This is a genomic window from Superficieibacter sp. (assembly GCF_032071645.1).
Lineage (GTDB): Bacteria > Pseudomonadota > Gammaproteobacteria > Enterobacterales > Enterobacteriaceae > Superficieibacter.
Window position 1 is genome coordinate 1 of sequence record NZ_DAMAPU010000018.1, and the last position, 57,671, is coordinate 57,671.

47 protein-coding genes and 1 pseudogene (1 of these 48 running past the window's edge) are annotated in these 57,671 nt (G+C 55.9%); 16 read left to right on the top strand and 32 right to left on the bottom strand.

Translation table 11 applies throughout. The features are described 5' to 3' along the window. Positions 1-363 precede the first annotated feature (363 nt). From RT197_RS19875 to pmbA, 4 genes are all read right to left on the bottom strand, one after another. Positions 364-1,707, bottom strand: a complete 1,344-nt coding sequence (locus tag RT197_RS19875) for an adenylosuccinate lyase family protein (RefSeq protein WP_312952900.1) — start codon at positions 1,705-1,707, stop codon at positions 364-366. 17 nt (positions 1,708-1,724) lie between these two features. After that, positions 1,725-3,284: a PTS transporter subunit EIIC gene (locus RT197_RS19880; RefSeq protein WP_312952901.1), complete on the bottom strand. Its 1,560-nt coding sequence runs from the start codon at positions 3,282-3,284 to the stop codon at positions 1,725-1,727. A gap of 256 nt (positions 3,285-3,540) precedes the next feature. Further along, entirely contained in the window at positions 3,541-3,927 is a 387-nt protein-coding gene (gene cybC / locus RT197_RS19885; RefSeq protein WP_312952902.1) for a cytochrome b562, read from the bottom strand. 35 nt (positions 3,928-3,962) lie between these two features. Next, positions 3,963-5,315 carry a metalloprotease PmbA gene (pmbA, locus tag RT197_RS19890; RefSeq protein WP_312952904.1) on the bottom strand — a complete coding sequence of 451 codons (1,353 nt, stop codon included), beginning with the start codon at positions 5,313-5,315 and terminating at the stop codon, positions 3,963-3,965. Positions 5,316-5,409: 94 nt separating this feature from the next. On the opposite strand from pmbA, the gene yjgA reads away from it, so the two are divergent. From yjgA to RT197_RS19905, 3 genes are all read left to right on the top strand, one after another. Then, positions 5,410-5,961 carry a ribosome biogenesis factor YjgA gene (gene yjgA, locus RT197_RS19895; protein ID WP_312952905.1) on the top strand — a complete coding sequence of 184 codons (552 nt, stop codon included), beginning with the start codon at positions 5,410-5,412 and terminating at the stop codon, positions 5,959-5,961. A gap of 290 nt (positions 5,962-6,251) precedes the next feature. Beyond that, complete coding sequence (locus RT197_RS19900) at positions 6,252-7,460, top strand: aldose 1-epimerase family protein (RefSeq protein WP_312952906.1); 1,209 nt, start codon at positions 6,252-6,254, stop codon at positions 7,458-7,460. 177 nt (positions 7,461-7,637) lie between these two features. Next, on the top strand, positions 7,638-8,081 hold the full coding sequence (locus RT197_RS19905; RefSeq protein WP_312952907.1) for a DUF2628 domain-containing protein: 444 nt from the start codon (positions 7,638-7,640) through the stop codon (positions 8,079-8,081). A gap of 5 nt (positions 8,082-8,086) precedes the next feature. On the opposite strand, the gene RT197_RS19910 is transcribed toward RT197_RS19905, so the two are convergent. Beyond that, complete coding sequence (locus tag RT197_RS19910; RefSeq protein WP_312952908.1) at positions 8,087-8,446, bottom strand: hypothetical protein; 360 nt, start codon at positions 8,444-8,446, stop codon at positions 8,087-8,089. 338 nt (positions 8,447-8,784) lie between these two features. On the opposite strand from RT197_RS19910, the gene RT197_RS19915 reads away from it, so the two are divergent. Next, complete coding sequence (locus RT197_RS19915) at positions 8,785-9,228, top strand: DUF2628 domain-containing protein (RefSeq protein ID WP_312952909.1); 444 nt, start codon at positions 8,785-8,787, stop codon at positions 9,226-9,228. A gap of 25 nt (positions 9,229-9,253) precedes the next feature. On the opposite strand, the gene RT197_RS19920 is transcribed toward RT197_RS19915, so the two are convergent. Then, positions 9,254-9,592, bottom strand: a complete 339-nt coding sequence (locus RT197_RS19920; protein WP_312952910.1) for a hypothetical protein — start codon at positions 9,590-9,592, stop codon at positions 9,254-9,256. Positions 9,593-9,670: 78 nt separating this feature from the next. Beyond that, positions 9,671-11,044 carry a UDP-N-acetylmuramate:L-alanyl-gamma-D-glutamyl-meso-diaminopimelate ligase gene (gene mpl / locus RT197_RS19925; RefSeq protein WP_312952911.1) on the bottom strand — a complete coding sequence of 458 codons (1,374 nt, stop codon included), beginning with the start codon at positions 11,042-11,044 and terminating at the stop codon, positions 9,671-9,673. Positions 11,045-11,217: 173 nt separating this feature from the next. On the opposite strand from mpl, the gene fbp reads away from it, so the two are divergent. Then, positions 11,218-12,216 (top strand): class 1 fructose-bisphosphatase, encoded by a 999-nt coding sequence (gene fbp / locus RT197_RS19930; RefSeq protein ID WP_312952912.1) that lies wholly within the window; start codon positions 11,218-11,220, stop codon positions 12,214-12,216. A 580-nt stretch (positions 12,217-12,796) separates the two neighbouring features. Here fbp and RT197_RS19935 read toward each other — a convergent pair. From RT197_RS19935 to ytfQ, 5 genes are all read right to left on the bottom strand, one after another. After that, on the bottom strand, positions 12,797-13,912 hold the full coding sequence (locus RT197_RS19935) for a methyl-accepting chemotaxis protein (protein WP_312952913.1): 1,116 nt from the start codon (positions 13,910-13,912) through the stop codon (positions 12,797-12,799). Between the two features lie 273 nt (positions 13,913-14,185). Then, positions 14,186-15,172, bottom strand: a complete 987-nt coding sequence (gene yjfF / locus RT197_RS19940) for a galactofuranose ABC transporter, permease protein YjfF (RefSeq protein WP_312952914.1) — start codon at positions 15,170-15,172, stop codon at positions 14,186-14,188. Further along, entirely contained in the window at positions 15,159-16,184 is a 1,026-nt protein-coding gene (gene ytfT, locus RT197_RS19945) for a galactofuranose ABC transporter, ATP-binding protein YtfT (RefSeq protein WP_312952915.1), read from the bottom strand. Before ytfT ends, yjfF begins: the two co-directional genes overlap by 14 nt. Before the next feature lie 10 nt (positions 16,185-16,194). Further along, entirely contained in the window at positions 16,195-17,691 is a 1,497-nt protein-coding gene (gene ytfR / locus RT197_RS19950) for a galactofuranose ABC transporter, ATP-binding protein YtfR (RefSeq protein WP_312952916.1), read from the bottom strand. Between the two features lie 834 nt (positions 17,692-18,525). Continuing rightward, positions 18,526-19,482 carry a galactofuranose ABC transporter substrate-binding protein YtfQ gene (gene ytfQ, locus RT197_RS19955; protein ID WP_312952917.1) on the bottom strand — a complete coding sequence of 319 codons (957 nt, stop codon included), beginning with the start codon at positions 19,480-19,482 and terminating at the stop codon, positions 18,526-18,528. 401 nt (positions 19,483-19,883) lie between these two features. Here ytfQ and ppa point away from each other — a divergent pair, with 401 nt between their 5' ends. Beyond that, a complete protein-coding gene (gene ppa, locus RT197_RS19960; protein WP_103675641.1) occupies positions 19,884-20,411 on the top strand; it encodes an inorganic diphosphatase in 528 nt (175 codons plus the stop codon). Between the two features lie 41 nt (positions 20,412-20,452). On the opposite strand, the gene RT197_RS19965 is transcribed toward ppa, so the two are convergent. Then, positions 20,453-21,376: a TIGR01212 family radical SAM protein gene (locus RT197_RS19965; RefSeq protein ID WP_312952918.1), complete on the bottom strand. Its 924-nt coding sequence runs from the start codon at positions 21,374-21,376 to the stop codon at positions 20,453-20,455. Between the two features lie 656 nt (positions 21,377-22,032). Between RT197_RS19965 and gltB the strand changes: the two genes are divergently transcribed. Next, positions 22,033-26,493, top strand: coding sequence for a glutamate synthase large subunit (gltB, locus tag RT197_RS19970; RefSeq protein ID WP_312952920.1), 4,461 nt, complete (start codon positions 22,033-22,035; stop codon positions 26,491-26,493). A gap of 11 nt (positions 26,494-26,504) precedes the next feature. After that, on the top strand, positions 26,505-27,923 hold the full coding sequence (gene gltD / locus RT197_RS19975) for a glutamate synthase subunit GltD (protein WP_312952921.1): 1,419 nt from the start codon (positions 26,505-26,507) through the stop codon (positions 27,921-27,923). Between the two features lie 259 nt (positions 27,924-28,182). Here gltD and sspB read toward each other — a convergent pair whose 3' ends face one another. From sspB to zapE, 5 genes are all read right to left on the bottom strand, one after another. Further along, positions 28,183-28,680: a ClpXP protease specificity-enhancing factor gene (gene sspB / locus RT197_RS19980; RefSeq protein ID WP_312952922.1), complete on the bottom strand. Its 498-nt coding sequence runs from the start codon at positions 28,678-28,680 to the stop codon at positions 28,183-28,185. A gap of 5 nt (positions 28,681-28,685) precedes the next feature. Beyond that, on the bottom strand, positions 28,686-29,324 hold the full coding sequence (gene sspA / locus RT197_RS19985) for a stringent starvation protein SspA (RefSeq protein WP_312952923.1): 639 nt from the start codon (positions 29,322-29,324) through the stop codon (positions 28,686-28,688). A 315-nt stretch (positions 29,325-29,639) separates the two neighbouring features. Next, the gene (gene rpsI, locus RT197_RS19990) at positions 29,640-30,032 is read right to left on the bottom strand and encodes a 30S ribosomal protein S9 (protein WP_000829815.1); all 393 of its coding nucleotides are present in this window, start codon (positions 30,030-30,032) and stop codon (positions 29,640-29,642) included. A 15-nt stretch (positions 30,033-30,047) separates the two neighbouring features. Beyond that, positions 30,048-30,476, bottom strand: coding sequence for a 50S ribosomal protein L13 (gene rplM / locus RT197_RS19995; RefSeq protein WP_312952926.1), 429 nt, complete (start codon positions 30,474-30,476; stop codon positions 30,048-30,050). Positions 30,477-30,697: 221 nt separating this feature from the next. Next, a complete protein-coding gene (gene zapE / locus RT197_RS20000) occupies positions 30,698-31,822 on the bottom strand; it encodes a cell division protein ZapE (protein ID WP_312952927.1) in 1,125 nt (374 codons plus the stop codon). 191 nt (positions 31,823-32,013) lie between these two features. Between zapE and zapG the strand changes: the two genes are divergently transcribed. The 3 genes from zapG to degS all read left to right on the top strand — a co-directional run bounded on the left by zapG (position 32,014) and on the right by degS (position 35,107). Further along, a complete protein-coding gene (gene zapG, locus RT197_RS20005) occupies positions 32,014-32,412 on the top strand; it encodes a Z-ring associated protein ZapG (RefSeq protein ID WP_312952928.1) in 399 nt (132 codons plus the stop codon). A 164-nt stretch (positions 32,413-32,576) separates the two neighbouring features. Further along, entirely contained in the window at positions 32,577-33,947 is a 1,371-nt protein-coding gene (gene degQ / locus RT197_RS20010) for a serine endoprotease DegQ (protein ID WP_312952929.1), read from the top strand. 89 nt (positions 33,948-34,036) lie between these two features. Beyond that, complete coding sequence (gene degS, locus RT197_RS20015) at positions 34,037-35,107, top strand: outer membrane-stress sensor serine endopeptidase DegS (protein WP_312952930.1); 1,071 nt, start codon at positions 34,037-34,039, stop codon at positions 35,105-35,107. A 57-nt stretch (positions 35,108-35,164) separates the two neighbouring features. Here degS and mdh read toward each other — a convergent pair whose 3' ends face one another. Continuing rightward, entirely contained in the window at positions 35,165-36,103 is a 939-nt protein-coding gene (gene mdh, locus RT197_RS20020; RefSeq protein ID WP_312952931.1) for a malate dehydrogenase, read from the bottom strand. A gap of 417 nt (positions 36,104-36,520) precedes the next feature. Between mdh and argR the strand changes: the two genes are divergently transcribed. Continuing rightward, complete coding sequence (argR, locus tag RT197_RS20025; RefSeq protein ID WP_312952932.1) at positions 36,521-36,991, top strand: transcriptional regulator ArgR; 471 nt, start codon at positions 36,521-36,523, stop codon at positions 36,989-36,991. Between the two features lie 376 nt (positions 36,992-37,367). Further along, positions 37,368-37,631, top strand: coding sequence for a peroxide/acid stress response protein YhcN (yhcN, locus tag RT197_RS20030; protein WP_312952933.1), 264 nt, complete (start codon positions 37,368-37,370; stop codon positions 37,629-37,631). Positions 37,632-37,688: 57 nt separating this feature from the next. On the opposite strand, the gene RT197_RS20035 is transcribed toward yhcN, so the two are convergent. From RT197_RS20035 to aaeX, 5 genes and pseudogenes are all read right to left on the bottom strand, one after another. Beyond that, positions 37,689-37,961, bottom strand: coding sequence for a barstar family protein (locus RT197_RS20035; RefSeq protein ID WP_312952934.1), 273 nt, complete (start codon positions 37,959-37,961; stop codon positions 37,689-37,691). A gap of 43 nt (positions 37,962-38,004) precedes the next feature. Next, positions 38,005-39,459, bottom strand: coding sequence for an NAD-dependent succinate-semialdehyde dehydrogenase (locus RT197_RS20040; protein WP_312952935.1), 1,455 nt, complete (start codon positions 39,457-39,459; stop codon positions 38,005-38,007). A gap of 79 nt (positions 39,460-39,538) precedes the next feature. Beyond that, positions 39,539-41,506 (bottom strand): annotated as a pseudogene (aaeB, locus tag RT197_RS20045) (p-hydroxybenzoic acid efflux pump subunit AaeB). 5 nt (positions 41,507-41,511) lie between these two features. Beyond that, positions 41,512-42,444: a p-hydroxybenzoic acid efflux pump subunit AaeA gene (aaeA, locus tag RT197_RS20050; protein WP_312952936.1), complete on the bottom strand. Its 933-nt coding sequence runs from the start codon at positions 42,442-42,444 to the stop codon at positions 41,512-41,514. A 7-nt stretch (positions 42,445-42,451) separates the two neighbouring features. Next, complete coding sequence (gene aaeX, locus RT197_RS20055; RefSeq protein ID WP_312952937.1) at positions 42,452-42,655, bottom strand: p-hydroxybenzoic acid efflux pump operon protein AaeX; 204 nt, start codon at positions 42,653-42,655, stop codon at positions 42,452-42,454. Between the two features lie 130 nt (positions 42,656-42,785). Here aaeX and aaeR point away from each other — a divergent pair, with 130 nt between their 5' ends. Continuing rightward, on the top strand, positions 42,786-43,718 hold the full coding sequence (gene aaeR / locus RT197_RS20060) for an HTH-type transcriptional activator AaeR (RefSeq protein ID WP_312952938.1): 933 nt from the start codon (positions 42,786-42,788) through the stop codon (positions 43,716-43,718). 29 nt (positions 43,719-43,747) lie between these two features. Here aaeR and tldD read toward each other — a convergent pair whose 3' ends face one another. The 8 genes from tldD to csrD form a co-directional block, all read right to left on the bottom strand. Continuing rightward, on the bottom strand, positions 43,748-45,193 hold the full coding sequence (tldD, locus tag RT197_RS20065; protein WP_312952939.1) for a metalloprotease TldD: 1,446 nt from the start codon (positions 45,191-45,193) through the stop codon (positions 43,748-43,750). Between the two features lie 88 nt (positions 45,194-45,281). After that, on the bottom strand, positions 45,282-49,082 hold the full coding sequence (gene yhdP / locus RT197_RS20070) for an AsmA2 domain-containing protein YhdP (protein WP_312952941.1): 3,801 nt from the start codon (positions 49,080-49,082) through the stop codon (positions 45,282-45,284). A 29-nt stretch (positions 49,083-49,111) separates the two neighbouring features. Next, positions 49,112-50,581, bottom strand: coding sequence for a ribonuclease G (rng, locus tag RT197_RS20075; RefSeq protein ID WP_312952942.1), 1,470 nt, complete (start codon positions 50,579-50,581; stop codon positions 49,112-49,114). After that, on the bottom strand, positions 50,571-51,164 hold the full coding sequence (locus RT197_RS20080) for a Maf family protein (protein ID WP_312952943.1): 594 nt from the start codon (positions 51,162-51,164) through the stop codon (positions 50,571-50,573). Before RT197_RS20080 ends, rng begins: the two co-directional genes overlap by 11 nt. Positions 51,165-51,171: 7 nt before the next feature. Next, the gene (gene mreD / locus RT197_RS20085; RefSeq protein ID WP_312952945.1) at positions 51,172-51,660 is read right to left on the bottom strand and encodes a rod shape-determining protein MreD; all 489 of its coding nucleotides are present in this window, start codon (positions 51,658-51,660) and stop codon (positions 51,172-51,174) included. Next, entirely contained in the window at positions 51,660-52,661 is a 1,002-nt protein-coding gene (mreC, locus tag RT197_RS20090; RefSeq protein ID WP_312952946.1) for a rod shape-determining protein MreC, read from the bottom strand. The genes mreD and mreC overlap by 1 nt, the downstream gene beginning before the upstream one ends. 68 nt (positions 52,662-52,729) lie before the next feature. Then, complete coding sequence (gene mreB / locus RT197_RS20095) at positions 52,730-53,773, bottom strand: rod shape-determining protein MreB (protein WP_000913396.1); 1,044 nt, start codon at positions 53,771-53,773, stop codon at positions 52,730-52,732. Positions 53,774-54,067: 294 nt separating this feature from the next. Next, positions 54,068-56,008, bottom strand: a complete 1,941-nt coding sequence (csrD, locus tag RT197_RS20100) for an RNase E specificity factor CsrD (protein WP_312952950.1) — start codon at positions 56,006-56,008, stop codon at positions 54,068-54,070. Between the two features lie 206 nt (positions 56,009-56,214). Here csrD and RT197_RS20105 point away from each other — a divergent pair, with 206 nt between their 5' ends. Both RT197_RS20105 and msrP read left to right on the top strand, forming a co-directional pair. Continuing rightward, positions 56,215-57,189: an MDR family oxidoreductase gene (locus RT197_RS20105; RefSeq protein WP_312952951.1), complete on the top strand. Its 975-nt coding sequence runs from the start codon at positions 56,215-56,217 to the stop codon at positions 57,187-57,189. A gap of 115 nt (positions 57,190-57,304) precedes the next feature. Next, positions 57,305-57,671, top strand: the 5' portion of a protein-coding gene (gene msrP / locus RT197_RS20110; RefSeq protein ID WP_312952952.1) for a protein-methionine-sulfoxide reductase catalytic subunit MsrP. The gene runs 638 nt beyond the window's last position; the window shows 367 of its 1,005 coding nt (coding positions 1-367); it begins with the start codon at positions 57,305-57,307; its stop codon lies beyond the right edge, outside the window.

Sequence of the window (57,671 nt, forward strand, 5' to 3'; positions counted from 1 at the left end):
GATAAACGCTCCCCCTCTCCCCGGCCCTCTCCCTCAGGGGAGAGGGAGAAAACCGTCACCGGACGTCACGACAGCCCCGGACGAGAAGAGGCGGAAATTGTTGTCGGACGTCACCACGAACCCGGACTGTTCCCTCTCCTGGGGGAGAGGGTCAGGGTGAGGGCGTTCACACGGAGGAAGGAGGATAAACGCTCCCCCTCTCCCCGGCCCTCTCCCTCAGAGGAGAGGGAGAAAACCGTCACCGAACGTGACGACAGCCCCGGACGAGAAGAGGCGGAAATTGTTGTCGGACGTCACCACGAGCGCGGACTGTTCCCTCTCCTGGGGGAGAGGGTTAGGGAGAGGGCCAAAACCCGCACAAGTCTAATGACTATTGACGCGTGCCGCCATCTCCAGCGCGATGAGCGAACACAGCCCGGTGTAATGGGCCGGATCGAGCAGCGCGTCAATTTCCGCATCGCTGAAGTTAGCGCGCACGGTGGGATCGTCACGCAGTACCTGTGCGTAGTCCAGCCCCTCATGCGCGGTGCGCATCGCCAGTTGATATACCCGTTCGTGGGCGGGATCTTTGCCGAGTTTTTCCACCAGATGCATCATTATCTTTTCGCTATTGATCAGCCCCTGGGTCAGCATCACGTTGGCACGCATCCGATCGTTGTTAATCAACAGGGTGCGGGTTAATTCTTCCGCGCGCATTACGATTTCCGCCATCAGTTCCATGCTCTCCTGAATATTGGCGTCCATCAGGAAATAAGCGGCGCTGTCCGCCTCAAACGGGCGCGGGCTGGCGTACAGCGAGGAAGTCAGCACCGAGTAGAGCTTCTGCGCGTTGCCAATAATCCCCTTCGCCAGTTTCGGGTTGACCTTCTGCGGCATCGTGCTGCTGCCGACGGTGCCTTTGGTAAAGGCTTCCGACACTTCAGCAAACTCTTCGCCGGAAGTCTGGTAAACCTCTTCGGCGATTTTATGCAGCGAGGTCGCCAGCAGGCAGAGGTTGGCGATCAGTTCGGTGCGGTAAATGCGCGAATGGCGGGACGGTATGCGCATGGACTCCATCCTAAGCCTTGCCGCTACGCGATTTTGTACTTCGCGCCCCTGCTCGCCGGTGGCGTGGAACGCGCCGACCGCCCCGCCCATCATCACCGTGAAGATGCGCTTCTCCGCCTCCTGCATACGTTCCTTCGCGCTCAGCAGTTCGTCAATCCACACCGCCGCTTTATAGCCCCAGGTGATGGGCAGAGCGTGTTTACCGTGAGTGCGGCCCGCCATCAGCGTGGCGTGATGCTCGTGCGCCATCATCGCCAGGTTATGCAGAATATCGTCAAGAAAGCCGTGCAGAATATGGTGAAAGCGCTTTGCCAGCAGTAGCTGTGCGGTTTGCTGAATGTTCTGGGTGGTCACACCGTAATGAACATATTTGCCGCTCTCTGCGTCGCAGGCTTTCACCAGCACCTTGATCAGCGGCACAAAGCCGTGGCCGATTTCCCGCAGCAGGCGCTCGATCTCGGCCATGTCGATGCGATCGAGCCGACAGTTTTCAGCAATGTTCTGCGCGGCGGCGGCGGGGATCATGCCCACCTCCGCCTGCGACAGCGCCAGCGCCGCCTCCACTTCCAGCCAGCTTTGCACCCTGGCCTCCTGGGTGAACAGGGTTTTCATGCCGCGATCGTCAAGAGTCTTACTTTTTGAATCATAAAGCGCACGCATTGTCGCCTCCCTGGAAGTTATTTCACGCCGGATATCAGGTCATCGACGGCATTACGGACAAATTCAACGTGGGGACCAAACACCACATGGATATGGTTGCCGGAGGGAATAAAGGTTCCCAGCGAACCCGCGTCTTTCAGCAGATCCATATCGATCTCCTTCTGATCGCGTAAATCAATACGCAGGCGCGAAACACAGTTTTCCACCCGCTTAATGTTGCCTTTGCCGCCCAACCCCTGCACCACCAGCGCGGCGACTTTATCGTATTCTTTATTGATCAACAGCGTGCTGTCCGAGCTGTCGCTTTCGCGACCCGGCGTTTTAATATTGAATTTCACAATCGCGAAGCGGAACACAAAGTAGAACACCACAAAGTTAACCGCACCCAGCAGCAGCAGGTTTACCCACCGCGTGTGCTCATACATCAGGCCAAAAATACCGAAGTCAAACACCGTACCGCGAATGTAGCCGACGGAGATATCCAGCATTTGTAGAGGAATTGACAGCAGTCCGCTTAATACCGAATAAACCCCATACAGCACCGGCGCAATAAACAGGAAGGAGAACTCCAGCGGTTCGGTGATATTGCCGAACATGGCGGTTAATACCACCGTCAAAATCATCCCTTTGGCAATTTTCTTATTTTTAATGTGCGCGGTGTGATACATCGCCAGCCCAATAGCCGGAACGCGAAATAGCGTCGTCAGCATTTGCGTGGAGGCTAAATAGCTGGTTAGCGTCGGCATATATTGATTCCATGCCGGGTGCGACGGGCCAAGATCAAACAGGATCTTATTCATTGCAGGCAGAATCCCGACGTAGGTTTGCCCGTCGATCAAATACGTGCCGCCCGCTGCGGTAAATCGCACCGTGGAACTCAGGACGTGCTGGAGGCCAAACGGGATCAGCAGGCGGTTAAGCGCCATATAGATGCCCGCACCGATGTTGGGTGCCATCATTATCGTAGAAACCGCCTGCATTCCGGCAGTGAACTGATCCCAGATAAACGGAATTAACAGTCCAATCGGAATGGCAAATGCGGTCGTTAAAATCGCTACCGACTTTTTACCGCTAAAGAAAGCAAACGCCAGCGGGAGCTGAAGCCGGTAGTAGCGATCGGTGACTTTCGCCGCCAGCAGACCCGCGATAATACCGCCCAGCGCCTCGATTTTTAACGTCTGTATGCCTAATACGATCCCCTGGCCTGCCAGCGACAAATCGCCTTTCGCCAGATGCCCGGCTAATTTCAGGTGGACGTTCATGGAAATCAGCAGCGTCAGGTAAGCGATGACCGATGCGAAAACGGCGATGCCCTTCTCTTTTTTCGACATGCCGTAGGCCACACCCATCGCAAACAGTAAAGGAATATTGAGGAAAATAATGTTACTGATTGCCCCCAGCGACGACAGAATGGCTTTAAAGGTTTCATTGCCCAAAAAAGGCACTTTGTCGATCATGTAATTTTGCCCTAATGCCGAGCTAATTCCCATGATCATGCCCACCGGGGCTAATACCGCGATCGGTAGCAGTAAAGAGCGCCCGAATGTCTGAATTTCATTCTTGATGTTCGCGTTCATAACCGAATCCTTTGGTGATATTTCACACTAAAGATACGGCCGGTGTAAAAACGCTCAAGGGCAAATGGTGGCGGGTCGCAGGCGCAGGATCTGCCCGTGAATCCTCCGTAATCCTGTTTATCGGACAGGTCAGGATTACCTTTTCATTAACGCTGAACAGAGGAAAAAGCTTTAAAGCAGGGTATTGGCGGAAAATATGTTTTCGCGGGAAAGAACTTCCGCCCGCTGAATAAAGGCGGAAGTTCTCAGCTACTCTCTAGCGATATTTCTTATGGTACGTACCGCGCGTGGTTTTAATTTCCTCGGCGGCCGCTTTTGCTTCTTTTACTTTGCCTTCATTTACCAGCTTGATGGCTCCGTCGATCTGGCTGACGAGGATGTCAAAACCGTGGCGAAAATCCTTTATTTCCGGGCTGTCAGCGGGTTTATCTTCCAGCTTCGGCGGGGTGGCTTTTTGCGCGTCCAGCGCGGCGGTGCGCATATTGGTCAGCGCAGATTTGATTTCGGCGGCATCATCGCTTTTTTGCACCGTCGTGTAATTTTCGGCCAGCGTGTCCATATCCTCTTCGAGATCGGCAGCAAAAGCCGCAGAGCCAGCCAGCAACGAGGAGATGGCGAATAAAGCCAACAGATTTTTACGCATTGCTCACTTCCTTTTTTATTATGGGAACAACGGTACTACTGCCCGGCGATTTTCATCTCCGGCAGCAGCACGGAACCACACTGGATATTGCTGCGCGTTTCGATATCGTCACCAACAGTCACAATATTGCGCCACATGTCCTTAAGATTTCCGGCAATCGTTATCTCACTCACCGGATACTGGATCTCGCCATTTTCGACCCAGAAGCCCGCCGCACCGCGCGAATAGTCGCCGGTGATGCCGCTGACGCCCTGGCCCATCAGCTCAGTCACTACCAGGCCGGTGCCCATCTCTTTAAGCAGTTGGTCGAAGCCCAGTCCGCGCCCGGCAATGCGCCAGTTGTGAATACCGCCCGCGTGCCCGGTACTTTTCAGGCCCAGTTTGCGGGCAGAGTAGTTGGTCAGCAGCCATTGGGTCAGCACGCCGTCTTTGATGATGTCACGACGTTCAGTGCGCACGCCTTCGCCGTCGAACGGCGAGGACGCCAGCCCTTTCAGCAGGTGCGGATGTTCCTCAATGGTCAGCCATTCCGGGAGGATTTGCGTGCCCAGCGCGTCAAGCAGGAACGTGGATTTGCGGTACACCGCGCCACCGGCAATCGCCCCGACCAGATGGCCAAACAGCCCGGTCGCCACTTCATTAGCGAAAATGACCGGCGCTTTCATGGTGGAGAGCTTACGCGGCGACAGGCGGGACAGCGTGCGGCGCGCGCACTCGGCACCCACCCATTCCGGGCTTTGCAGGTCGCCAAGCGCACGTCCAATGGTATAAGCGTAGTCGCGCTCCATATCGCCGTTCTCTTCAGCGATCACGCAACTGGAGAGCGAGTGGCGGGTTGAGCAGTAGCTCTGCAACATGCCGTGGCTATTACCGAAAACTTTGATGCCGTAGTGGCTGTTAAAGCTACCACCTTCGGTATTGGTGATGCGTTTGTCAGCCTGAAGCGACGCCTGCTCCGCGCGCGCCGCCAGTTCGATGGCTTCATCCGGTGAAACCTCTGCCGGGTGGAACAGGTCCAGATCCGGTGCGTCAAACGCCAGCAGTTCTTTCTCCGCCACGCCCGCATACGGGTCCGGCGAGGTGTAGCGCGCAATATCCAGCGCCGCCTGTACGGTACGGGCGATGGCCTGCGGGCTCAGGTCGGTGGACGAGGCGCTGCCCTTGCGGTTCTGGTGATACACGGTGATCCCCAGCGCGCCATCGCTGTTAAATTCTACGTTCTCCACCTCTCCGTAGCGGGTGCTGACGCCAATGCCGGTGGTCTTGCTGACCGCCACTTCTGCGCCGTCAGATTTACCGGAAGCCAGCGCCAGTGCGGTGGAGACGGCCTCTTCCAGAACTTTACGCTGCTCTGCAACTTGTGCGATTACTTTCATCAACAGTGCCATAATGTAAGGTGAAGTTTATTGAAGTCTAACAGAGAACCCATTCTCAGTGTGCGCTCAGGGTGTTAGTATTAGCCTCTTTTTTGAGGAGCCAAATATGACCAAGCAGCCCGAAGACTGGCTCGACGATGTTCCCGGTGATGACATCGAAGACGAAGACGATGAAATTATCTGGGTCAGTAAAAGTGAAATTAAGCGTGATGCTGAAGAGTTAAAGCAGCTCGGCGCAGAGATGGTGGCGCTGGGTAAAAACGCGCTGGATAAGATCCCGCTGGATGTGGATCTGCGCGCCGCCATTGAACTGGCGCAGCGCATCAAAATGGAAGGACGTCGCCGCCAGCTTCAGCTTATTGGCAAAATGCTGCGCCAGCGCGATGTTGAGCCGATCCGTCAGGCGCTCGACAAGCTGAAAAACCGCCACAACCAGCAGATTGCGCTGTTCCACAAACTGGAGCATATCCGCGACCGTCTGATTGAAGAAGGTGACGATGCCGTACCGGAAGTGCTGAAGCTGTGGCCGGATGCTGACCGTCAGCAACTGCGTTCGCTGATCCGCAACGCGAAGAAAGAAAAAGACGCCAACAAGCCGCCAAAGTCTGCACGTCAGATTTTTCAGTACCTGCGCGAACTGGCAGAAAACGATCGTTAATCCCCCACGCTAACGTGAGCCTCTCGCGTTAGCGCTCTCTCTTTTCCCCTTCCAGGTTATCGCTTTTTCACTCTTTTATTTAGCTGAATCGTTACAGCTAAAGCCGATCGATATCACTCTTTTCAATGCAATAAGACAGGTTTATTCATAGAAAATTTGCATTAACGCATATTTTAACGCCTGAAAACGCCTCTTTTTCCGCCAGGTGAGACAGGTCACATTTTCATTTTCCTGATACCACTAACTTTTAGCCACCGAAACATAATCGATTCAGCAAAAAGGACCTTATCATGAAAAAAATTGTGACGCTTACCACTCTGGCACTGCTTATCTCCGCCCCTGCTATGGCGAAAACCTGGGTGCTGACGGGTGCTGAAAACGGCACCGAGCTGGGAAACTGGCGGATCGGCAGCGATAAGCTGAATATTAAAGACAGTCATTTCAGCATCGAACAAAAAGTGCTGCACGGCGGTAAGCAGGAAGGCAGTAAAGTGCTGGTGATCAGCAGCAAAGATGGCCTGACGATTGCGCTTAGCCCGACGCGCGGGATGAACCTGCTGCATGTGGAAGGGTTTGGCGTGCGTATGGGCTGGGATTCACCGGTGAAAGAAGTGGTGAACCCGGCGTTTATCAATCTGGAAAGCCGTAACGGTCTGGGCTGGCTGGAAGGTTTCAATGAGATGATGGTGCGCTGCGGCTATGAATGGACCGGTCACCCGGTCACGGCGGACGGGCAGATTTATACCCTGCACGGTAAAGCCGGTAATACTCCGGCCTCGCAGGTGGAAGTCGAAGTGAGCGATACCGCGCCGTATGAAATTCGCGTTCGCGGCCTGGTGAAAGAAAGCACCTTTAAGAAAGCCGATTTGCAAACCCTGACCGAGCTACGTTACGTGCCGGGCAGCAACAGTTTCAGCCTGCATGATGTTCTGACCAACCACGCGGATTACCCGCACGATTACCAGATCATCTATCACAGCAACTTCGGCAAGCCGATCCTGGAAGAAGGCGCGCGCTTCCTCGCTCCGATGGAAAGTATCAGCCCGTTTAACGACTACGCTAAGGACGGCCTGAAAGACTGGCAGACCTACCTGGGACCGACCAAAGGCTTTGATGAGATGGTGTTTAATATTAAGCCGCTGGCGGATGCCAGCCATCACACGGTCGCGGCGGTCGTCAACAAAGCAGGGGACAAAGGCGCATCGATTCAGTTTGATACCCGCCAGTTGCCGGTGCTGACGCTGTGGAAAAACACCGATACCGAGAAACAGGGCTACGTAACCGGGATTGAGCCGGGCACCAGCTACGCCTATCCGGTAACAATTGAACGCGAGCAAAAACGCGTTAAACAGCTTCAGCCAGGCGAAAGCACCCAGTTCGATCTTACTTATACCCTGCTGCATAACAGCAATCAGGTGAGCGAACTCGAAAAAACCATTAAGGATATTCAGGGCAGCACGACGCTGAAAACAGATGAAACACCGATAGCGAAAGAGTAATTACCTTGTAACCTGCCCGGTTATACCGGGCAGAATTATCTGTATCTCGAAAGACTGACTAAATATTCCCTCTTTTCCCCCACCAGATTTAGTGGGCCATAGCTGATCTGTTAAATAAGATGGTTTACTCTTTCTCCCGCCAGAAACATAACTGGCATTCTCTGGGGAAAGGAAAAAATGGCACAAAAAACATTTAGCGATAAGTGGAAAGATCGCTTCGACTTTTATGAGCGCAATGGTCTGCCGGGTTCTCCTGGCTATCGCGATGCCCTTAAGAAAGTCAAATTTCTGCGACGGGCGCGCTATACCTTCAATTTTTACGCATTCTTCTTTGGTTTTATCTATTTCTGCATCCTTGGACTGTGGAAAAAAGGCCTGACGCTTTTTATTGCTATTGCCGTTATTAACATTCTGCTGGGTATCATTGAACTGGCCCTGAATGTGAATCTGGAAGGGGTGGTGAAGGGGGTTAACATTGCCTATGCCGCGTTCTGCGCGACGTCGGTGAACAGCGCCTATTATCTGCACACGATTAAAGGCGTCGATAGCTGGAACCCGATGCAGGGCATGACACGTAAAGACGCACAGGCGCTTGAGAAACTGCCGTCACGTCAATATTGATTGCCTCAGGGAGTGAAATTATCCACTCCCTGGATCATTTCGTTCAGCGTAACGGCCAGGAGAAACAGCGCGAGAGTCATGCAGGAAATCAAAAACGCGAAAAACGCTTTTAGCCGCCGCGTAGAGGAAATCATCCCGGCAATGCTCATCGGCAAACTTATCGTAAACAGCAGAAAGATAAGGCACCAAACGCCCATCATAACGATATCAATAACGTTAACCCATTCCTCGCTGTAATCCATAAAATATGCAACCAGCGTCATGAGCACCAACAGAGCTAGTCCTGCAATACTGGTACCCAGCGCAACGCTGACCATTTTCACATTATTTTCAGCGGGGGTTGTGACTTCTGATGAAATCTTCATGAGAATGTCCTGATATGAATTTATGATCGGATAATATGCAGGACGCAGCCAGCCTTGTAAACCTGCCTGAAAGGGGGGGAGAACGGATAACGCTGATGGTGGTCTGGCGGGACATTGCTCAACATTCATACTGTGGTGGCATAATAAAAATATATGTTTTATAAATTGGGAATTATTCTGTTTATATTATAGATATAAAACATCTTTTATAGTCATGCATTCACAATGGCAATATATTAAAGTCTGTTCCCTTTTACATTGACCCACCTGTTCCCTGACGCTATTCTTTTCTCGCTATTTTCAATGCTTTCGTCATTTTATGGATAAGGGAACAACATATGGAACCACAACCCCTGAGTGAAATATGGAAAGAGCGCTTTGACTTTTATGAGCAAAACGGTTTACCGTCGCAACTGTCTTTTCGCCAGGCTCTCAAAACGCTTAAATTTGGTCAAAGATCGCGGATAAATTTTAACTTTTACGCGTTCTTTTTTGGCTTTGTCTATTTTTGCATTTTAGGACTCTGGAAGAGAGGCCTGCTACTGTTCTTTATTGGTTGCGCGATAAATATCGCGGTCGCCATTGTCGAGATGATGACAAATCAAGACCTGGAATCTGTGTATCGCGGGATGAACATGGGTTACGCGTTCTACTGCGCCATAACCGCTAACGTGGCCTATTACCTGCACAGGGTGAAAGGCGTCGATACCTGCAATCCTGCTGCCGGGATCATAAAGAAAAATACAGATTATTATATCAGTCTGCCATCAAATAAATATTAAGATACAGGGGCACACCGCCCCTGTTTTACTGGCATAAAATCATAAAAACAATATCAATACTCATCATTGTTAGCGCAATTAAAAACGTAGCAAACGCTTTTAATCGGCACGAAGACGACATCATCCCCGCAAAGCTCATCGCCATTCCGGCCATCCATAATACAATATGCACTAACCACAACAGCGTAAATACGATATCAGGCGCATCGGGAGCCGACTCGGCATTTCCGCTTAATTCAACGATCGCCAGGATGAGTATAGTAAATAATAATAAAAGAGCGCTGGCAATAGTTAACCAAAGCGCAACGCTGACCATTTTCACGTTATGCTCGCCAGCCTTCCCTGCCCCAGAAACCATCTTCATTTGAAATAATCCCTTATTTATTCTGCCAGCGGGTTTAAACCGGAATACCGCTCCGATTTAAACCCGTCGTGGCAAATCTTATATTGCGGCTTCCGCCTTTTTCGCCAGCCGGTCGAGCAATTTCTGATGGATGCCACCGAAACCGCCGTTGCTCATCACCAGGATATGATCTCCCGGCTGGGCAGTTTTGACGATCATGTCTGCGAGGGTATCGACATCCGCATGCCAGTACGCGGACTGAACGCAGGCGTCCGCCACTTCCGCCACCTGCCACGGAATGTGCTGCGGCTGGAGCAGGAAGACTTCATCCGCGCGGCCCAGAGAGGGGGCGAGATCGTCTTTGCAGATGCCCATCTTCATGGTGTTGGAGCGCGGCTCCAGCACGGCGATAATGCGCGCAGTGCCGCCCACTTTACCGCGCAGCGCGGCAAGCGTGGCGAGGATCGCGGTCGGGTGATGAGCGAAATCATCATAGACGGTCACGCCGTTAGCGTTACCACGCAGCTCCAGGCGACGGCGGGCATTGATGAAGGCGTCGAGCGCGCTGGCAGCATCGGCAGGCGTGACACCGACGTGACGCGCAGCGGCTATCGCCATCAGGCCATTATGCATATTGTGTTCGCCCACCAGCTCCCACTTCACTTCGCCCACTTTCTCACCGTCAAGCCACACTTCCCAGTGGGATGCATCGGTGGTCAGCTTTTTCGCCTGCCAGTGTCCCTGTTCGCCGACCAGCTCCTGCTCGCTCCAGCAGCCCATCGCCATCACCTGCTTCAGGTTCACATCGTTCTCCGGCAGGATGATTTTGCCCTGCCCCGGCACGATGCGCACCAGGTGGTGGAACTGTTTCTGGATGGCTTTCAGGTCGTCGAAAATATCCGCGTGATCGAACTCCAGGTTATTGAGGATCAAAGTGCGCGGGCAGTAATGCACGAATTTGGAGCGTTTATCGAAGAAAGCGCAGTCATATTCGTCGGCTTCAATCACGAAGAACGGGCTGTCACCGAGGCGTGCGGACACCTCGAAGTTCCCCGGCACGCCGCCAATCACAAAGCCCGGCTTGTAGCCGCAGGCTTCGAGGATCCAGGTTGCCATTCCCGCCGTGGTCGTTTTGCCATGCGTCCCGGCTACCGCGACCACCCAGCGGTCACGCAGAACGAAATCATGCAGCCACTGCGGGCCGGACATGAACGGAATGTTTTTTTCCAGTACCGCTTCAACGCAGGGATTACCGCGCGTCATCGCGTTGCCGATGATCACTAAATCCGGCTGCGGCTCAAGCTGGCTGGGGTCATAACCCTGGATAAGATTAATGCCCTGCTTTTCCAGCAGGGTACTCATAGGCGGATACACATTGGCATCTGAACCCGTTACTTCATGGCCGAGAGACCGGGCCAGCATCGCCAGCCCGCCCATGAAGGTGCCACAAATTCCTAAAATATGAATGCGCATTCGTTATTTCCTTCTTTTATTCCCGCGCATTTTACCCTTATGTGTGGCGGTGCGGAAATGCATTTCAGGATTTTCCTTGCGTAGCTGGCGCGATTCACCAGTGCGCGTTCTTTTGAATCTTTGTTAAGATTGTTGCAGTCACATTAATCCACATACTATGCAGGGAAAGTGTCATGAAAACGTTAGGTGAATTTATTGTTGAGAAGCAGCATGAATTTTCACATGCTACCGGTGAGCTTACTGCTTTGTTATCGGCAATAAAGCTGGGCGCGAAAATCATCCACCGTGATATCAACAAGGCCGGTCTGGTCGATATCCTGGGTGCCAGCGGTGCTGAAAACATCCAGGGCGAGGTTCAGCAAAAACTCGATCTGTTCGCCAATGAAAAGCTGAAGGCGGCACTGCGCGCGCGCGATATCGTGGCCGGTATTGCCTCGGAAGAAGAAGACGAAATCGTGGTTTTCGAAGGCTGCGAGCACGCTAAGTATGTGGTTCTGATGGACCCGCTGGATGGTTCATCTAACATTGATGTGAACGTGTCGGTCGGTACGATCTTCTCTATTTATCGTCGTGTGACGCCGGTGGGTACGCCGGTGACGGAAGAAGATTTCCTGCAACCGGGCAATAAGCAGGTGGCGGCCGGGTATGTGGTTTACGGCTCCTCCACCATGCTGGTTTACACCACCGGCTGCGGCGTCCATGCGTTTACCTACGACCCGTCGCTGGGCGTGTTCTGCTTAAGCCAGGAGCGGATGCGCTTCCCGGAAAAAGGGAATACCTACTCCATTAACGAAGGGAACTACATTAAATTCCCGAACGGCGTTAAAAAATACATCAAGTTCTGCCAGGAAGAGGATAAACAGACGCTGCGTCCTTATACCTCGCGCTACATTGGTTCGCTGGTGGCGGATTTCCACCGTAATCTGCTGAAGGGTGGGATTTACCTTTACCCAAGCACCGCGTCACACCCGGAAGGGAAACTGCGCCTGCTGTACGAATGCAACCCGATGGCGTTCCTCGCTGAACAGGCGGGCGGCAAGGCAAGCGACGGGAAAGCGCGTATTCTGGATATTATGCCGGAGACGCTGCACCAGCGCCGCCCGTTCTTCGTCGGGACGAGTAATATGGTGGAAGATGTGGAACGCTTTATTCGCGAGTACCCGGACGCGTAAGGGTTTGGGGGCGGAGTGCGTACTTTCCCCCCTCTCCCTAACCCTCTCCCTAACCCTCTCCCTCAAGGGAGAGGGGACAGTCCGGGGGTCGTAATGGCGTTCGGTGCCGCTTTTCTCCCTCTCCCTGACCCTCTCCCTCAAGGGAGAGAGGACTGTCTGGCGTCGTCGTTGAGTCCGTCACCGCTTTTCTCCCTCTCCCTGCGGGAAAGGGCCGGGGTGAGGGGATTCCGTGGCTCAAACTCTCCCCCCTCTCCCTAACCCTCTCCCTCAAGGGAGAGGGGACAGTCTGGCGTCGTCGTTGAGTCCGTCACCGCTTTTCTCCCTCTCCCTGCGGGAGAGGGCGGGGTGAGGGGATTCCGTGGCCCAAACTTTCCCCCCTCTCCCTAACCCTCTCCCTCAAGGGAGAGGGGACTGTCCGGGGGTCGTAATAGCGTTCGGTGCGGCTTTTCTCCCTCTCCCTGCGGGAGAGGGCCGGGGTGAGGGGATTCCGTGGCACGTACTCTCCCCTCTCCCTCCGGGGAGAGGGAACCGCCTGAGTTCGTGATTATATCCGCCAGAAAATATTACCCGGCAGGCTTAGTTACCCCGCCGCCTGCAATCTGAATGCGGCTACCGCCTCAATAACTTCATGCGATTGCTCTTCCAGTGAGCGGGTGGCGGCGGACGACTGCTGGACCAGCGCGGCGTTCTGCTGCGCGGTCTCATCCATCTGATTCACCGCGATATTCACCTGCTCGATCCCCCGGCTCTGCTCCTGCGACGCGCTGGCGATTTCGCGCATTAATTTGGTCATGCGTAGCACTTCCGTCGCGATTTCATCCATCGTCTCCCCGGCCTGCATCGCCAGGCTGCTGCCCTCGCCCGCGTGGGTTTGCGAGTCGCTGATAAGCTGGCGGATCTCTTTTGCCGCGTCAGCGCTGCGACTGGCGAGGTTGCGGACTTCACCCGCGACGACGGCAAAGCCGCGTCCCTGTTCGCCTGCGCGCGCCGCTTCTACCGAGGCGTTAAGCGCCAGAATATTGGTCTGAAAAGCAATCCCGTCAATCACGCCAAGAATATCGGCGATGCGGTTGGCGCTGCCGGAGATATCACCCATTTTTTCAATAACGTAGCAGACCATTTCGCTACCGCGATCCGCCGTGTCGGATACGGACTTCGCCAGTTGATGCGCCTGCTCAGCGTTGGCGGCATTTTGTTTTACCGTCGCGGTCAGTTCTTCCATGCTGGCGGCAGTTTGCTCCAGCGACGTCGCCGTGGATTCCGTGCGCTGGGCCAGATCGACATGGCCCGCCGTCAGTTCGCGGCTGCCGGAACCAATCTGCAAGCCCGCATCGCGGATGCGCACGACGGCGTCGGTCAGCGCCAGGCGCAGGCGCTCCATCGCTGTCGTAAGACGCGTAAACTCACCGCTGGCAGAGGCACTGACCTCATGCGTTAAGTCCCCCGCAGTGACCTGCTCCAGCGACGCAACCACCGCATTCAGCGGGCGCAGCAGTAGCCGGTTTAGCCCCAGCCACAGCAGTAAAATCAGCCCGATGGACAGCAGCGTCGCCAGCCCCGTCAGCAGCGAGGCGCCCCAGCCCGCGCCCAGCGTCGTCAGTGCATAAATCGCCACGCCGCCCGTTATCACCATAAGCAGCGTCAGCGTAGCCAGTACAACCCGTAAACCTGTTTGGAGAGAGAGTGTTTTTAGCATCGTTATTTTCCGGTTACAGAGGGGAATACGTTTATCCATAGGGGATATCGGCAGTAAGCGGAAAATATTTAGATATGACTGAAAATCAATATGTTACCTGTTTGTTGGTGTTTTGATACAACGGTTAACAGGAAAGGCAGGCGGCGGCCTGTTTCCACCGCCTGCGGCTGACTCACTGCTAAAACAGGATTTCCACTATTGTCAGTCCTAACGCCATAAAGAGGGCAGCGGTCGAATCGCAGATAATGCGTATCCGGAGCGACCGCCGCAGGCTCAGGTTTTCACCCGCGTCACTGGCGAGCTTTGCCGGTTTTCCCATAGCACCGTGAGTCCGCGTTGCAGGGCGATAAAAATAAACAGCAAAATGCCGATGGCGATTTTGGTCCACCAGCTGCTCAGCGTGCCGTCGAAGTTAATATACGTCTGAATCAACCCCTGAATCGCCACCCCAAACAGCGTGCCCAGTACCGTCCCGACCCCGCCGCTCAGCAACGTGCCGCCGATGACTACCGAGGCGATGGCATCCAGTTCCACGCCGACCCCTGCCAGCGCGTAGCCTGCCTGGGTGTAGACGGAGAAAACAATCCCGGCAAGCGTCGCCAGCCCGGTCGAAAGCATATAAATGCGAATAGTGGTGCTGCGCGTGGAGATGCCCATCAGATTGGCGGAGGTGGCGCTGCCGCCGATGGCATAGACCTGATTACCAAAGCGCGTGCGGTGCGCGAGGAAAACGCCGATCGCTACCACGCCGAGCATCAGCAGCCCCATCGCGCTTAGCCGTCCGCCGCCAGGGATTTTCCACGCCAGGCTGGAAAGGGTATCGTAAATCGGATGGTTAATCGGGATCGACTCTTCAGAAACCAGGTAGCTGACGCCGCGCAGGAAAAACATTCCGGCGAGGGTGATGATAAACGCCGGAATTTTTAGCGCGTCGATCAGCAGCCCCATAAATGCGCCGAACGCGCAGCCCATCGCCAGCACCAGCGGGAAAGCCACCAGCGGCGACATCCCCCAGAAGCCGATCGCTTTGGCGAGGAATACGCCGGTAAACGCGATCACCGAGCCGACCGAGAGATCGATACCGCCAGAGAGGATCACAAAGGTCATCCCCACCGCGATAATCCCCAGAAAGGCGTTATCGGTCAGGATATTGCAGATCACCCGCGTCGAGGCAAATCCGGGAAACTGGGTCAGGCAGTAAAGATAGCCCAGTATGAACACGCCGAGCGTGATCATCAGCGGCAGGTTACGTTTTATCATGACCACCTCTCCTTTTCAGCAAACTGATAAAGCGCGGCGACTGCACGATCAGTACGCACATCACCACCACCGCTTTGACGACCTGATTCAGCTCCGGCGGAAAGCCCGACAGCAGAATGCCGGTGTTCATCCCCTGAATAATCAACGCGCCAATCACCGACAGGAACAGGTTGAAGCGCCCGCCCATCAGCGATCCGCCCCCGATGACCACCGCCAGAATGGCATCCAGCTCCAGCCACAGGCCCGCGTTGTTGGCGTCGGCACCGCGAATATCCGCCGCGACGATCACCCCGGCAATCGCCGCGCACACGCCGCTTAATACGTAGGCCAGCATCACCACCACACGGGTGTTTACCCCGGCGTTTTTCGCCGCGCGGATGTTGATACCCACCGCTTCGATAAACATGCCCAGCGCCGTTTTGCGGGTGAATAGCCAGAAGATCAGTAATGTGACCACCGCGATGATCACCGGCGTCGGGAACAGCAGCAGCGAGCCGCTACCGAGCCACGCCAGGCCCGGCGAGTTGAACGTGACGATTTGCCCGGAGGTGATCAACTGGGCAACACCGCGCCCGGCCACCATCAGGATCAGGGTGGCGACGAACGGCTGGATCTTGAGGATCGCCACCAGTATGCCGTTCCACAATCCCGCCAGCACGCCAGCACCGAGAGAGGCCAGCAGCACGAGGGGCAACGAATGCCCGGCGATGGTCATCGAAGCCGCCGTCGCCCCGGCAATCGCCATGACTGCGCCAACGGAAAGATCGATGCCGCCAGTGGCGATGACCAGGGTCATGCCAATCGCCAGCAGCGCGACCGGCGCAGCGCGGTTAAGGATGTCTATCGGACTGCCGAACAGCCGCCCGTCCTGTAAGACAACCTGGTAAAAGTGCGGGGCGACCAGGCTGTCAACGATCAGCACCAGCACCAGCGCGGTGATCTGCGGCATACCGACCGGCCATGCGAAGCGGCGCTTCGGCTGCCCGGTTTGGGGAAGAGATGGGGACATCACGGTGTTCTCCTTATGCCGCAATCGCATTCATAATCGCCGGAACGGAGAGCTGATCCAGCGGGATCTCCGCCACCTGTTTACGGTCGCGCATGATAATGACCCGGTCGGCGTAGCCTACCAGCTCTTCCAGTTCCGACGAGATCACCAGCAGCGCCAGACCGTCGGCGCACAGGGTTTCGATCAGACGAATGATTTCAGCGTGCGCGCCGACGTCAATGCCGCGCGTTGGCTCATCGAGGATCAGGAACTGCGGTTTAGTCAGCAGCCAGCGGGAGAGCAGCACTTTTTGCTGATTGCCGCCGGAAAGAAATTCAATCGGCTGTTCCGCGCTGGGGGTGCGAATACCCAACTGACGAATAAAGCGTTCGGCGATTTCATTTTGCTCGCGTCGGGAAACAGGGCGCAGCCAGCCGCGCTGGGCCTGTAGCGCCAGAATAATATTTTCGCGTACCGAGGCGGCGGCGATAATACCGTCGGTTTTGCGGTCCTCCGGGCAGAAGCCAATGCCCAGACACGAGGCCTGATGCGGGGAGCGCAGAGTTTGCGGCTTGCCTTTGATCATTGCACTGCCGCTGTCGGCGGGTTTAATGCCGAAGATCACTTCTGCGGTTTCGGTGCGGCCCGATCCCAGCAGCCCCGCCAGACCGACGATTTCGCCGGGGCGTACCTCCAGATTAAACGGGGTAATCACCCCTTTCTTACCAAAATCCTTAAAGGCGGCGATCGGTTTTTCGCTTAGCAGCGTGCGGCCCGCGCGATGTAGCGCGTTGTTGTCCAGCTCGCGCCCCAGCATCATTTTTACCAGCTCGATTTGCGGCAGCTCGCGGGTTTCCCGGCAGCCGACAAATCCACCGTTTCGCAGAACGGTGATGCGGTCGCTGACTTCATAGACCTGATCGAGAAAATGGGTCACGAACACCAGGCTGACGCCCCTGTCGCGCAGCTGGCGCATCAGGGTAAAGAGCATTTCGACTTCCTGGGTATCCAGGCTGGCGGTCGGTTCATCGAGGATCAACACTTTTGCCGAGAGATCGATAGCCCGGCAAATCGCCACGATCTGCTGCATCGCCACCGAAAAACGATTTAGCGGTTCGCGAACGTCGAGAGAGAAACCGTAGGACGCCATCAGTTCCGTGGCGCGCTTCTCCATCTCTTTACGCCGGATAAAGCCGAAGCGTTTAGGCTCGCGGCCAATAAACAGGTTGTCCGCCACCGACATATTGGGCAGCAGGTTGACTTCCTGATAAACGGTGCCGATGCCCAGTTGCTGGGCGTGGGCGGTATTTTTGGGCGAGATGACCTTGCCATCCAGCCAGATAGTGCCACGGTCAGCATGGTAGACGCCGGTCAGCGCTTTAATTAGGGTCGATTTTCCGGCACCGTTTTCGCCCAGCAGCGCCATGATTTCTCCGCGACGCAGGCTGAAGTCAACATTATCCAGCGCTTTAACGCCGGGGAAATATTTGCTTAGTCCCTCGGTGCGGAGGATTTCCTGATGTGTTTGCATAGAGACTCCTCTGCTCTTGCGGCCCTTTTCCGATGGGTATGGGGTGAGCTTGTTGTTAGGCTCTCCCCCCTCTCCCTGGCCCTCTCCCTCAAGGGAGAGGGAACTGTCCGGGGTCGTGATGGCGTCCGGTGTCGGTTATCTCCCTCTCCCTGCGGGAGAGAGCCGGGGTGAGGGCGATTCCGTAGCTCATACTCTTCCCCTCTCCCTAACCCTCTCCCTCAAGGGAGAGGGAACTGTCCGGGGTCGTAATAGCGTCCGGCGCCGGTTTTCTCCCTCTCCCGGCGGGAGAGGGCCGGGGTGAGGGCGATTCCGTAGCTCATACTCTCCCCCTCTCCCTGACCCTCTCCCTCAGGGGAGAGGGAACTGTCCGGGGTCGTAATGGGTCCGGCGCCGGTTTTCTCCCTCTCCCTGCGGGAGAGGGCCGGGGTGAGGGCAATTCCGTAGCTCATACTCTCCCCCTCTCCCTAACCCTCTCCCTCAGGGGAGAGGGAACTGTCCGGGGTCGTGATGCCGTATGGTGTCGGTTGTCCCCCTCTCCCTGCGGGAGAGGGCCGGGGTGAGGGCGATTCCGTAGCTCATACTCTCCCCCTCTCCCTAACCCTCGCCCTCAGGGGAGAGGGTACTGTCCGGGGTCGTGATGGCGTACGGTGTCGGTTGTCCCCCTCTCCCTGCGGGAGAGGGCCGGGGTGAGGGCGATTCCGTAGCTCATACTCTCCCCCTCTCCCTAACCCTCGCCCTCAGGGGAGAGGGTACTGTCCGGGGTCGTGATGGCGTCCGGCGCCGGTTGTCCCCCTCTCCCTGCGGGAGAGGGCCGGGGTGAGGGCGATTCCTCCATCAGTACCCCATATTTTTCTTCTTCTCTAACTCTTCTTTCGCCGTATCCGGCAGGTACAGCGTGGATTTGGTAATGGTCAGTTTCTCAGGCTGCGTACCGTCTTTTTTGAATTTCTCCAGCGCATCAAACGCCGGACCCGCCATATTTGGCGTCAGTTCAACGCTGGCATTGGCTTCACCGTCGATCATCGCTTTGTAGATATCCGGCACGCCGTCAATCGACCCGGTGAGGATATCTTTACCCGGCTTCAGGCCCGCTTCTTTAATAGCCTGAATCGCGCCAATCGCCATATCGTCGTTATGGGCGTAAACCATGCAGATGTTTTTGCCGTTGTTCTCGGCCTTGATAAAGCTCTCCATCACCTCTTTACCTTTACTACGGGTGAAGTCGCCGGACTGGGAGCGGATAATCTTGATGTTCGAGGCTTTAGAAATCGCCTCAGCGAAGCCTTTTTTACGGTCAATCGCGACGCTGGCCCCAACGGTGCCCTGCAACTCGACGACGTTACACGGCTTGCCATCAACGGTTTTCACCAGCCAGTCGCCAATCAGTCGGCCTTCCAGCACGTTGTCTGCGGTGACGGTGGTCATGTAGAGCGACTTGTCTTTGACATCAATCGAGCGGTCAAGAAGGATCACCGGGATCTCTGCGTCTTTCGCCTCTTTTAATACCGGTTCCCAGCCTGTCGCCACCACCGGCGCGATGAAGATCGCGTCAACGCCCTGGGCAATGAATGAACGGACCGCTTTAATCTGGTTTTCCTGCTTTTGCTGACCATCGGCAATCTTCAACGTGATGCCGCGTTTCTGAGCCTCGCTTTTCGCAACGCTGGTTTCTGCCGCGCGCCAGCCGGATTCAGAACCGACCTGGGAAAAACCGACGGTGAGGGGAGCGGCCATTGCCATAGACGACATGGCTGCCGAAACTGCTGTGACTAAAAGTAAGCGCTTCCACATAAGAGCGTCCTCGTAGGGTTATTGTTAGAGAAAAGTCACCTGCGCTTGAACTATAGACAAACGAGGATGTAACAAAATGAGTTACATCACACTTCAGAAAAAAGAACAGCCTGTTAACAAAGGCTTTTGGAATGAGGGCTGGCGCGGCGGTGCGTAGCGGGAGAAACCGACAAGTTTAAAAACGAATAAATTTCAGCCAGTTATTGACGCCGGAAGCGCGCAATGTAAACGGTTACACTTATTTATTCAGTAAGTGGCTGACTTTATGGATTTTCCTGTCATGAAAGGCGCGTCAAAGAGTCATCTTAAAAAATGGCTCCGGCGAAAACAGCTCAAGACATTCCTCGCCAGTTGGCTATAATACCGGGCATTGTTTGCCATACATTTTAAAGGAAACAGACATGAGCTTACTCAACGTCCCTGCTGGTAAAGATCTGCCAGAAGATATCTACGTTGTTATTGAGATCCCGGCGAACGCGGATCCGATCAAATACGAAGTCGATAAAGAGAGCGGCGCGCTGTTCGTTGACCGTTTCATGTCCACTGCGATGTTCTATCCGTGCAACTACGGTTACATCAACCACACTCTGTCTCTGGATGGCGACCCGGTTGACGTACTGGTCCCGACGCCGTATCCGCTGGAGCCAGGCTCTGTGATCCGCTGCCGTCCGGTTGGCGTGCTGAAAATGACCGACGAATCCGGTGAAGATGCCAAGCTGGTTGCCGTTCCGCATACCAAGCTGAGCAAAGAATACGATCACATTAAAGATGTAAACGACCTGCCGGAACTGCTGAAAGCGCAGATCACCCACTTCTTCGAGCACTATAAAGATCTCGAAAAAGGCAAATGGGTTAAGGTTGACGGCTGGGATAACGCCGAAGCGGCGAAAGCTGAAATCGTGGCCTCTTTTGAGCGCGCGAAGAAGTAAGTTTTATCACGCTGTCAGGCCCGGCCATCGCGCCGGGCTTTTTATTGCCCGCTCCACGGCCTTCCCAGTGCGGAACCCTGCACGCCGTGGACGTTAAGGTACTTATCCAGCTCGACCATTCCGGTCCAGCGATTTTCGCACCACAGCGGTGCCAGCAGCGTCGGACGACGGGCGCTGGCGGAAATGCGGTGGAAAATCACCTCCGGCGGCGTGTGACGGATCATCTCTCCTGCCGTGACGGTATACTCTTCCAGCCCGATGCCGTTTAACCGCCCCGCCTGCCACGCCTTCGCCATAATGCTGCCTTTGACGATGTGCAGCGGATGCAGCTTGATGCCGTCCACACCCGTTTCTACCACTCGCTCCAGCGTTTGCAGGCATTCGCTCTGCCCTTCTCCCGGCAGGCCCACAATCAGATGCGCGCAGACGTTCAGGCCGCGTTCGCGCGCCAGCCGGGTGGTGTGTTGATAGCAGGCGAAATTATGGCCGCGATTGATACGATGCAGGGTTTTATCCTGCGCGCTTTGCAGTCCCAGCTCCAGCCAGATTTCGTAGCCCTGATCGTTATATTCGCTAAGCAGATCGAGTACCGCTTCCGGCACGCAGTCCGGGCGGGTGCCAACGCACAGCCCGACAATACTGGCCTGGCTAACCGCCTGCTGATACATCGAGCGCAGCACCTGCACTTCGGCAAACGTGCTGGTGTACGCCTGAAAATAGGCGAGGTAGCGTTTAGCACGGTTAACCAGCGTCGCCTGGTGTGCGAGCTGCTCGGCGATGGAATGATACTGCAGCGCTTCATCGGCAAAAGAGGCGACGTTACAGAAAGTGCATCCGCCGCGCCCGATGGTGCCATCGCGATTCGGGCAGCTAAACCCGCCGTGAAGGGTTAGCTTATGAACTTTTTGTCCGTAACGGCGGGTAAGATCGCCACCAAACATATTGACTAATTTTTGTAACTGCATAATCTGATAGACCGCCCTTATGAATGGGGCCAAGCCTGCCACTTTTAGCTCCCGTCGGCGATGACCTGGATCAATCGCCGGGGACAGCCTACAGCTATTGAATAATTAATCGAAATAACCGCTGTTTCATGCACACTTCAGGTAATGACTTTTACTTATATCCGGCAAAAATATTTCATTTTTGCGAGCGCAGATCAAAAACAGTCACATCGTGCAACTGAAAAGCAATCAGCAGCATTAAATGCTGAAAGATTGGAAAACATAAGAGAACTACGGGGGCAACGTGGTTATCTTATAGTGAGACAGATCACACTCTTCAGTACCCTCTGTTGCCGCTTAAGAGCAGAACTTAACGTTAAATAAATATTATTATCAGTAAGTTAAGCGCTGTTTAGCACATTTTTGCATAAATAAGAATGTCATTTGACCTGTGTAGCGATTCCCGATAAGTTGGAAATCCGCTGGAAGCTTTCTGGGTGGGCCGTCGGCTCATCATATTTATGCAGTAATTGAGATTCCCTCTGAACGTATTTTCCAATGCGAATGGATTAAAGAGGGCGAATGCGAGGCAGGTCACGCCCCGTCGCCATGCTCTTTCTGTGCCCGTGCGCAGCGGTCAGGAGGGTCTCCCGTAGAGCCTGGGGAGGTTCACTAATATGTTGTACGATAAATCCCTTGAGAAGGATAACTGTGGTTTCGGCCTGATCGCCCACATAGAAGGCGAACCTAGCCACAAGGTAGTGCGTACTGCTATACACGCGCTGGCCCGGATGCAGCACCGTGGCGCAATTCTTGCCGACGGTAAAACCGGCGATGGTTGCGGCCTGCTGCTGCAAAAACCTGACCGTTTTTTCCGCATCGTTGCCGAAGAGCGCGGCTGGCGTTTAGCCAAAAATTACGCCGTCGGGATGCTGTTCCTGAATAAAGATCCCGAACGGGCGAAAGCGGCGCGGCATATTGTTGAAGAAGAGCTTCAGCGCGAGACGCTGTCGATTGTGGGCTGGCGCGAAGTGCCAACCAACGAAGGCGTGCTTGGTGAAATCGCCCTCTCCTCCCTGCCGCGTATCGAACAGATTTTTGTCAACGCGCCTGCGGGCTGGCGTCCGCGTGATATGGAACGCCGTCTGTTCATCGCCCGCCGCCGCATTGAAAAACGTCTCCAGGAAGATAAAGAGTTCTACGTCTGTAGCCTTTCTAACCTGGTGAACATCTATAAAGGTCTGTGTATGCCCGCAGATCTGCCGCGCTTTTATCTGGATCTTGCGGACCTGCGTCTGGAATCGGCCATCTGCCTGTTCCACCAGCGTTTCTCCACCAACACCGTGCCGCGCTGGCCGCTGGCGCAGCCGTTCCGCTATCTGGCGCACAACGGCGAAATCAACACCATTACCGGCAACCGCCAGTGGGCGCGCGCACGTACCTATAAATTTAAAACGCCGCTGATCCCGGATCTGCACGACGCCGCACCGTTCGTTAACGAAACCGGCTCTGACTCCAGTTCAATGGATAACATGCTGGAACTGCTGCTGGCAGGCGGGATGGATATCGTGCGCGCCATGCGTCTGCTCGTTCCCCCGGCCTGGCAGAATAACCCGGATATGGACCCGGAACTGCGCGCGTTCTTCGACTTTAACTCGATGCACATGGAGCCGTGGGACGGTCCGGCGGGCATTGTCATGTCTGACGGGCGTTTCGCTGCCTGTAACCTCGACCGTAACGGCCTGCGTCCGGCCCGTTATGTGATCACCAAAGATAAGCTGATCACCTGTGCGTCTGAAGTCGGTATCTGGGATTACCAGCCGGATGAAGTCGTAGAAAAAGGCCGCGTCGGACCGGGCGAGCTGATGGTGATCGATACCCGTGGTGGGCGCATTCTGCACTCTGCCGAAACCGATGAAGAGCTGAAAAGCCGCCATCCGTATAAAGAATGGATGGAGAAAAACGTGCGCCGCCTGGTGCCGTTTGAAGAGCTGGCGGACGACCAGGTCGGGCAACGCGAGATGGACGACGATCTGCTCGCCAGCTATCAGAAACAGTTTAACTACAGTGCCGAAGAGCTGGATTCAGTGATCCGCGTGCTGGGTGAAAACGGCCAGGAAGCGGTCGGTTCAATGGGTGACGATACCCCGTTCGCCGTGCTCTCCAGCCAGCCGCGGATTATTTATGACTACTTCCGCCAGCAGTTCGCCCAGGTGACTAACCCGCCGATCGATCCGCTGCGTGAAGCGCACGTGATGTCGCTCTCCACCAGCATTGGCCGCGAAATGAACGTCTTCTGCGAGGCAGAAGGCCAGGCGCACCGTCTGAGCTTTAAATCGCCGATCCTGCTGTGGTCTGATTTTAATCAGTTGACCACCATGACCGAGCACCACTACCGCGCGGACGTGCTGGATATCACCTTTGACATCACCGAAACCGATCTCGAAACCACGGTGAAAGCGCTGTGCGATAAAGCCGAGCAGATGGTGCGCGACGGCACGGTGCTGCTGGTACTTTCGGATCGCAATATTGCCAAAAACCGCCTGCCGGTTCCGGCTCCGATGGCCGTCGGCGCGATCCAGACCCGTCTGGTCGATAAAAGCCTGCGCTGCGACGCCAACATTATTGTAGAAACCGCCAGCGTGCGCGATCCGCACCACTTTGCGGTGCTGCTGGGCTTCGGCGCGACGGCAATCTACCCATACCTCGCCTATGAAACGCTGGCGAAGCTGGTTGACAGTAAAGCGATTGAGAAAGCCTACCGTACCGTGATGCTGAACTACCGTAACGGCATCAATAAAGGTCTGTATAAGATCATGTCCAAAATGGGCATCTCAACCATCGCGTCCTATCGCTGCTCGAAACTGTTTGAAGCCGTGGGGCTGCATGACGACGTTTCCGGGCTGTGCTTCCAGGGCGCGGTGAGCCGCATCGGTGGCGCGGGCTTTGCAGACTTCCAGCAGGACCTGCTGAATCTGTCGAAGCGTGCGTGGCTGGCGCGTAAACCGCTGGATCAGGGCGGGCTGCTGAAATACGTTCACGGCGGCGAATATCATGCTTATAACCCGGATGTAGTGCGCACCCTGCAACAAGCGGTACAGAGCGGCGAGTACAGCGACTATCAGCAATACGCCGAGCTGGTGAACCAGCGCCCGGCGGCGACGCTGCGCGATCTGCTGGCGATTGCCCCGAACGGCGAGGCGGTCAGCCTTGACGATGTGGAACCGGCTACCGATCTGTTTAAGCGTTTTGATACCGCTGCGATGTCAATCGGCGCGCTTAGCCCGGAAGCGCACGAAGCGCTGGCCGAAGCGATGAACAGCCTCGGCGGTAACTCTAACTCTGGCGAAGGTGGTGAAGATCCGGCGCGCTACGGCACCAATAAAGTGTCGCGCATTAAGCAGGTGGCTTCCGGTCGCTTCGGCGTCACCCCTGCTTACCTCGTTAACGCTGACGTGATTCAGATTAAAGTTGCTCAGGGCGCGAAGCCGGGTGAAGGTGGTCAGCTACCGGGCGATAAAGTCACACCGTATATCGCGAAACTGCGCTACTCGGTGCCAGGCGTGACGCTGATCTCCCCGCCGCCGCATCATGATATTTACTCTATCGAAGACTTAGCGCAGCTGATTTTCGATCTTAAGCAGGTCAATCCGCAGGCGATGATCTCCGTGAAACTGGTTTCCGAGCCGGGCGTTGGCACCATCGCGACCGGCGTGGCGAAAGCCTATGCGGATTTGATTACCATTGCGGGCTACGACGGCGGCACGGGGGCAAGCCCGCTGTCATCGGTGAAATACGCAGGCTGCCCGTGGGAGCTTGGGCTGGTGGAAACCCAGCAGGCGCTGGTGGCGAACGGCCTGCGCCATAAGATCCGTTTGCAGGTCGATGGCGGCCTGAAAACCGGGCAGGACATTATTAAAGCAGCGATCCTCGGCGCGGAGAGCTTCGGCTTCGGCACCGGCCCGATGGTGGCGCTGGGCTGTAAATATCTGCGTATCTGCCACCTGAACAATTGCGCCACCGGCGTGGCAACCCAGGATGAGAAGCTGCGTAAGAACCACTATCACGGCCTGCCGTTCAAAGTGACCAATTACTTTGAATTTATCGCCCGCGAAACCCGCGAGCTGATGGCACAGCTTGGCGTAAAACGCCTGGTGGATCTGATTGGCCGTACCGATCTGCTCAAAGAGCTGGAAGGCTTTACCGCCAAACAGCAGAAGCTGGATTTGAGCAAACTGTTGGAGACGGCGGAACCGCATCCGGGCAAGGCGCTGCACTGCACCGAGCACAATCCGCCGTTTGATAACGGCGTGCTGAATGCGCAGCTGCTGATGAATGCCAAACCCTTTGTCGATGTGCGCCAGAGCAAAACGTTCTGGTTTGACATCCGTAACACCGACCGTTCAGTGGGCGCGTCGCTGTCGGGCTATATTGCTCGCACCCACGGCGATCAGGGGCTGGCGTCAGACCCGATTAAAGCGTACTTCAGCGGCACCGCGGGCCAGAGTTTTGGCGTGTGGAACGCGGGCGGCGTGGAACTGTATCTGACCGGCGATGCCAACGACTACGTGGGTAAAGGCATGGCGGGCGGCTTGCTGGCGGTACGTCCGCCGGTCGGTTCCTCCTTCCGCAGCCATGAAGCGAGCATCATCGGCAACACCTGCCTTTATGGCGCAACCGGCGGTCGTTTGTATGCCGCAGGCCGCGCGGGCGAGCGTTTCGGGGTGCGTAACTCCGGGGCGATTACCGTGGTGGAAGGTATCGGCGACAACGGCTGTGAATATATGACCGGCGGCATCGTCTGTATTCTCGGCAAAACCGGCGTCAACTTCGGCGCAGGGATGACCGGCGGTTTCGCCTACGTGCTGGATGAAGACGGCGAATTCCGTAAACGCGTGAACCCGGAACTGGTGGAAGTGCTGAGCGTTGATGACCTCGCCATCCACGAGGAACACCTGCGCGGCTTGATCACCGAGCATGTACAGCATACCGGATCGCAGCGTGGCGAAGAGATCCTCGCCCACTGGTCAACCTTCTCGACCAAATTCGCGCTGGTCAAACCGAAGTCCAGCGATGTGAAAGCGCTGTTGGGTCACCGTAGTCGTAGCGCAGCAGAGCTGCGCGTGCAGGCGCAGTAAGGGGTAAAAGCATGAGTCAGAACGTATACCAATTTATCGACTTACAGCGCGTGGATCCGCCGAAAAAGGCGCTGAAGATCCGCAAAATCGAGTTTGTAGAAATCTACGAACCGTTTTCTGAAGGCCAGGCGAAAGCGCAGGCGGACCGCTGTCTCTCCTGTGGCAATCCGTACTGCGAGTGGAAATGTCCGGTCCATAACTACATCCCGAACTGGCTGAAGCTGGCGAACGAGGGGCGTATTTTTGAAGCGGCAGAACTGTCGCATCAGACTAACACCCTGCCGGAAGTGTGCGGGCGCGTCTGCCCGCAGGATCGCCTGTGCGAAGGGTCATGCACGCTGAACGACGAGTTCGGCGCGGTGACTATCGGTAATATCGAGCGCTATATCAACGATAAAGCCTTTGAGATGGGCTGGCGTCCTGACCTCACCGGCGTGAAGCAAACCGGGAAAAAAGTCGCCATTATCGGCGCTGGCCCTGCCGGGCTGGCGTGCGCCGACGTGCTGACCCGCAACGGCGTGAAGGCGGTGGTGTTTGACCGTCACCCGGAAATCGGCGGCCTGCTGACTTTCGGCATTCCGGCCTTCAAGCTGGAAAAAGAGGTGATGACCCGCCGCCGGGAGATTTTCACCGGCATGGGTATCGAGTTTCAGCTGAACACCGAAGTAGGTCGCGACGTGCAGCTTGATGCGCTGTTGCAGGACTACGACGCGGTGTTCCTCGGCGTCGGGACCTATCAGTCAATGCGTGGCGGGCTGGAAAATGAAGACGCTGACGGCGTGTTTGACGCCCTGCCGTTCCTCATTGCCAACACGAAGCAGATTATGGGCTTTGGCGACACGCCCGACGCGCCGTATGTCAGCATGGAAGGTAAACGCGTGGTGGTGCTCGGCGGTGGTGATACCGCGATGGACTGCGTGCGCACCTCGATTCGCCAGGGCGCAACGCACGTCACCTGTGCCTACCGCCGCGACGAAGAGAACATGCCCGGCTCCCGCCGCGAAGTGAAAAATGCGCGTGAAGAAGGCGTAGAGTTTCAGTTCAACGTCCAGCCGCTGGGTGTGGAAGTGAATGCCAACGGTAAAGTCTGCGGCGTAAAAATGGCGCGTACCGAAATGGGCGCACCGGACGCCAAAGGCCGCCGTCGCGCGGAGATCGTTGCAGGCTCTGAACATGTCGTTCCCGCTGATGCCGTGGTCATGGCGTTTGGTTTCCGCCCGCACAGCATGGAATGGCTGGCGCAACACAGCGTTGAGCTGGATTCACAGGGCCGCATTATTGCCCCGGAAGGCAGCGATAACGCTTTCCAGACCAGCAACCCGAAAATCTTCGCCGGTGGTGACATCGTGCGCGGTTCGGATCTGGTGGTGACGGCGATTGCCGAAGGCCGTAAAGCAGCAGACGGCATTTTGAACTTTATGGAAGTCTGATTAAAAACGCCCTATCCGGCTCCCTGCCCTCAGGGAGCCGGAAACTCTGCCTCTGCGGGAAAGCACCGCGCCTGTCCTGATGATGAAAATACCTGTATGATTCCCTCACGCCTGCTGGCGTACAGCTGTTGTATACGTAGCGGCTGAAGACATCACAACGTGACCGGTAAGATCGGCGAAATTCTGCGTGGGAAAGGGACGGTAAACAAAGGCTGGATGAACTTCTCTCCCGTAAAGAGAGAGAAGTCGTGAGGCTATATTATTTCACTACGCGGAGTGCGGGACGCCCACCACGCGGCGGCGGCGGATCGTCATCGGGATTGTTGTCGTCCTGGTGATCGGGCTTGTCACCGTCGATCACCGACATCACCGTCTCGTTTTCTGTATCCGTACCGATGTCATCGTTCAGGCTGGCAACGTCTTCATCGTAAGCGGCTTCAGGCTCAAACATGGTGCCTGCGCCGTTTTCACGGGCATAAACGGCCAGCACGGCCGCCAGCGGGACGGAAACCTGGCGAGGGACACCGCCAAAGCGCGCGTTGAAACGCACTTCGTCGTTGGCCAGCTCCAGATTACCCACCGCACGCGGTGCGATGTTTAACACGATCTGTCCATCGCGCGCGTATTCCATCGGAACATGCACGCCGGGCAACGTCACATCCACAACCAGGTGCGGCGTGAGCTGGTTGTCCAGCAGCCATTCATAGAATGCGCGCAGCAGATACGGACGGCGTGGGGTTAGTTGTGACAAATCCATGCGAATTAGCCCCGGCCAAGACGAATTTCACGCTCGGCTTCAGTTAAAGAAGCGAGGAAGGAATCACGCTCGAAAACGCGAGTCATGTAACCTTTCAGCTCTTTGGCACCTGCGCCGCTGAACTCAATGCCTAACAGCGGCAGACGCCACAGCAGCGGTGCCAGGTAGCAGTCTACCAGGCTGAACTCATCGCTCAGGAAGTAAGGTTTCTGACCAAATACCGGCGCAATGGCCTGCAATTCTTCGCGCAGCTGTTTACGCGCGGCATCAGCCTCGGAAGATGAACCGCTCATGATCACGTTCATCAGCGTGTACCAGTCTTTTTCAATGCGCTGCATGTAAAGACGGCTTTCACCACGTGCAACCGGATAAACCGGCATCAGTGGCGGGTGCGGAAAACGCTCATCAAGATATTCCATGATGATGCGGGATTCCCACAGGGTCAGCTCACGATCTACCAGCGTCGGCACGCTCTGATTCGGGTTGAGGTCAATCAGATCCTGAGGCGGGTTATCCTTCTCCACATGCTCTATTTCAAAGCTAACACCCTTTTCAGCCAGCACAATGCGGACCTGATGGCTATAGATGTCAGTAGGACCAGAAAACAGCGTCATTACCGAACGTTTGTTGGCAGCGACAGCCATGGCAACCTCCAGGTATATTCAGAATTTTTACTGCTGCCAGCCACACCGTGGCCAGCCAGATGTTTACGCCTCATTTCCGTTGAACGACATTCCTGTTCAGTAAGTAAACAAAAAATGAACAATCCCCGGTATTTGGGCAGAAAATTGGATGATAGTTTACCAGATTTTGCGAGGTTTGTGGTGAGGGGATTCTGGAAATGCGGAAAAAGCGGGGGCAAAGCGGCGTTTACTGTGGATAAAATTCATATTTATCCATAAAAAAACCCGCCGGAGCGGGTTTTTTCGCAAATTGTATTCTGCCGGAGCAGAAACCAATTAACGTTTGGAGAACTGCGGACGACGACGTGCTTTACGCAGGCCGACTTTCTTACGTTCAACCTGACGAGCATCACGGGTAACGAAGCCTGCTTTACGCAGTTCGCCACGCAGGGACTCGTCGTACTCCATCAGAGCGCGGGTGATACCGTGACGGATCGCACCAGCCTGACCAGAGATACCACCACCTTTAACGGTGATGTACAGATCCAGTTTCTCAACCATGTCGACCAGTTCCAGCGGCTGACGAACTACCATGCGGGCAGTTTCACGACCGAAGTACTGTTCCAGAGAACGTTGGTTGATAACGATTTTGCCGTTGCCCGGTTTGATGAACACGCGAGCTGCGGAGCTTTTGCGGCGACCAGTGCCGTAGTATTGATTTTCAGCCATTGCCTATAATCCCGATTAGATGTCAAGAACTTGCGGTTGCTGTGCCGCGTGGTTGTGCTCGTTACCTGCGTAAACTTTCAGTTTACGGAACATAGCACGACCCAGTGGGCCTTTTGGCAACATGCCTTTAACCGCGATCTCAATCACACGCTCAGGACGGCGAGCAATCATCTCTTCAAAGGTCGCTTGTTTGATACCACCGATGAAGCCAGTGTGGTGATAGTACACTTTGTCAGTACGCTTGTTGCCGGTTACAGCAACTTTATCAGCGTTCAGAACGATGATGTAATCACCGGTATCAACGTGCGGAGTGTATTCCGCTTTGTGCTTACCGCGCAGACGAAGCGCCAGTTCGGAAGCCAGACGGCCCAGAGTTTTACCGGTCGCGTCAACAACATACCAGTCGCGTTTTACGGTTTCTGGTTTAGCTGTAAAAGTTTTCATTAAAAGCTTACCCAAATAAATTAGTTACACGTTGGTGAACACCCAAACGCTTCAAAACACATGAGGCTCACACGACATTGTCCAGTAAACCTACCCCCTCGGATATGTTTAAACCGGCACACAAAGTTTTGGGAAAAAAACTTCGTTGTAACGTGGGGTCGCAGGATTATAGAGAAGTCAGGGTCAAAGATCGACCCCTTTTTGTGATTTGCCGCGCGAATTCACGGCATATGTTCCAGCCGCAGGTACTCCTCGCTCTGCATCTCCTGCAACCGCGACAGGCAGCGGCGGAACTCGAACTGTAGCCCGGTGCCCTGGTAAATTTCCTCCAGCGGATGTTCGGCGCTGACAACCAGCTTGACATGGCGTTCGTAGAACTCATCCACCAGCGCGATAAAACGCCGTGCTTCATTTTCCTTCAGCGGGGTCATCACCGGCACATCAAACAGCAGCACCGTGTGGAATAGCCTTGAGAGGGCGATGTAGTCATGCTGACTACGCGCGTCCACGCATAACGTCGTAAAGGAAACCGCCAGCGTCTGGTTCTCCACACCCAGCGTCGGGAACGGACGATGGTTGATTTCCAGTTCGGGGGCGTGAATGCGTTTCGCACCCGCCAGCGCCAGCCAGAGTTGGTCCATCTGCGCACGGGTTTCAGCATTAAGCGGCGACAGCCACAGGTGCGCCTGGGTGAGCGTGCGCAGACGATAATCAATGCCCGCATCCACGTTCATAATGTCGCAGTGTTCTTTAATCGCCTCAATGGCAGGCAAAAAGCGCGTGCGCTGTAATCCGTTACGGTACAGATCGTCCGGTGGAATGTTAGAGGTAGCGACCAGGGTAATGCCGCGCGCAAACAGCGCTTTCATTAACCCGCCGAGCAGCATTGCATCGGTAATATCCGACACAAAAAATTCATCAAAGCACAGCACGTCGGTTTCGGCTTTAAAGCGGTCGGCGACAATCTCCAGTGGATCGCTTTCGCCCTGAAGCGCCGTCAGCTCTTCATGCACCCGCAGCATAAAGCGGTGAAAATGCAGACGCTGCTTACGCGCGCCCGGCAGGCTTTGGTAGAAGAGATCCATCAGCCAGGTTTTGCCGCGCCCCACGCCGCCCCACATATAAAGGCCGCGCGCCGGGGAATTGACCACGGTTTCCGGCTTACCGAGCAGTTTGCCGATTTTTGAGAAAATTCCACCGCTCCGGGTTGCGGGCGCAGGCTGAGCGATGAGTTGCTGATAAATGATATCCAGTCGGCTGACCGCCTCACGCTGTACGTCGTCCGGCTGGTGCGTGCCCTCGCGGAGAGCCTGCTGATAACGCGATGTGGGAGAAGTGCTTTGCATGGCTTATTATTATTCCTTGAAATCGGTGTGCCACTGTTCACGGTTGGCGAAAAAAAGGCCGTTCTACACTACGCGATGTGCGGCCGGGATTCCACTTATGAGGAATTAGCGGTTATAGTGGCATAATCGGGCACGGGCAAGGAGCCTCGCCGCTAACACCCTACGGAATCACAAAACAACGGGAGAGGTACATGACCTGGGAATATGCGCTAATTGGTTTAGTTGTCGGCATCATCATCGGTGCCGTTGCCATGCGTTTTGGTAATCGGAAATTACGCCAACAACAGGCTTTGCAGTACGAACTTGAAAAGAATAAAGCAGAGCTGGAAGAGTACCGCGAAGAGCTGGTCAGCCACTTTGCTCACAGCGCCGAGCTGCTGGATAACATGGCGCATGATTATCGCCAGCTTTATCAGCATATGGCGAAGAGTTCCAGCAGCCTGCTGCCGGAAATGTCCGCCGAGAATAATCCGTTCCGCAACCGTCTGGCAGAATCTGAAGCGAATAACGATCAGGCGCCGGTACAGATGCCGCGCGACTATTCAGAAGGCGCATCCGGCCTGCTGCGTAACGGCGTAAAACGCGATTAATCTTCTTTTCTCTGTTTTCGGGCGCACGCGCTGCGCCCGCCTCATCTTCGCTTAATCCAGCTATTATTTAATCATTATCGCATTGTGACCCGATCCAATTTTCAATAACATCACTCTGTTTTGCGAAGATCTTTTTTCACTCCAGGATATGAGAGCCAGCATCGATGAATAAACAAAAACTGCTGTTAAGTGCGTTAGCGTTGAGTGTCGGGTTATCTCTCTCGGCACCGTTTACGGCTGCGGCGGCGCTGCCGTCACAGGTTCCGGGTCAGGCAGCCATTCCAAGCCTCGCGCCCATGCTGGAAAAAGTCCTGCCTGCGGTGGTGAGCGTGCAGGTAGAAGGCACTGCGGTGCAACAGGGCGCGAAAGTGCCTGAAGAGTTGAAGAAGTTCTTCGGCGATATCGCCCCCGATCAACAGGCGCAGCCGTTTGAAGGGCTGGGGTCCGGCGTGATTATCGATGCGGCAAAAGGCTATGTGCTCACCAACAATCATGTGATTAATCAGGCGCAGAAGATTAGCGTGCAGCTTAATGATGGTCGCGAGTTTGACGCCAAACTGATCGGCAGCGACGATCAAAGCGATATCGCCCTGCTGCAACTGCAAAACGCCACCAACCTGACGCAAATCGCCATTGCTGATTCCGATAAAATTCGCGTTGGCGATTTTGCCGTCGCGGTCGGCAATCCGTTCGGGCTTGGGCAAACGGCAACTTCCGGCATCGTTTCTGCGCTGGGGCGCAGCGGCCTGAATCTCGAAGGGCTGGAAAACTTTATTCAGACCGATGCGTCCATTAACCGGGGTAACTCCGGCGGCGCGCTGCTGAACCTCAACGGTGAGCTGATCGGCATTAACACCGCCATTCTCGCGCCGGGCGGCGGCAGCGTGGGTATCGGTTTCGCCATCCCCAGCAATATGGCACGCACGCTCTCGCAGCAGCTGATTCAGTTCGGCGAGATCAAACGTGGTCTGTTGGGGATTAAAGGCATGGAGATGAACTCTGATATCGCCAAAGCCTTTAACCTGAACGTGACCCGCGGCGCGTTCGTCAGCGAAGTGCTGCGCAATTCCGGCTCGGCGAAGGCGGGGATCAAGTCCGGTGATGTGATTGTCAGCCTGAACGGGAAACCGCTCACCAGCTTTGCTGAACTGCGCTCGCGTATCGCCACCACCGAACCGGGCAGCAAAGTGAAACTTGGCCTGCTGCGCGATGGCAAACCGCAGGAAGTGGAAGTGACGCTGGATAAGAGCAGTTCCTCTTCGGCCAGCGCGGATATGATCGCACCCGCACTACAGGGCGCGAAACTGAGCGACGGCCAGTTGAAAGACGGCACCAAAGGCATCGCCGTGGATGAAGTCGAGAAAGACAGCGCTGCCGCCCAGGCCGGGTTGCATAAAGGCGATGTGATCACCGGCATCAACCGCACGCGCATTCATTCTATTGCCGAGATGCGTAAGGCGCTGGAAGCCAAACCGTCCATCATTGCGCTTAATATTGTGCGCGGTAATGAGAGCATCTACCTGCTCGTGCGCTAATTGTCGATGATTCCGGACATCGCCCGCGTGTGATGTCCGGATAAGTCGTGGTATGCTGCGGCGGCCTACTTATCAATGATATCAGCATCATGCTCGCGAAGCTTTTACGTTCAATAGCTATTGGCTTAATTGTCGGCGGCCTTTTACTGGCGGTCATGCCCTCATTACGCCAGTGGAATAACCCGACCACGCCGCGCTATGACAGCACCGATGAATCACCGGTCAGCTACAATCAGGCGGTGCGCCGCGCTGCGCCTGCGGTAGTCAACGTCTATAACCGTGGGCTGAACAGTTCCAGCCATAATCAGCTTGAAATCCGCACGCTCGGCTCCGGGGTGATTATGGATGAACGCGGTTATATCGTGACCAACAAACACGTCATTAATGATGCGGACCAGATTATCGTGGCGCTTCAGGACGGGCGCGTTTTTGAAGCGTTGCTGGTCGGTTCGGACAGTCTGACCGATCTGGCGGTACTCAAAATCACCGCCACCGGCGGCCTGCCGGTCATTCCGATTAACCGCAAGCGCATCCCGCATATTGGCGACGTCGTACTGGCGATTGGCAACCCGTATAACCTCGGTCAGACCATCACTCAGGGGATTATCAGCGCTACCGGGCGTATCGGCCTCAACCCGTCCGGGCGGCAAAACTTCCTGCAAACCGATGCTTCCATTAATCACGGCAACTCCGGCGGCGCGCTGATCAACTCGCTTGGCGAACTGATGGGCATCAACACGCTGTCCTTTGATAAAAGCAACGATGGCGAGACGCCGGAAGGCATTGGTTTCGCTATTCCCTTCCAGCTAGCGACCAAAATTATGGATAAGCTGATCCGCGATGGCCGGGTGATCCGTGGCTATATCGGTATTGGCGGACGTGAAATTGCGCCGCTGCACGCGCAGGGTGGCGGCATCGATCAAATTCAGGGGATTGTGGTCAATGAAGTGTCACCGGGCGGCCCGGCGGCAGACGCGGGCATTCAGGTAAACGACGTGATCGTATCGGTCAATAACAAACCTGCCGTTTCCGCGCTGGAGACGATGGATCAGGTGGCGGAGATTCGTCCGGGGTCGGTCATTCCGGTGGAAGTCATGCGTGAGGATAAAAAGCTGAAGCTGGATGTCACTATTCAGGAGTACCCGGCGGCGGGGAACTAGCACGCGGGTAACACGATAACTGGCCCGGCAGGCAGGGTGCCGCCGGGCCGGTGATGCTTATTTATTCACAAACTCTTCGCCAAGCTGGATATCTTTTTTCAGCGTCTCCAGCATACCTTCCAGCGCCTGCTGCTCAAATGCGCTCAGCGTGCCGTAAGATTTACGTTCTTCAATGCCGTTTTTGCCCAGCAGCAGCGGCTGCGAGAAGAAGCGCGCATGCTGACCGTCGCCTTCAACATAGGCACACTCAACAACGCCCTGCTCGCCCTGCAACGCACGTACCAGCGACAGACCAAAGCGTGCCGCCGCCTGGCCCATAGAGAGCGTGGCAGACCCGCCACCGGCTTTCGCTTCCACCACTTCCGTACCCGCATTCTGAATACGTTTGGTGAGATCGGCGACTTCCTGGCTGGAGAAGCTCACGCCAGGGATCTGCGACAGCAGCGGCAGAATGGTGACGCCAGAGTGACCGCCAATGACCGGCACTTCGACATCCGTCGGCTTTTTGCCTTTCAGTTCCGCAACAAAGGTGTTGGAGCGGATAATATCCAGCGTGGTCACGCCAAACAGTTTGTTCTTGTCATAGACGCCCGCTTTTTTCAGCACTTCAGCCGCAATTGCCACGGTGGTGTTCACCGGGTTAGTAATGATGCCAATGCAGGCTTTCGGGCAGGCTTTGGTAATTTGCAGCACCAGATTTTTCACGATGCCCGCGTTAACGTTGAACAGATCGGAGCGATCCATACCCGGCTTACGCGCTACGCCTGCGGAGATCAGCACGACGTCAGCCCCTTCCAGCGCCGGAGTGGCGTCTTCACCGGAAAAACCTTTGATTTTAACGTCAGTCGGGATATGGCTAAGATCGACGGCTACGCCGGGCGTGACTGGCGCGATGTCGTACAGAGAGAGTTCTGAACCTGAAGGCAGTTGGGTTTTTAGTAGTAGGGCAAGCGCCTGGCCGATACCGCCCGCAGCGCCGAGGACTGCAACTTTCATCCTAAACTCCTTATTATGGTTAATTAAATTGACCGTAAATCCGTTGCAGTGACAGTAGTTAACGACGCCAGCAAATACAAATGCCATGCATCTGGAATGCGTCATCACGCGCAATATTGTGACTGGAAAAAGCACAATATGTATTGCGTATGAGAGAGTGTCACTTCAGGTAACGTATCAACACGCGGTTACATTACACCGGGGAGGCTAATCAAAACAACATCATTTTGATAACAATTAATTTACTTTTAAGCCAATCCCTTTCCCGTGACAGAAACATGTTTCTTCATAATGAAATTTGATAAAATCACGCCCTTTCATAACATTATTTCCGCCATTACCACGGCATAACGTTTGCATAAAAATTCACCAGTATGCATAATAATGTTGTTTCTACCGCCATAATATGGGTGACTTATGCGAAGCTCGACTAAACAAGAAGAATTAGTCAAAGCGTTTAAAGCGCTGCTAAAAGAAGAAAAATTCAGTTCTCAGGGAGAGATCGTTCAGGCGTTGCAGGAAGAGGGCTTCGATAACATCAACCAGTCCAAAGTTTCCCGCATGCTGACCAAGTTTGGCGCGGTGCGTACCCGCAACGCCAAAATGGAAATGGTCTACTGCCTGCCCGCAGAACTGGGCGTGCCAACCACTTCCAGCCCGCTGAAGAACCTGGTGCTGGACATCGACTATAACGACGCCGTGGTGGTGATCCACACCAGCCCTGGTGCCGCGCAGCTGATTGCCCGCCTGCTGGATTCGCTGGGTAAAGCGGAAGGCATCCTCGGTACGATTGCCGGTGACGATACCATTTTCACCACGCCTGCCCGTGATTTTACGGTTAAAGAGCTGTACGAAGCGATCCTCGTCCTCTTTGAGCAGGAGCTTTAAGCGCAAGATCCCTTCAGGCCAACTGAAGGGGTCGGCTTTCCCCCACTGCATTAACGCGATTATCCCCTGCCTTTTCTTTAACACTTAGTGCGATATCACGCTGCATCTCATTCACAAAACGAATGATTCCACGCTAAAAAGCACGAAAAGCTTAATCCATTCATCCTTCTGATTTATCTGTATTTTCCTGACAAGGCGCGCACAAAAACCTCATTTTTTATTTCTTATGGCTATATAAAATAACATCGTTAAAACATATTGACGCGAGTGATAGTTAGCCTGTTATTAATTATTCGCGTGATTAGTGTATACTTGATTTTGTGATGAGGGTCACGAAATAAGACCCTGATGAAAAAATTCTTATGAGGTGAACACGATGAAAATCAAAACCACTGTAGCCGCTCTTGGCCTCCTTTCCGCTGTTTCTTTTGGCGCTTTCGCCGCTGATTCTATCTCCAGCGATCAGGCACTGAATCGCGAAGCGCTGGGCACCGTTTCGGTAAGCGCTGTCGGCACCGCACCAATGGATATGCGTGCCATGCTGAACGAAAAAGCGAATGAAAAAGGCGCATCCGCCTACCGTATCATTGAAGCGCGTACCGGCGACCACTGGCACGCAACCGCAGAACTGTACAAGTAAACCCTCGTCGTCTTGTCTGACGACTCTTGCCCCCGTTCGCCGGGGGCTTTTTTTTGTCTAATGCCGCACGTTAAAGCGCAACTGCCCTTCCAGTTCTTCTTCCGCTTCATCAAATAACAGGATGAGCGCACCGAAGCGCCGACGCCTGGCTTCTGACAGATGCACAAACTCGATCTCCAGCGGCAGGGGTAGCTGCGCGCCCATCACCACGTCCCATAACGAATCCAGATCGCTGACCTGCTGTTCCGGCAGATCAAAGGCGCGAGCGAATTCGCGAAAGAAATCGTGTTGGTTTTTAATCGTCGAAAAGTCAAAAGTAGTGGTTTTCATTGCCCGATCCAGACCTGACGGGCGGCGTTTGCCGCCCGGCTGCTTATAATCCCCCGATGTGCAGGGTTTTCACTTCCAGAAATTCTTCCAGCCCCAGCACGGACCCTTCACGGCCCAGCCCGGACTCTTTTACCCCACCGAACGGCGCAAGTTCGGTCGAGACGGCGCATTCATTGACGCCAATCATGCCGCTTTCCAGCGCCTGAGAGACGCGGAAGACGCGCGGCAGGCTCTGGGTATAAAAGTAAGCGGCCAGGCCGAAAGGCGTATGGTTGGCGCGCTGGACCACTTCATCTTCACTGGTGAAACGGAAACAGGCCGCCACCGGGCCGAAGGTTTCCTCCTGCGCCAGCTTCATCCCATCGTTACAGTCACCGAGCACCGTCGGCTGCCAGAAGTTACCGCCCAGCGCGTGCGCTTTCCCGCCCGCCAGCACTTTCGCACCTTTGGTAACAGCGTCGTCGATGTGCTCACGCACTTTATCCACGGCGGAAGGCTCGATCAGCGGCCCGACCACCACGCCCTCTTCCAGCCCGTTGCCGACCTTCAGGTCATTTACCGCATCGCTGAGTTTGTTTACGAAGCGGTCGTAAATGCTTTCATGCAGGTAGAATCGATTAACGCTGACGCAAACCTGCCCGGCGTTACGGAATTTATTGGCGATCGCGCCCTGCACGGCGGCGTCGATATCCGCATCGTCAAAAACGATATACGGCGCGTTGCCGCCCAGTTCCATGGAGATTTTTTTCATGGTGTCGGCGGAATTACGCACCAGCGTTTTGCCTACCGCTGTCGAGCCGGTAAAGGTGATTTTACGCACCTCAGGGCTGGCCATAATCGCATCGCTGATTTCAGCAGTGTTCCCGGCTACCGCATTAAGCACGCCATCGGGGACGCCCGCTTTTTTCGCCAGTTGAAGCAGCGCAAAAGCGCTCAGCGGCGTATTGTTAGCGGGCTTAATGACCCCGGTACAGCCCGCCGCCAGCGCCGGGCCGAGTTTGCGGGTTAACATCGCCATCGGGAAATTCCACGGTGTGATCGCCGCCACGACGCCGACCGGCTCCCGCGTCGCCAGAATGCGCGATCCGGCTTTGGCGGGCGGGATAATTTCCCCATTGGCCCGCTTGGCCTGCTCCGCAAACCACTGAATAAAGCTGGCGGCGTACTCCACCTCGCCTTCCGCTTCTTTCAGCGGCTTACCCTGCTCCGTCGTCATTAGCTGCCCAAGCCAGGACTTATTTTCGATAATCAGTTGATACCAGCGATAGAGGATTTCCGAGCGCTCTTTAGCGGTTTTGGCCCGCCAGCCGGGGAATGCTCTGCTGGCAGCGGCGATGGCCGCTTCGGTCTCTTTTTTACCGGCTTTCGCCACGCGGGTAATCACGTCCCCCGTCGCCGGATTGACCACCTCAAAGGTAGCGTCGAGCGTTTTCCAGACGCCATCAACCAGATAGCCCGTCTGAAATAGTTCATGATCCTGAAGTGTCTGTGCTGACATGTTCCCTCCCGTTTGGCCTGGATATAACGTTTAAGTATAGCCATAAAAAAACCGACGCTTTCGGCGTCGGCTCTGGCACTTAACGGGTGGTTAACGCGTGCTGATATTTATGCAGCATCCCGACCAGCCGGAAGACCGGTTCAGTGACCTGCGGCGAGGCCTGCCAGTACCGCAGTTTCTCCTGATAGACATCCAGCTCCTCCAGCAGCTCGGTGAAACATGCCCGGCGCTTGTCGTCGTTGCTGGCGGAGATCACCCGGTCAGCGGTACGCCGCAGCTGGCGGTGATACGCGGAGAGATCGTCATTGACCGGCACCGGCGCATCGCGCAGTCGTTGGTGCGCGATGATCAGCGTCAGCGCAAGGCGGAATTTCGCCACGTCACCGGGGAATTTACTCAGCAGCAGGAAAAGTTGCTGATAGAGTGCCGGGAGATGATTTTCTTTGCGCCGCGCACTGTTGGTGGTCATCGCCGAAACCGCCGCGAAAACAAACTGATTCAGCAGCACCCGACCGGTTTGCGCCCGCGAGTTGTCGCGCACCAGCATGATCACCATCAGCGCCAGCGAACAGCCGACCAGTTGCCCCAGCGCGCTATCAAGAAACTGGCTGAAGTGGAAGGTCATCGGGTTGTCGAGCACGATAACATTGATGGTGCTCGCCAGCGCCCCCAGTGACCCCAGCCGCCGCTTCTGTACCTCGATGCCGATAAAAAATGCCAGCACGGCGAGGCTGATACACAGCAGCAGCATACTTTGCTGGGTGGAAGGAATAATCACCAGGAAGAACAGCCCGCCCAGCGGCAGGGCGGCCAGCGTGCCGTAAACGAAGTCGATCGCCACCATGCGCGGATTGGGCAGCCGCATTGCCAGCGATGTGACCACCGCGATCATCACCATCGCCCCGCTGCCGGACGTCCAGCCGGTCCACAGCCAGAACAGGGTGCCGAGAATGCAGGAAAGCGTGGTGCGCCAGAAGTTAATCATTGCGTGATGACGCTCGGCGGAATCCGCCCTGACGTCCGTTTGATCCTGAAGGATGCTCTCCTCAACGGCGCTGATTTTGGTATTGCCCGCTACGCCGCGCTTAAGCAGCAGATAGCGCGTGGCGGCTGCGACCCAGCTATAGACGGTAACGGGCGTATCACGCTCGCCGGTCTACGCCAGCAATCGCCGAATACGTTTGAGCTGGCGATGTACGTCCTGCACGTTCTCCACCGGCGCGGCGAAAATTTCCCGCCAGGTCTCGTTGACTAATTCCGGGCGCGTATTCTGAATAATATAGGTTTCGCACGCCTGGGTGATGAGCGTCAGCGAGACCGTATTCAACGCCTTCAGCCGACGCCCTGCGCGTGACCAGCGCGATGACTCCATCAGTAAATTACTGCGCATGCCCTCCAGCGCTTTGGTACGCCGCACCAGCGCGCCCCAGGCGTTGTCCAACTCTTCACTGGCACCATGGCGAATACAGAGCTGCATCAGGCGGTATTGATCCACCAGCAGGCTATCCAGCTCGGCATCAATCACCTGCTTGATGGATTTCGGCGAGAACAGCAGATCTGCAACGATGGCGCAGACAATGCCGATAACGATTTCACTACAGCGCTCCACGGCGAACTGCGGCGTCAGCAGCGGATGCTGCTGAATGGTAATAACGATAATCAGCGCCGTATAGCCCGCCAGCCCCCAGGCGTAGGAGTTTTCGACGCGCACCAGCGAGGATACCCAGGTACAAAAACCGGCCCAGATGCAGCACACCAGCACCATCAGCAGCGGCGCGCGGATCATCAGGATGATGATGGTCAGCGCGGCGATACAGCCGATAAACGTGCCGATAATGCGCAGCATCCCGCGATAGCGGATCGCCCCGGACCAGGGCTCGCCACCGGCAGCAAAGGCCGGGCCTGCCGCGACAATCGCCGCTGTCAGCACCGCCCAGCGCGGCGTTTCAAGCTGAAAATGGAAGCCGACAAACAGCGCCAGCACGATGGCGCAGGCCAGTTTGATGGCAAAGCGAAGGTGCTGAGCGGCGATGGTAAAAATGCCCATCACGCTTAACCAAACTCGCGCAGGCGCAGCGCCAGTTTCTGGAAGAAGGTCATCTGCTGGATATCACGGTCACGCGCGCCGGTGATCACCACCGTCGCCGTGGTCCCGGCGGGCCACAGGTTGGCCTGCTGCTGATCCAGCCGAATGCGTACCGGCACGCGCTGCGCCAGACGGACCCATTCGAGATTGGAATCAACGGTTGCCATCCCATTAGCATCGTTACTGCTGCTGGCGTTGGTCACGCCTGCCGCCATACTGTCAACGGTGCCCTTCAGCACCTTATTGCTGCCCAGCGGGGTGATTTCCGCCCGGTAGCCCGGACGCACGCCTTCCAGCTTGGTCTCTTCCATATAAGCCTGAATATAAAAAGAGTTTTGCTTCACCAGCGCCACAGCGGTAGAGCCACGGGTGATAAATTCACCGCTGTAAACATTCAGGTTAGTCACCCAGCCATCGGCAGGCGCGCGGATCACCGTGCGCTCCAGATCCAGCTTCGCCAGATCGCGCGTGGCTTCGGCTTTTGCCAGTTGATGCAGGACGGTTTGCAGTACGTTATTGGCCTGGTCGATCTCTTCGCGTGACATCGCCTGGATGCCCAGTTGATTACGCCGCCCGGCTTCCCGGCGCTTCTCGCTGGCCAGCGCGTTATAGTAAGCAACGTCGGCTTCGGCTTCCTCCACCGCTTTCTGATAGCGAGGCTGATCGATGGTAAACAGCACCTGATCCTTTTTGATCAGCTGATTATCCCGCACGTCAACCCGTTCGATCAGCCCCGACACATCCGGGGCAATCGCCACGACGTCCGCGCTAAAGCGCGCGTCGCGCGTCCACGGCGATTCCGTGTAATAGACCCAGGCGCGAAAAATCGCGACAAAAGCCAGCAATACCAGTATCAGCGTGATCGCCGTACGGGCAATTTTTCTTGTTAGTGTTTTCACAGCTACCTCAGGCGAACAAACGCGAGATCAAATAAAACAGACAGCAATACAGCGCGGTATTAAAGAGTGCAGGATGCCAGACAAAATCGTAGATCCCGGTCGGGACCAGCACGCGATGCACCGCCCAGAAGAGGGCCAGCGACACCAGCAATTCAAAGAAGATCGGCGGGAACGACAAGCCGAAAATCACGATGACGGGAAACAGACTCATGTTGACCTTGATTAGAGAAAATGCAGGCGAGTGCGATGTATTTAGTTATATGGCTAACAATATATTAGCGTAACAGTTATGCCGTGATCTATATTATGTGATCTAAATCACTTTTAAGTCAGAGTGAACAATGGAACGTCTGAAACGCATGTCAGTTTTTGCCAAAGTTGTCGAACATGGTTCTTTTACCGCTGCGGCGAGACAGCTCCAGATGAGCGTTTCTTCGCTCAGCCAGACGGTAGCCAAACTGGAGGATGAACTCCAGGTGAAGCTGCTGAACCGCAGCACCCGTAGCCTGGCGTTGACCGAGGCCGGGAAAATTTACTATCAGGGCTGCCGCCGGATGATGCACGAAGTGCAGGATGTGCATGAGCAGCTTTACGCCTTCAACAATACGCCCATCGGCACCCTGCGTATTGGTTGTTCTTCAACCATGGCACAAAATGTACTGGCAACGCTCACCGCCGAAATGCTGAAAGAGTACCCTGGCCTGACGGTTAATCTGGTAACGGGGATCCCCGCGCCGGATCTGATCGCCGACGGGCTGGACGTGGTGATCCGCGTCGGCGCCCTGCCGGATTCGAGTCTTTTTTCCCGGCGGCTGGGGTCGATGCCGATGGTGGTCTGCGCGGCAAAAAGCTATCTCCAGCAGGCGGGAACGCCAGAGAAGCCAGGCGATCTCGCCAGTCATTCGTGGCTGGAATACAGCGTGCGCCCGGATAACGAATTTGAACTGATCGCCCCGGAGGGGATCTCCACCCGGCTGATCCCGCAGGGGCGGTTTGTGACTAACGATCCGATGACCCTCACCCGCTGGCTGGTGGCGGGCGCGGGGATCGCCTACGTTCCCCTGATGTGGGTGATCAACGAGATCAACCGTGGCGAACTGGAGATCTTACTGCCGCGCTATCAGTCCGATCCGCGCCCGGTTTACGCACTGTATACCGAAAAAGATAAGCTGCCGCTGAAGGTGCAGGTGTGCCTGAATGCGCTGACGGATTATTTCGTTAAGGTGGCGAGGGTGTATCAGGAAATGCGCGAGCGGGGGAAAGAGAAGCGCTGACCGCTCAACGGTCAGCGCATCGCATACTGTCAGGCGGTGCCGCCGACGGTCAGGTTATCCACCTTCAGCGTAGGCTGGCCGACGCCAACCGGCAGGCTCTGGCCTTCTTTACCGCAAACGCCAACGCCTTTATCCAGCTTCAGATCGTTACCGACCATTGAGATTTGCTGCATGGCTTCAATGCCTGAGCCGATGAGCGTCGCGCCTTTCACAGGTTTGGTCACTTTGCCGTTTTCGATCAGGTACGCCTCAGAGGTCGAGAAGACAAATTTGCCGGAGGTGATGTCCACCTGACCGCCGCCAAAGTTCGGCGCATAGATGCCGTACTCCACCGATTCGATGATTTCCTGCGGGGTGGATTTACCCGCCAGCATGTAGGTATTAGTCATGCGTGGCATCGGCAGATGCGCGTAGGATTCACGGCGACCGTTGCCGGTTGGCGCAACGCCCATCAGACGCGCGTTAAGTTTGTCCTGCATATACCCTTTCAGCACGCCGTTTTCGATCAGCACGTTGTACTGGCCCGGCACGCCTTCGTCATCGATAGAGACTGAACCGCGACGGTCAGCAATAGTGCCGTCATCCACCACGGTACACAGCTCCGAGGCCACCAGTTCGCCCATCTGACCGCTGAAAACGGAGGTGCCGCGACGGTTGAAGTCGCCTTCCAGACCGTGACCGACCGCTTCGTGCAGCAGCACGCCCGGCCAGCCTGCGCCCAGCACTACCGGCAATGTTCCGGCAGGGGCCGCCACGGCGGAGAGATTTACCAGCGCCATGCGCACCGCTTCTTTCGCCCACGCATCGGCCCGGACCTCGCCGTCTTCATCAGCGAGGAAGTAGTCATAGCCGAAGCGACCGCCGCCGCCGCTGGCACCGCGCTCGCGTTTGCCGTCGTCTTCAACCTGGACGCTGACCGACAGACGCACCAGCGGACGCACGTCGGCGGCCAGCGTGCCGTCCGTCGCCGCCACGAGGATCAGTTCGTACACCCCGGTCAGGCTGGCAGTCACTTCCTGCACGCGCTTGTCCGCTGCGCGCGCCACGTTGTCTACACGACGCAGGATATCCAGCTTTTCTTCGCGGCTCATGCTCTGGAGCGGGTCGATGCTGGTGTATAACGCCGTATGCTCTACCGCGCCCAGCGTCTGTACCCGGCGGTCGCCCGCATCTTTAACGATGGTTCGCGCCGCCTGCGCGCTCTGCTCCAGCGCCAGCTTGCTGATCTGATCGGCATAGGCAAAACCGGTTTTTTCACCGCTTACCGCACGCACGCCGACGCCCTGATCGATGTTATACGAGCCATCTTTAATAATGCGGTCTTCTAAAACCCAGGATTCATGGTAGCTCGACTGAAAATAGACATCGCCATAATCAAGGCGACGCTCGGTCAACTGGCCGAGAATGGCAAACAGATCCTGATGATTCAGGCCGTTTGCGGAAAGCAGGTGTTCAGTTACCAGGTTCAGACTCATTATTTTGCTACTCTTTGGTTGCCGCACATACGGCGGGCGGTAATAAACTTATCTACTGAGAGTGAGGCAATTCGTAGCCGTCGTCAAATCATTGCTTTTTGCCTTCACGCGGTTGACGCAGCACTTCGTTGATTAGCGGCTTGTCTATCGGACCGGTAATTCGATAGCGCAGGATGGAGACTTTATTCCAGATCGGAGCCAGCACTTTGCTGGCGGCAAATACCGCCGCGCCAACGATCGGGTTAACCGCAAACGCCGCCGCGACGCCGACGGTGGCAGAGATTTCCGGGGCAACAACGGCTTCCATGTCCAGCTCGCGACGCACCAGGTTCACAGAGCCTTTCATCGCGATATCCGCTTCCAGCCCGTCCACCAGCGTGTCGTCGGTGTGCAGCGTGCCGTCTTTGATCCACGCGGAGCCTCGGATGGAATCAAACCAGAAACCTTCATTGAAGGTGTCGCTGAAATCAAAGCGCAGCTTACGCAGCAGGGCATCCACGCTCACCAGCCGCAGCAGTTGCCCGGCGTGCCCGGTGCTGATGTCGGTAAATTCCCCTTTCCCTAGCCGGGTATGCAGTATGCCGTTCAGCGAAGCGACATCCGGCTGCCAGGGCGCATCGCGCCAGTGCAGATCGTAGTCGAGGCTAAACGAAGAATCGCGAATCGGCGTGGCAACGCCAAAAAATCCGAGCGCGGTATCAATTTTTTCACCGCGAATTTTACCTTTCAGCGAGGTGCGTTCGCTTCCCGCGCCGTTGACCCATTCGCCGTCGGCGGTCAGGCGGCCAAAGCCGGTATCTACCAGACCATTTGCCAGCGTCAGGGTGTTACCTTTGATGGTGAAATCACCGTCGATGCGGCCATATTTCTGGCCCCAGAACCAGCATTCCGCGCAGCGTAACTGCACGTCCGGCCAGCCGTTAAAGCTGATTTTATTCCCGCCAAAAGGCGATGCCGGGCCGCTGCCTGCCGTTGCTGATTTGGTGCCCGGATTAAAGTAGAGGTAGCGGATCGCCGCCAGCCACGGCGCGTTATCATGCATGGTCAGCGTGGCGTTGATTTCCCGGCCCTGAGCTTCGACCTGCGTGCCGCCGGTAATGGGCCGGGAAATGAGGCTCAGGTTATTCCACTGCTGGCCGCCGAGCGCCAGCGTGGGTGTGCGCAGGGTAATGCTTTGCGGGAAGCGCGCCGCCGTGCTGACGTCATCTGCTGCACCTTTCTGAAACAGCGCCAGCCATTCGGCTCCGTCCATCGGCGGCAGGTTTAACTCCACGCCCTGTTGCTCTGGCAGCGGCGGCACCGTGCGGCTATCCGTTGTCAGGATGGCGCGATCGAGCGTGAGTTTCTTATCCAGCAGCCAGCGGCTGTTAAAGTGGCTTTCGCTACCAAAGCGCCCGGTCAGATCGAAATGATTCAGATCGCCTTTCGCGTTCAGTTTGACCGGCAGCGGCTCCCCGGCCGCTTTATTCGCTGGCGCAGGTAAGCGACTGCTCACATTTTTCAAATCCCCGGTCAGTTCGACGTCGTAACGGGTGCCGCCGCGATAAGGCAGTTCGACGCCCACTTTACCCTGCCACGGAATGCTGCCGCCCAGCGCGTCGTTTAGCTGCTTCGGTAAAATCCCGGTGCGCGCAGGCTGCCAGTTGGCGTCCATATCGACCGCCACCTGATAGGCTTTCTCCCCCTCGGTGGTGGCGAAGGTCACATTCAGCGGCTGATTAAACCAGTTGGCTTTCATCGCCTCGCTTTGCAGGTTGCCATTCACAAAGCGGAAATTACCGCTCAGGTTTTTCAGCGTCGAATCCAGAGGCTTGATGTAAAGGCTATTGTTTTTCAGCATCACGTCGCCCTGCGCCGTGACCTTTTCACCATCCAGCGGGATATCAAGATGTAAGCGAGCATTCACATCGCCGTCGAGCTGGAGTTGGGCGAGCGTGGCGCCAAGCGAATCATCCAGCGGCGTTTTGTCAAAATACGGACCGACCTCTTTGCCCGGCCCTTTCAGGTCGGCGTCGATCAGCAGTTTTTCTTTTACGTAATCGGGAATGGCCGCCCGCAGATTGCGTGCCTCAACGCCGCCCAGCATCGCGCGGTCGGCTTTCATCCACAGGCCATCGTTGATGAAATCAAGATCGATGTCCTGTTTGGTCAGCGCGGGCCAGCCGGGCTGGAACGCAAAGGTCGCATTGCGCACCGGCACCAGCACTTCAAACTGGCCTTCATTGTGTTTGTAGGGGAACAGGTGCGGGTTGCCGCCGTAGACCAGGGTGGCATTTTCCGCCTGGCCGCCCTGAATGGCACTGCTGAGGTAGTCCACCAGCTTTTTGCCCATCAGGTTTTGTGGGAAGTAGCGCCAGGCCTGGGAAGCATCTTCCGCATTCGCGCCCGCCAGGATCCCCAGCCAGGGCTGATCGTCTTTCGGTTGCAGATAGCGGAAGCCGCCCGCCGCGCGCACGCCTTTCGCTTTGACGTCAATATTGCGCCCGTCGAGCATAAAACCCTGCTCATTTTTGATCCATTTCAGCGTGGCGATGCCCTTTTCGATTTCCAGCGGCGCGCGAAAGACCAGATCGTAAGGCATCACCGCCTGCTCCATGCGGGCGTTCAGCGTGCCATTTTCTACGCTGCCTGCGGCCTCGCCGGAAAAATGCTCCGCGCCGGGCAGCATTTTCCACTGGGTCCAGGTCAGATTTTGCCAGGAGGCTTTAAAGCGGGTTTTCTCCGTGGCTTCCAGCGGGACATCCAGCGCGAGCGCGTCGATTTGCCCGGAAGGCTGGGTGGCGCGCCAGATCTCTCCCAGCGCGGGGGAGATTTTTTCTGCAATCGGCAGTAAACCGTCAAGGCCGCTTAGCTCCAGATGGCTGGCCCGCACGCGAAATTCATCGCTCTGAAGGCGGTCGGCCCCGCCGACGTTTTGTTCTGGGATCCACGCCAGCGCCAGTGCGCCCTGTGGCCAGGGTTTATCGTCAATCGTGATTCGGGTATCGGGAATACGAAACTCCCAGCCGGTTTGCGTGCCGCCGGTGATGTGCGCCGTCAGGTTATCTACCGCAAGGTGATGCGTTTTATCGTCGCCCTTCCAGCTCGCGCCGCCCTTTTTAAGCCAGACGTCGCCACCGGACAGCTCACCTTTGGTCAGGTCAATCCAGCCTTCAAGGCTGAAACGCGCGGTTTCCAGCGCGACGTTATCCTGCATCCAGCGCCCCAGCCAGGGCTTGACGTCGATATCATCCGCCTGCACCCAGGCTTTGCCGTCATTCAGCAGGCCGTTATCGTCGCGCAAATCCATGCGGACTTTCATTACGCCGTGCTGTCCGGTCAGGCTGGTCAGGCTTAGCTCGCCCTCCGCCCGATGGCGATTGCGGCTGTTAAGCCAGGTCAGCGTCGGGATGTACAGCTCTGCCCGCTGACCGGAAGGGGTCGGAAAACTGATATAGCTGTCACGCAGGTTAAAGTGGTCAAACTGGCGTAAAAACAGGTCGCTGATGCGATCCGTTTTGATCCCTTCACCATCTTTGCTTTTTTGCAGCGGCGTGTTGGTGTGGATTTGCAGTTGCCAGAAGGTGAGATCGCGGAACTGCCAGCGCAGATGCAGAAGGCTCTGCCAGACATCAAGCGCCAGCGTGACGCGCTTTACGGAGATTTGCCCGCCGTCCTTCAGCCCGGCGTCCACGTCCCGCACGTCCAGGGTCGGGCCGAAATTCTCCCAGCTGGCTTTAATATGGCTGGCATCAACTTTCGTACCGGTTGACGATTCAATTTTCGCCAACAGCGCCGGACGCCACTTGTCGAGCTGCGGCAGGACGAGACGCAGGCCGCTCACCGCCAGTGCAACGATGACCACCAGCGTTGCACCTGTAAGCAGTAAAATCCCCGGCAGTCGCCTCACGCATCTCTCCTTGCTAGCTGTGCTTTTGGTTACATCATGACCACGTCAAACTGCTCCTGGTTATAGAGCGGTTCAACCTGGACTTTGACCTGCTTGCCGACAAAGATTTCAACTTCCGCCAGCGCGTGCGACTCTTCGCCCTTGAGGGTTTCTGCCACCGCAGGAGAAGCGTAGACCAGAAAACGGTCGGAGTCGTAGGCATGATGCACGCGCACGATTTCACGCATGATTTCATAGCAGACGCTTTCAACGCTTTTCACCGTCCCGCGACCGTGGCAGGTCGGGCATTCGTGGCACAGAACGTGCTCCACGCTTTCACGGGTGCGCTTGCGGGTCATTTCGACCAGCCCGAGCTGTGAGAAGCCGTTGATGCTGGTTTTGACCCGGTCTTTGCTCAGCGCCTGTTCGAGGGAGTGTAATACGCGACGGCGGTGATCCTCATTATTCATATCGATAAAATCGATGATGATGATCCCGCCGAGGTTACGCAGGCGAAGCTGACGCGCAATGGCCTGCGTCGCCTCAATGTTGGTGTTGAATATAGTGTCATCCAGGTTGCGATGCCCGACAAACGCGCCGGTGTTGATATCGACGGTGGTCATCGCTTCGGTCTGATCGATAATCAGATAGCCGCCGGATTTCAGCTCGACTTTACGCTCCAGCGCGCGCTGAATTTCGTTTTCCACATCGAACAGATCGAAAATGGGCTGGCGTCCGCTGTAATGCTCCAGCTTGCTGGTCATTTCAGGAATGTACTCGGCGGTGAATTCCAGCAGCGATTCAAAGGTCAGCCGGGAGTCAACGCGGATTTTATCAAGGTGCGAGACGGCAAAATCGCGCAGCACGCGCTGGGCCAGTGCCAACTCGCCGTACAGCTGGTAGCGAGTCTGATGGCGTTTTTTACGCTCCATCACTTTGGTCCAGACGCGTTTGAGATACGCCGCGTCTGAGGCCAGGTCTTCGTCGCAAATCCCTTCAGCCGCTGTGCGGATGATAAATCCGCCCTGCTCGTCGCAGTAATGGGAGACGATTTTTTTCAGGCGGTCGCGCTCGGCTTCGCTTTCAATACGTTGCGATACGCCGACGTGGGAAGCGCCCGGCATAAAGACCAGGTAACGTGACGGCAGAGTGATATCAGTGGTCAGACGCGCGCCTTTGGTGCCCAGCGGATCTTTCACCACCTGGACCATTAAATCCTGGCCCTGGCGCACCAGCTCAGAGATGTCGCGAACGATAAACTGCTTCTGTTCCTCACCCGCTACGCATTCGGTATGCGGCATGATGTCGGAAGCGTGGAGAAAAGCGGCTTTATCAAGGCCAATATCGACAAACGCCGCCTGCATTCCCGGCAGAACCCGGCTGACCCGGCCTTTGTAGATATTGCCCACAATGCCACGCCGGGCTTCACGCTCGATGTGGATCTCCTGCAAAATACCGCCGTCAATATAAGCCACGCGGGTTTCCGAGGGCGTTACGTTTACCAACAATTCAGCCGTCATGTTTATCCCTTTGCTTACGCAGTGAGTTAAATTTATTCAGCAACTCATACGTTTCCACCAGCGGTAAGCCGACCACGGCGTGATAGCTGCCATTTATCTTCCTGACGAAACAGCCACCCAGCCCCTGAATACCGTATGCACCTGCTTTATCCTGAGGTTCACCGCTGGCCACATAGCCCGCGATGTCCTCTTCCGAGAGTACCCTGAAGGTGACCTCTGTCGCCACAAGACTTTCAAGCACCGAATGCGAGTCGGCCAGCGCGACGGCGGTCAGCACCTGGTGCGTCTGCCCGGAAAGCCTGCGCAGCATGGCGGCGGCCTGTGCGTCGTCGTGCGGTTTTTCCAGCACGTCACCGTTGAGCACGACGATGGTGTCTGCGCCCAGCACGGGTAGATCGCGCGGGACAAGCGCCACGCCCGCCTGCGCCTTTTCGCGCGCCAGACGCACCACGTAATCCGCCGCGAGTTCACCCGACTGGCGCTGTTCTTCAATGCCCGGCACGATCCGTTCAAACACAATGCCTAACTGCGTCAGTAACTCCTGACGACGCGGAGAGCCGGAAGCGAGATAGAGCGCTGTCATAAAAACCTTATTGCACCGCAAATTGCTGGCGAATTTTCCGCATCAGCAGAAACAGCCACGGCCAGAGTACGCCGTTGACGACGCTACTCCAGAATACTTCCGGGCGGAAAGAGACGTTGATCACTAAAAACTCAGCCCAGAAAACAATGATATCGGTCGCCAGCGACAGCAGGATCACCACCAGCGCCTGCTGCCAGAGCGCGAGGTTGCGAAAGAGCTGATATTTCAGCGCGACCAGATAGGCAATGATACTCAGGGAGAGCGCGCGCACGCCAAGCGTGGAGCCGCTGATCAGATCCAGTATGGCACCCATCAGCAAACCCGTTCCGACATTCACCCGGTGCGGCAGCGCCAGCGCCCAGTAGAGCAGGATCAGCAGCACCCAGTTTGGCCGGAAGACGATAATGTTTTCCGGCCACGGCATGACCTGTAGCAAAAGAGCCACCAGGAACGAGAGCCAGATAACCCATCGCCCCTGACTACGGTAGCTTGCCACTACTGCCCCCCTGTGGAAACAGGGCGCGGCTGGGCGGGCGTAAGGCCGGTCGCAGGCGCGGGCATTGGCGCAGGTGGCCCCACCGAATCCGGCGAAGGCAGTACCTGCGGCATCATCTGCATCAGGCGCTCGTTCGCCACGCGGTGAACGTCTTCCGGGGTCATCGGGTTAGCACCTTCGCGATCCGCACCCCACAGCAGCAGCAGGTAACGCAGGCGCTGTAATCCGGCGGTCGGACGGGCCTGGATCACCGTGTACGCGCGCTGGGTATCCAGCTTCACTGAAGACACTACGCCGACCGGATAACCTTCCGGGAAACGACCGCCCAGACCGGAAGTCACCAGCACGTCGCCGACGCGAATGTCGGTGTTGGCGGGCAGATGCTCCAGTTGCAGATCGTCCGTACAGCTATTCCCGGCCGCGATCACCCGGATGTCGTTGCGCAATACCTGAATCGGTAGCGCGTGGGTGGCATCACAGATCAGCAGCACGCGGCTGGTGAGTTTTGCCACCGCAATGACCTGCCCGACCACGCCTTTATCACTGATGACCGGCTGACCTTCGTAAACGCCGTTCACGCTGCCTTTGTCGATCACCACCTGGTCGCTGTAGGGATCGTTGACCGTTGAGATCACCTGGGTGACCATTTTTTGTTCATCCTGACGCAGCGGGGAACCCAGAAGCTCACGCAGGCGCGCGTTCTCCTGTTTGTACTGTCCCAGCATCAGCAGGTCGCTGTTTTTCAGCAGCAGTTCCTGACGCAGCGCCCGGTTTTCAAGTTCGAGTTGATCGCGCGAGGCCAGCGTTTGCGAAACGCTGTCGAGTAATTCACGCGGACCATTTGAGACAAAGTAGAAGGGACTGACGGCGGTATCCATGTACGTTCGGATCTGGCTGAACGTTCCAAGTCGGCTGTCGGCGATAATTACGCCAAGCGCCACTAACACCGCCAGGATGAGGCGAATCTGTAGCGACGGGCCACGGCTAAAAATGGGCTTCATAGGCTATGCGTATTCTCGTGTCAGTTCAGGAGGGGCAGCGCAAAACGCCACCCCGCGTCTGAGGCTGACTACTCTTCGCTAAACAAGTCGCCGCCGTGCATGTCGATCATTTCCAGCGCCTTGCCGCCGCCACGGGCTACGCAAGTCAGTGGATCTTCTGCAACTACGACAGGAATACCTGTCTCTTCCATTAACAGGCGGTCGAGATTGCGCAGCAGCGCGCCGCCACCGGTCAGTACCATTCCGCGCTCGGAGATGTCGGATGCCAGTTCCGGCGGGCACTGTTCCAGCGCCACCATCACGGCGCTAACGATACCGGTCAGCGGTTCCTGCAATGCTTCGAGGATTTCGTTGGAATTCAGCGTAAAGCCGCGCGGGACGCCCTCTGCCAGATTACGACCGCGCACTTCGATTTCGCGGACTTCGTCACCCGGATAAGCGGAACCAATTTCATGTTTGATACGTTCTGCGGTTGCTTCACCAATCAGGGAGCCGTAGTTACGACGCACGTAATTAATGATGGCTTCGTCGAAACGGTCACCACCAATACGTACTGAGGAGGAGTAAACCACGCCGTTCAGGGAGATAACGGCCACTTCGGTTGTACCGCCGCCGATATCGACGACCATTGAACCGGTCGCTTCAGAAACCGGCAGACCGGCGCCAATGGCCGCAGCCATCGGTTCTTCAATCAGAAAGACTTCGCGGGCACCTGCGCCCTGCGCTGATTCACGAATAGCACGACGTTCTACCTGGGTTGCGCCAACCGGCACACACACCAGCACGCGCGGGCTGGGACGCATAAAGCTGTTGCTGTGCACCTGTTTGATGAAGTGCTGGAGCATTTTTTCGGTGACGAAGAAGTCGGCAATAACGCCGTCTTTCATCGGGCGGATCGCCGCGATGTTGCCAGGGGTACGCCCCAGCATTTGCTTCGCGTCATGACCGACAGCAGCGACGCTTTTCGGTGAACCGGCACGATCCTGACGAATGGCCACAACGGAAGGCTCATTCAATACGATGCCTTGTCCTTTCACATAAATAAGGGTATTCGCAGTACCCAGGTCAATGGACAGGTCATTGGAAAACATGCCACGAAATTTTTTCAACATACTAAGGGATAATCCTGAAAGCTGGGGCGGAGTACAAAATCCGCTTACTTTACCAACCACACGCAGCAGCGACAAGGCGCAAAAATCATCTGCTACGGTGAAAATTAGTGCAGTTCGTCACCTCTGTCACAAACTGATACCTGACTCCTTCAGATTTAAAATCATCAGCAGCGCTCCCTGCTTTCATTTGCAACCTGTACAAGGCCGTTAACTGCGTGATCCTGGCGGGCAGACAAGCACACCCCCGAAGATACAGCGCGCGTTATTCTACGTGAAAACATAGTAAACGGCAGGTCAAACCGAATATCTTTGTGAATATTTTTTTAGATTAGAGTCAAGCGGCTGTGAAGAAGCAAAAAAATCACCCTGCCCCCCGGTTACACCACATGCGGAGAGGGTCCGCCATTCGCTTTTCGTCCTAATCCCACTGGCAAAAACCTGGGTTGCCGTCCCTTTACAGGCTTCGACCAGACTCTGCACCAACAGCTGGTTTTCATTACGCTTTTCAAAGTTGCGCACCAGGCCGGGATGCAATTTGATTAAGCTCACGTCCAACTGCTTGATCCAATTGGTGCTTACCATCGTCAAACCCGCCTGCGTTACCGCCACATTAACCCCCAGTGCATTAATTAAACGAACAACGGGTTGTAAGCGGCTGATATGTTGACAAACATCCGCCTCAGCAAGTTCAAAAATAATACGTTTGCGTTGCGATTTTTCGCATTGCATTAAGGTATCGCGCAGCCAGCGCTGGAATCGCGGGCGGATTAACGCTTCTACCGTCACCGGCAAGGCCAGCGTTTCCTGAGGCCAGAATAACAGGAAGGGTAACATGCGGTTAATTTGTAAGCGATCATACTCTTCCGCCAGACCAAATTGCAGCACGAAAGGCATGTATTCCGCTGCCAGTAATTCTTCCGTGCCGTCAAATATTCGGCACATCAGTTCCCGGTGGTGAACGCGTCCATCTGCCAGCACCGCCGGTTTTTGATAAAACCGTGGACCGCCCCGACTGAGTACCTGCTCAATCAGTGTACGCCAACGCACGTTACCGCGCCCTTTTTCCGGCAAAGAATCGTCATACACCAGCCAGCTATTGCCGCCCTGCAATACCGCGTTGCGCGTTGCCGTTTCCGCATGGCCCATCACCTGCCCGGTGGTTTGCCCGCTACGCCAGGCGCAGATGCCGATGTGCATCGTATCTTCCCGCTCAAGAATTTTTGACGACGGTAGCGCGTCCACTGCTTTAATCAGCTGCGAGGCAATGCCGTCGGCTTCTTTCAGGGTGCGATGTGGCAGCAGAATTGCAAAATCGCTGCGGTGATAGCGCGCCAGCAGCGCACCGGGGTAACGCATAATGAAGGTGGAGATCAGATTAATGAGGGTAAATGAATGCTCTTCCGCCGCCGCCCGTCCCCAGTTATCGACCAGCAGATCAAAGTCCGGCAGGCGGATCAGCATCACAATGCCGTGGGTACCGACTTTTTCCTGATCTTCAAGCAGGGTTGCCAGTTGATTATCAAAGAATGCGCGGTTGTTAAGCCCGGTTTTAGTGTCCTGGGCGGCGTAGGAGCGGATCAGCGTGTCCATGCGGCTACGCTGCTCGCCAGCGAAGTGGATTTCAGAAAGCAGCATATCCAGCGCGCTGCTGGCGCGAGCCGGCCATTCATAGACAGTGCCGCGCACGCCGTGGCCGCGCTCGCCGTTAAGAATGCGGGTGGCGCGCAGTTCGAGCAGTTCCCCTCCGGCAAGCTGGCGGCGCAGCCAGCGTACCGCCAGAAAAATCACCAGTACCATAAAGCCAATCGCCAGCGTCAGCGGCGCGGTCGTCAGCAGCGAGTGAAAGTAGTTAGCCATCGGGTCCTGATAGACCAGATGGATGGTCATACCCGGATGCTTCATGGAAGGGATGGTCAGTTCACGATACAGATTGCTGCGCCCCAGCAAACGATAGCTGCCGTTCCGGGCGTGGCTATAAAGGGTATTTTTGCCATGCAGAAAATCGATGCGCACAATGTCAACCGGCACCATCAGCTCATTGAGTTGCAGTTCGAGCTGGTCGAAGGAGCGCGTCATCAGTCGGTTATCGAGGATAGTGGCAACGGCCCGCGCCCGCCCATCGATTTTGCTCTGGATAGCGTTATAAAAACTCAGCGAGCAGCCAATCAGCGTGACGAGCATCGTCAGGCTAATCAGTAAGGTAATAAAAGCGGAAAACTTCGTCGTTAAACGCATCCCTGAGTTAACTCCGTGTTGTAAAGAACAGCCCGGTCCTGCTATCGCGTTCACTTTAAAGTAAGCACTAACTAGCAGAGTAACCTTGAATACTATCAAACCTGGCAGATCTGGCAATTTATTGCGTCAGGTCTGCATCCCATTTTGATTAGCGCGTATAGTTTGGGTAATTGTATTTCTAACTACCAGGCAAGTGAGGACGGGTCATGCAAGCTTTAATCTTAGAACAACAGGACGGAAAAACGCTCGCATCGGTGCAAACGATTGATGACAGCCAACTGCCGGAAGGCGACGTCACGGTAGATATTCAATGGTCCAGTCTGAACTATAAAGACGCGCTGGCAATCACCGGCAAGGGAAAAATCATCCGTAACTTCCCGATGGTGCCGGGGATTGATTTTGCCGGACAGGTTCGCACCAGCGAAGATCCGCGTTTTCATGCGGGCCAGCAGGTGGTATTGACCGGCTGGGGCGTCGGTGAAAATCACTGGGGCGGACTGGCGGAACGCGCGCGCGTAAAAGGCGACTGGCTGGTGGCGCTGCCGAAAGGACTGGACGATCGCAAAGCGATGATTATCGGCACCGCCGGTTTTACCGCCATGCTGTGCGTAATGGCGCTGGAAGAAGCGGGCATTCGTCCACACAGCGGGGAAATTCTGGTCACCGGGGCCAGCGGCGGCGTAGGCAGTACCGCCATCGCGCTGCTGCATAAGCTGGGCTATCAGGTGGTGGCGGTTTCCGGGCGCGAAAGCACCCACGAATACCTGCGCAGCCTCGGTGCCAGCCGGATTATCGGACGCGATGAGTTTGCTGAAACCCGTCCGCTGGAAAAACAGCTGTGGGCCGGTGCCATCGATACCGTTGGCGATAAGGTGCTGGCGAAGGTGCTGGCGCAAATGAATTACGGCGGTTGCGTGGCGGCCTGCGGTCTGGCAGGTGGCTTTGCGCTACCGACGACGGTGATGCCGTTTATTCTGCGTAATGTCCGCCTGCAGGGCGTGGATTCCGTCATGGCACCGGCCGCGCGCCGCGAGGAAGCCTGGCGACGTCTGGCGCTGGATTTGCCGGATACGTTTTATACTCAAACCGCAACCGAAATTCCGCTGGCCGATGCGCCGAAGCTGGCAGAAGCCATTATTAATAACCAGGCGCAGGGCCGCACGCTGGTAAAAGTAAACTAAGCTATCGCGCAGAATTTACATTTAATTAACCAATTTCCTCGCGCGCTGACAGACTCCCTGCCATCATAGATGATGCGCCATCACCCTTCTGATGGCGTACTCGCCGGGAGCCGTCATGAAGAAATTACGTCGCTTTACCGAAGCCGATGTCACCGCCGAATCGGCTTTTTTTATGCAGCGCCGCCAGGTTTTGCAGGCGCTGGGCATTAGTGCCGCTACGCTGAGCCTGCCCAACGTGGCGCGAGCAGACGTGCTGGACTGGTTTAAGGGTAACGATCGCCCTCCCGCACCGTCCGGCAAACCGCTGGATTTTACTCGCCCCGCAGAATGGCAGAGCACGCTCCCCCTGACGCCGGAAGACAAAGTCACCGGCTACAACAACTTTTATGAGTTTGGGCTGGATAAAGCCGATCCGGCAGCGAACGCGGGCAGCCTGAAGAGCGATCCGTGGAAGCTGACCATTGACGGCGAAGTCGCTAAGC

What these genes read in the sequence shown, in the direction of transcription:
- RT197_RS19875 (WP_312952900.1), bottom strand. Translation starts at nt 1,707, where the DNA reads ATGCGTGCGCTTTATGATTCAAAAAGTAAGACTCTTGACGATCGCGGC.
- RT197_RS19880 (WP_312952901.1), bottom strand. Translation starts at nt 3,284, where the DNA reads ATGAACGCGAACATCAAGAATGAAATTCAGACATTCGGGCGCTCTTTA.
- cybC (WP_312952902.1), bottom strand. Translation starts at nt 3,927, where the DNA reads ATGCGTAAAAATCTGTTGGCTTTATTCGCCATCTCCTCGTTGCTGGCT.
- pmbA (WP_312952904.1), bottom strand. Translation starts at nt 5,315, where the DNA reads ATGGCACTGTTGATGAAAGTAATCGCACAAGTTGCAGAGCAGCGTAAA.
- yjgA (WP_312952905.1), top strand. Translation starts at nt 5,410, where the DNA reads ATGACCAAGCAGCCCGAAGACTGGCTCGACGATGTTCCCGGTGATGAC.
- RT197_RS19900 (WP_312952906.1), top strand. Translation starts at nt 6,252, where the DNA reads ATGAAAAAAATTGTGACGCTTACCACTCTGGCACTGCTTATCTCCGCC.
- RT197_RS19905 (WP_312952907.1), top strand. Translation starts at nt 7,638, where the DNA reads ATGGCACAAAAAACATTTAGCGATAAGTGGAAAGATCGCTTCGACTTT.
- RT197_RS19910 (WP_312952908.1), bottom strand. Translation starts at nt 8,446, where the DNA reads ATGAAGATTTCATCAGAAGTCACAACCCCCGCTGAAAATAATGTGAAA.
- RT197_RS19915 (WP_312952909.1), top strand. Translation starts at nt 8,785, where the DNA reads ATGGAACCACAACCCCTGAGTGAAATATGGAAAGAGCGCTTTGACTTT.
- RT197_RS19920 (WP_312952910.1), bottom strand. Translation starts at nt 9,592, where the DNA reads ATGAAGATGGTTTCTGGGGCAGGGAAGGCTGGCGAGCATAACGTGAAA.
- mpl (WP_312952911.1), bottom strand. Translation starts at nt 11,044, where the DNA reads ATGCGCATTCATATTTTAGGAATTTGTGGCACCTTCATGGGCGGGCTG.
- fbp (WP_312952912.1), top strand. Translation starts at nt 11,218, where the DNA reads ATGAAAACGTTAGGTGAATTTATTGTTGAGAAGCAGCATGAATTTTCA.
- RT197_RS19935 (WP_312952913.1), bottom strand. Translation starts at nt 13,912, where the DNA reads ATGCTAAAAACACTCTCTCTCCAAACAGGTTTACGGGTTGTACTGGCT.
- yjfF (WP_312952914.1), bottom strand. Translation starts at nt 15,172, where the DNA reads ATGATAAAACGTAACCTGCCGCTGATGATCACGCTCGGCGTGTTCATA.
- ytfR (WP_312952916.1), bottom strand. Translation starts at nt 17,691, where the DNA reads ATGCAAACACATCAGGAAATCCTCCGCACCGAGGGACTAAGCAAATAT.
- ytfQ (WP_312952917.1), bottom strand. Translation starts at nt 19,482, where the DNA reads ATGTGGAAGCGCTTACTTTTAGTCACAGCAGTTTCGGCAGCCATGTCG.
- ppa (WP_103675641.1), top strand. Translation starts at nt 19,884, where the DNA reads ATGAGCTTACTCAACGTCCCTGCTGGTAAAGATCTGCCAGAAGATATC.
- RT197_RS19965 (WP_312952918.1), bottom strand. Translation starts at nt 21,376, where the DNA reads ATGCAGTTACAAAAATTAGTCAATATGTTTGGTGGCGATCTTACCCGC.
- gltB (WP_312952920.1), top strand. Translation starts at nt 22,033, where the DNA reads ATGTTGTACGATAAATCCCTTGAGAAGGATAACTGTGGTTTCGGCCTG.
- gltD (WP_312952921.1), top strand. Translation starts at nt 26,505, where the DNA reads ATGAGTCAGAACGTATACCAATTTATCGACTTACAGCGCGTGGATCCG.
- sspB (WP_312952922.1), bottom strand. Translation starts at nt 28,680, where the DNA reads ATGGATTTGTCACAACTAACCCCACGCCGTCCGTATCTGCTGCGCGCA.
- sspA (WP_312952923.1), bottom strand. Translation starts at nt 29,324, where the DNA reads ATGGCTGTCGCTGCCAACAAACGTTCGGTAATGACGCTGTTTTCTGGT.
- rpsI (WP_000829815.1), bottom strand. Translation starts at nt 30,032, where the DNA reads ATGGCTGAAAATCAATACTACGGCACTGGTCGCCGCAAAAGCTCCGCA.
- rplM (WP_312952926.1), bottom strand. Translation starts at nt 30,476, where the DNA reads ATGAAAACTTTTACAGCTAAACCAGAAACCGTAAAACGCGACTGGTAT.
- zapE (WP_312952927.1), bottom strand. Translation starts at nt 31,822, where the DNA reads ATGCAAAGCACTTCTCCCACATCGCGTTATCAGCAGGCTCTCCGCGAG.
- zapG (WP_312952928.1), top strand. Translation starts at nt 32,014, where the DNA reads ATGACCTGGGAATATGCGCTAATTGGTTTAGTTGTCGGCATCATCATC.
- degQ (WP_312952929.1), top strand. Translation starts at nt 32,577, where the DNA reads ATGAATAAACAAAAACTGCTGTTAAGTGCGTTAGCGTTGAGTGTCGGG.
- degS (WP_312952930.1), top strand. Translation starts at nt 34,037, where the DNA reads ATGCTCGCGAAGCTTTTACGTTCAATAGCTATTGGCTTAATTGTCGGC.
- mdh (WP_312952931.1), bottom strand. Translation starts at nt 36,103, where the DNA reads ATGAAAGTTGCAGTCCTCGGCGCTGCGGGCGGTATCGGCCAGGCGCTT.
- argR (WP_312952932.1), top strand. Translation starts at nt 36,521, where the DNA reads ATGCGAAGCTCGACTAAACAAGAAGAATTAGTCAAAGCGTTTAAAGCG.
- yhcN (WP_312952933.1), top strand. Translation starts at nt 37,368, where the DNA reads ATGAAAATCAAAACCACTGTAGCCGCTCTTGGCCTCCTTTCCGCTGTT.
- RT197_RS20035 (WP_312952934.1), bottom strand. Translation starts at nt 37,961, where the DNA reads ATGAAAACCACTACTTTTGACTTTTCGACGATTAAAAACCAACACGAT.
- RT197_RS20040 (WP_312952935.1), bottom strand. Translation starts at nt 39,459, where the DNA reads ATGTCAGCACAGACACTTCAGGATCATGAACTATTTCAGACGGGCTAT.
- aaeX (WP_312952937.1), bottom strand. Translation starts at nt 42,655, where the DNA reads ATGAGTCTGTTTCCCGTCATCGTGATTTTCGGCTTGTCGTTCCCGCCG.
- aaeR (WP_312952938.1), top strand. Translation starts at nt 42,786, where the DNA reads ATGGAACGTCTGAAACGCATGTCAGTTTTTGCCAAAGTTGTCGAACAT.
- tldD (WP_312952939.1), bottom strand. Translation starts at nt 45,193, where the DNA reads ATGAGTCTGAACCTGGTAACTGAACACCTGCTTTCCGCAAACGGCCTG.
- rng (WP_312952942.1), bottom strand. Translation starts at nt 50,581, where the DNA reads ATGACGGCTGAATTGTTGGTAAACGTAACGCCCTCGGAAACCCGCGTG.
- RT197_RS20080 (WP_312952943.1), bottom strand. Translation starts at nt 51,164, where the DNA reads ATGACAGCGCTCTATCTCGCTTCCGGCTCTCCGCGTCGTCAGGAGTTA.
- mreC (WP_312952946.1), bottom strand. Translation starts at nt 52,661, where the DNA reads ATGAAGCCCATTTTTAGCCGTGGCCCGTCGCTACAGATTCGCCTCATC.
- mreB (WP_000913396.1), bottom strand. Translation starts at nt 53,773, where the DNA reads ATGTTGAAAAAATTTCGTGGCATGTTTTCCAATGACCTGTCCATTGAC.
- csrD (WP_312952950.1), bottom strand. Translation starts at nt 56,008, where the DNA reads ATGCGTTTAACGACGAAGTTTTCCGCTTTTATTACCTTACTGATTAGC.
- RT197_RS20105 (WP_312952951.1), top strand. Translation starts at nt 56,215, where the DNA reads ATGCAAGCTTTAATCTTAGAACAACAGGACGGAAAAACGCTCGCATCG.